The sequence below is a fragment of the Azospira oryzae genome (assembly GCF_004217225.1).
Lineage (GTDB): Bacteria > Pseudomonadota > Gammaproteobacteria > Burkholderiales > Rhodocyclaceae > Azospira > Azospira oryzae.
Map to the genome: position 1 here is coordinate 1,927,395 of NZ_SHKM01000001.1, position 53,337 is coordinate 1,980,731.

A 53,337-nucleotide genomic window follows, 5' to 3' on the forward strand; every position below is an offset into this window, starting at 1 on the left:
CTCCATGCTGCCGATGAGGATGCTGATGGAGTTCTTCATGTCGTGCACCGACGAAGCGAGGAACACCGACAGGTCGGGGGAAGTATCGGGCGGGTTCATGGGCAGTATCCTGGCGTCACCGGAAGCGGAAAAATGCCAATTTTGTCACAGAGCAGCACTAATACCAAAGTAATATCGAACACCCCGCACCAGACCGGACCGCGCCGCCTCCCCGGGCTCTGGGGCCCAGGCGGGGCGCGGCCCTGCCCTCAGCGGCCGCTTACAGCCCGAGGCGCTGCCACAGTTCGTCCACCCGGGTCTTCACCGCCTCGTCCATGACGATGGGGCGGCCCCATTCCCGGCTGGTCTCGCCGGGCCACTTGTTGGTGGCATCCAGCCCCATCTTGGAGCCGAGGCCGGCCACCGGGGAGGCGAAGTCCAGGTAGTCGATGGGGGTGTTGTCCACCAGGGTGGTGTCCCGGGTGGCATCCATGCGGGTGGTGAGGGCCCAGATCACTTCCTTCCAGTCCCGGATGTTCACGTCGTCGTCCACCACGATGATGAACTTGGTGTACATGAACTGGCGCAGGAAGCTCCAGATGCCGAACATCACCCGCTTGGCGTGGCCCGGGTACTGTTTCTTGATGCTGACCACGGCCAGGCGGTAGGAGCAGCCTTCCGGCGGCAGGTAGAAATCGACGATCTCGGTGAACTGCTTCTGCAGCAGGGGCACGAACACCTCGTTCAGCGCCACGCCCAGCACCGCGGGCTCGTCCGGCGGTTTGCCGGTGTAGGTGCTGTGGTAGAGGGGGTTCTTGCGCATGGTGATGCGCTCGACGGTGAACACCGGAAACTCGGCCTGCTCGTTGTAGTAGCCGGTGTGGTCGCCGTAGGGCCCTTCCAGGGCCGTCTCGCCGGGGTGGATCACCCCTTCCAGGACGATCTCGGCGGAGGCCGGCACCTGCAGGTCATTGCCGATGCACTTGATCAGTTCGGTCTTGGCGCCCCGCAGCAGGCCGGCGAACTGGTATTCGGAGAGGCTGTCCGGCACCGGCGTCACGGCGCCGAGAATGGTGGCCGGATCGGCTCCCAGGGCCACCGCCACCGGATAGGGCTGGCCGGGATTTTTCTGGCAGTGGTCCCGGTAATCCAGGGCCCCGCCCCGGTGGGCCAGCCAGCGCATGATGAGCTTGTTGCGGCCGATCACCTGCTGCCGGTAGATGCCCAGGTTCTGCCGCTTCTTGAAGGGGCCCCGGGTGATGGTCAGGCCCCAGGTGATCAGGGGTGCCACATCGCCGGGCCAGCAGTGCTGGATGGGCAGGCGGGAGAGATCCACCGCGTCGCCCTCCCACACCACCTCCTGGCAGGGGGCGGAGGACAGCACCTTGGGCGCCATGTTGAGCACCTGCTTGAAGAGGGGGAATTTCTCCCAGGCATCCTTCAAGCCCTTGGGCGGTTCCGGCTCCTTCAGCATAGAGAGCACCGTACCCACCTCGCGCAGGGCCGACACCGAATCCTGGCCCATGCCCATGGCGACACGCCGGGGCGTGCCGAAGAGGTTGGCCAGCACCGGAATGGTGAATTCGCCGTTAGGCCCCACCGGCTTCTCGAAGAGGATGGCCGGCCCCTCGGCCCGCAGCACCCGGTCGCAGATTTCGGTCATTTCCAGGCGGGTGTCCACGGGCACGCTGACCCGCTTCAGTTCGCCCTGCTGTTCCAGTTGCGCGGTGAAGTCGCGCAGGTCGCGGTATTTCATGGGAAGCCTATTTCAGGGGCAGCACGCCGAAGGGGTGAAGCCAGAAGTCCACGGCGATGCCGGCGAAAATGCTGGCACCGACCCAGTTGTTGTGCAGGAAGGCCTTGAAGCAGGGGCCGCCCTCCCGGGTGCGGATCAGGGTGTAGTGGTAAATGGCCAGGGCCACCGCCCCCAGCAGGCCGGCGTAGAAGGCCCAGCCCCGCTGCAGGCCGTAGCCGACCCAGGCGATGAGGGCGAAGGTAACGCCGTAGCAGAACATCACCGCCGCCACGTCGAAGCGGCCGAAGGTGATGGCGGAGGTCTTGATGCCGATCTTGAGGTCGTCGGGCCGGTCCACCATGGCGTACTCGGTGTCGTAGGCGACGGCCCAGAAGACGTTGGCCAGCAGCAGCCACCAGGCTTCCGCCGGCACCGTGCCGAGCTGGGCGGCGTAGCTCATGGGGATGCCGAAGCCGAAGGCGATGCCCAGGTAGGCCTGGGGAATGGCGAAGAAACGCTTGGTGAAGGGGTAGCTGGCGGCGAGGAACACTGCCACCGCCGCCAGGGCGAACACCAAAGGCGTCAGCAGGGGCAGCAGCAGCAGGAAGGAGAGCAGCACCAGGACGGCGAAAAGACCCAGGGCCTCCCGCGGCGACACCGTCCGGGCCGCCAGGGGGCGGCTCTTGGTGCGGGCCACGTGGGGATCGAAGTCCCGGTCGGCATAGTCGTTGATGACACAGCCGGCGGAGCGCATCAGCAGGGTGCCCAGGGCAAAGATCCACACCACCCACCACTGGGGCTGGCCCACGGCGGAAAGCCACAGGGCCCAGAGGGTCGGCCACAGCAGCAGCAGGGTGCCGATGGGCTTGTCCAGCCGCATCAGCTTTTCGTATTGGTCGAGACGGTGGCGCAGGGAAAGCGGGGCTTGGGAAGTGGTCATGGTCGGCAGGAAATCGCAGTCCGCAAGAACGGGATTTTAGTCCATCGCTCCGGGAGCGACGTGCGGCTCCACCTCGCCGCGCCGGCGGGCCAGCCACTTGCGGCCGAGGATTTCCCAGAAGACCCAGAGGCCGATGCCGGTGATGACCAGGGAGAAGATGGTTACCTGGAAGCCCTTCTGGGGATGCTCGCCCAGGGCCAGGACGCCCAGCACCAGGCTGGCCAGGCCGCCCACCAGCAAAAAGCCACCAATGGCCAAACCCACGAATCGCAACAACAGGGACACGGCAGTCCTCCCTCGGCAAAAGCCGCATCCTAACATCCGCCCCCCACCTGCCCCTAGGCGGACCAGCGGCGCTGCAGCGCGTCGGCGAAGGCGGCGGCCAGGGCCGAGGGCCGGGGCGGCAGCAGCAGGGCGGCCCGGGCCAGGGCGTCGGCATCGGCCAGGGGCACGAAATGGACCCCGGGAGTGGCCAGGGAGGCCATGGCGGCGGGCACCACGGCGATGCCGAAGCCGGCCGCCACCAGGTTGAGCATGGCCGTCTTGCGCGAAGTCACCGGCGCCAGGCGGGGCGCAAAGCCCCGGGCCAGGCAGAGGTCGGTGACCCGCCGCGCCAGGCCGCCCCGCTCCCGGTGCACGGCGAAAACGAAGCATTCGTCGGCCAGGTCGCCAAGAGCCAGCACGGACGCGCCTGCCAGGGCATGGCCGGCCGGCAGGGCCGCCCATAGCCGCTCTTCAGGCAGGGGCCTGATTTCGATACCGCCCTCCTGGCGCAGCAGGGGCAGGCGGGCCAGGCCCAGATCGGCCCGGCCCTGGGCCACCGCCTCCTGCTGCTGCTCGGAGGAGAGCCGGTCCACATCCACCCGCACCCGGGGCTGGTCCCGGGTGAAGTCCTGCAGGGCCGCCAGCAGGGGGCCGGCCAGGGGCGTGGAACTGGAGTGCAGCAGGCGCAGCACGCCGCCCTCGCCCCGGTGCAGGCGGCGGGCATCCTCGGCGGCGCTGCGCAGTTCCTCCTCCAGGCCGCCCACCCGCTGGCGAAAGAGGGCGCCGGCCTCGGTCAGGCTGACGCCCCGGGGCTCCCGGCGCAGCAGGGCGAACCCCAGTTCCTCCTCCAGCTGGGCGATCTGGCGGCTCAGGGCCGGCTGGGCCACGTGCAGGGCGGCGGCGGCCGGGGTGAAGCCCCCCAGGTCGGCGACGCTGAGGAAGTAGCGGATCTGGCGCAGGCTAGGCATAACGAATCGGCATGGATGAATGACAAATTTGATATTGGCGTTATAGCCAGACGCCAACCATCATGCAAGCCATCCGGGCCCGCCCTGTTTCGCGGCCAGCCGCCGCCGGGAGCCCGCCAGACAAGGATTCCATGCCATGCCCTTCGACACCCTGCTGCCGGCCGCCCTCCACGGCGCCCTGACGGACCAGCTGCCCGCCCCCACCGCCCTCGCCTTCGCCGCCCTGGCCCTGGTGGCGGCCTATGCCATATTCGCCCTGGTCGGCTTCGGCTCGGCCATGGTGGCCTCCGGCCCCCTGGCGGCGGTGATGCCGGTGCCCCGCATCATTCCCCTGCTGGCCCTGCTCGACTGCGCCGGGGCCGCCGGCCGGGGCTGGCGCCAGCGCCGCCACATCGACCGGGCCCAACTGCTGCGTCTGGTACCGACCATGGCCCTGGGCCAAGCCCTGGGCATCGCCCTCCTCGGGCGCCTGCCGGGCCACTGGCTGGCGGCGGCTCTTGGGCTCTTCATCCTGGCCTACGGCCTGTGGGGCTTGTGGCAGCCCCGGCCGCCGGCGCTGCTGCTGCGCTGGGGCGGGGTCTGCGGTGTGATCGGGGGGATTTTTGGCGGACTGTTCGGCAGTGGCGGCTTTCTCTACGCCGCCTATCTCAGCCGCCAGCCCCTGGAGCGGGAGGTATTCCGCGCCACCCAGGCGGTGCTGATGGCCCTCAGCACCGGGCTGCGGGTGATCCTGTGCGCCCTGGCCGGGCTGCTGGACCCGAGCCTGCTGTTGCTGGCCCTGCTGGCGGTGCCGCCTATGCTGCTCGGCACCTGGCTGGGCCACCACCTGGACCTGCGGCTGTCGCCGGAGCGCTTCCTGCGCCTGCTCAACGGCACCCTGGCGGCCGCCGGCCTGGGCCTGCTGGCCCGGGCCGCCCTGGGCTAGGAACGGCAGCCCCGGGCCGGCGCTCCTCCGTCAGGTACGGAAGTGGTGCACCGAGTCGCTCAGGCTGCGGGCCAGCTGCTGCAGCTGGGCCACGGCACCGGCACTGGCCTGGACGGCGGAACTGTTCTGCTCGCTGATCTGGGCGATGAGCTCGATGCGGCGGGCGATCTCGGTGCTGGCGGCGCTCTGCTCCTGCAGGGCATCGCCGATTTCGTGCACGGCGCCGACCACCTTGTCGGCATAGCCGTGCAGGGCGGAAATGGTGCTGCCGGCCTCGGCCACCTTGCCCGATTCGCCCTGGACCAGGGTCACACCCCGCTCCATGTGCTCCACCGCCTGCTGGATGCCGTTGCGCACCACATCGACGGTGACGCCGATTTCCACGGTGGACTGGGCGGTGCGTTCGGCCAGCTTGCGCACCTCGTCGGCCACCACGGCGAAACCGCGCCCCTGTTCGCCGGCCCGGGCCGCCTCGATGGCGGCATTGAGGGCCAGCAGGTTGGTCTGGTCCGCCACTTCCTTGATCACGCCGACCACGGCGGCAATCTTTTCCGACTCGTGTTCCAGGGTGGCGATGCCCTGGGCCGACTCGGTGACGGAGGAGGCCACCCGTCCCATGCCTTGCACCACATTGCCCACCACCTCGTTGCCCTGGTGCGCCATGCGCCCCGATTCCTGGGCGTAGGAGCGGGCCTCGGCGGAATGGTCGCGCACCTGGGAAATGCCCACGGTCATCTCTTCCATGGCCGCGGCCACGGCGGACACCGCCTCGGTCTGTTCCGAGGTGCGCCCCACCACTTCCTCGGAGCTGCGCGCCAGGGTCTCGGCGGAGGCCAGGAGGGAATCGGCGTTCTGCCGGATCTGGGCCACCATGGCGGCCAGGCGGGTCTGCATGGAGGCCATGGCGGCCATCACGCTGCCCTCCTGGGGATTGGCGATGTGCAGGGTGAGATTGCCGGCAGCCACCTGCTCGGCCACCTGCATCACCTCGGAAGGATCGCCGCCCAGCTGGCGCCCCACCACCTGCAGCACCCGGGCCAGGAGGACGATGGCGATGACGATACTGGCCAGGGCCAGGCCGATCACCAGCCGCTCGGTACGCTCGATCTCGGCGATGCCCGCTTCCTTGCTCTCGTCCAGCTGGATCTTCATGGCCTTCATCTGGTCCAGCAGATGGCCGCGGATCTTGCGCCAGAGGGGCGTCTCGCTGCTGTTGATGAGGGCCACCGCCTCGCTGCCGGCACCGCCCACCGCCGTCTCCACCACCTTGTCGATGAGGCTGCGCCGCTCCGCCGCCAGGGCCGCCACTTCCTGCAGCACCTTGGCCACCGGCGCCTCCGCCGGCACCAGGGCGCGGGCGTTCTGATAGTAGCCGTCGAACTCTTCCAGGGCCTTCTTCAGGTTGCCGTGACCGGTCTTGTTGGCCGGGTCCAGCACCACATTACGCAGGGCCTGGCCGCTCTGCAGCCCCTGGGCGTACATGCCGACGATGGCCCGTTCCAGGGCCATGTCCACCTCCACGTGGCGGATGAAGGTCTCCTTGGTCTGGTGCAGACCGTAGAGGCCGAAGCCGGTGGCCAGTAAAAAAATGGCAAACACCACCCCCATGGCCCGTGCGATACGCGCTTTCAATCCCATGCCAGATATTCCATTCGATTATTAGAGTATTGGAAGATTAGAACTTGCCAGCGGAATGATAGGGGCAAGCGCCTGGATTAACCAAGTGCCACTCATCCCGACGGGAGTACCGTACGGCGCACCCCATAATACTCAGACAGAGGGTTCGCCAGGCTTCCGCCACAGCCAGTTACGGCAGGCGATCAGGAAATCAGGCGCCCGCAGGCAAAGGAAGATACAGACCACGCCATTGAGCAGGGCCGCCAGCAGGAACAACCGGGGAATAGAGAGGCTGGCACCCAGCAGGGCACCGGCGGCGAGGGAGCCGACCACCATGAACAGGGCATTGAGGATGTTGTTGGCGGCGATGATGCGGGCCCGGCAAGCCGGTTCGCCTCGCACCTGCAGCAGGGCGTAGAGGGGCACGATGAAAAGGCCGCCGCAGACACCGATACCGAACAGGGCCAACATCACCGGCAGCAGGCCGGCACTGGCCAGCAAGGCTCCCAGGGCCAGGGGCGCACCGGCCGGCGGCGTCGCCGGGGAGACCAGGGCAACAGCTACGCCGAACAGGGTCAGCCCCAGTCCGCCCAGGGGCACCAGGCCCAGCTCCAGGCGGCGGGCAGAGAGGCGTTCACAAAGCAGGGAGCCGACGCCGATGCCGACGCTGAAGGTGGCCAGCAGCAGGGTCACGGTGGACTCGCCGCCCCCCAGCACCTGCTTGGCGAAGGCCGGAAACTGGGCCAAAAACAGGGCGCCGTAGAGCCAGAACCAGGAGATGGCCAGGATGGCGAGGAACAGCCGCCCATCCTGCCGGGCAAAGCCGATGTTGCGCCAGGTCTCCGAGAAAGGATTGGGGTTAAGCCGCAGCCCGGGTACCGGCGCCGGCGCCGACGGAATGGCCCGGCTGCACAGATAACCGGCCACGGCCACCACCAGGCCGCCCAGGCTGATCCAGCCGGGAGCGTTGCCGAGCCCGGCCAGGATGCCGCCGGCCAGGGTACCGAGCAGGATGGCGACGAAGGTGGCCGCCTCCACTAGGGCATTGCCGCCCACCAGTTCCTCCGGATAGAGATGCTGGGGCAGGATGGCGTACTTCACCGGTCCGAACAGGGTGGAATGGCAGCCCAGCAGGAACAGGGCCCCCAGCAACACGGGCAGGCTGTGCAGGACGAAGCCCAGGGTCGCCACCGCCATGATGGCGATTTCCAGCAGCTTCACCAGGCGGGCCAGGGCCGCCCTGTCGTACTTGTCGGCCAGCTGGCCGGCGCTGGCGGAGAAGAGGAAGAAGGGCAGGATGAAGATGCCTGCCGCCAGGTTGGCCAGGAGGCCCGGATCGAGGGCCGTCCAACTGGCGGCCTGGAAGGTCAGCAGCACCACCAGGGCGTTCTTGAACAGGTTGTCGTTGAAGGCTCCGAGGAACTGGGTACCGAAGAAGGGCAGGAAGCGGCGTTGCCGCAGCAGGCCGAACTGGCCGGCCATGCTCAGCGGCCCCGGGCCTTGGGCGCGGCCTTACCTCCCGGCCGCCCGGCCCCGCGCCGGCCGCCCGGGGCCTTGGCACTGCCGGGGCCCTTGCCCCGGGTGGGCCCGCTGCCGATGCCGTAGTCCAGGTGCCTGGGCATTTTCGGCTTCTTCGGCTTCTTGATCACCTGGCCGGCGGGGCCGGTCTCTGGCACCCGGTGGTCCGGCTCGAAGCCGTGCTGTTCGATGCGGGAAAGGGGCTGGCCGATCAGCACCTCGATGGCGCCGAGCAGGTTCACTTCGTCGGCGCAGACCAGGGACACGGCCTCGCCGCTGGCGCCAGCCCGGGCGGTGCGGCCGATGCGGTGCACGTAGTCTTCGGGGACGATGGGCAGGTCGAAGTTGACCACCCGGGGCAGGTCGTCGATGTCCAGGCCGCGGGAGGCCACGTCGGTGGCCACCAGCACCCGCACCTGGCCGGCCTTGAAGCTTTCCAGGGCGCGCAGGCGGGCCGGCTGGGGCTTGTCCCCGTGGATCGATTCGGCGGCAATGCCCTTGGCCGTGAGGGTCTCCACCAGCTCATCGACGCCCTTGCGCGTCTTGACGAAGACCAGCACCTGGTCCCACTTCTTGTGCTTGTAGAGATGGCAGAACAGGGCGCTCTTGCGCTTCTTGTCCACCGGCACCACCCACTGCTTGATGCCCCGGGCAGTGGCGTTGGGCCGGGCCGTCTCGATGGAGAGGGGCTTTTTCAGCAGCTGGTTGGCCATGCTGCGGATGGCGTCGGAGAAGGTGGCGGAGAAAAGCAGGGTCTGGCGCTGCTTCGGCAGCAGGGCGAAGAGGGCATTCAGCTCCCGGGCGAAGCCCAGGTCCAGCATGCGGTCGGCCTCGTCCAGCACCAGGGTGCGCACCTGGTCGAAACGCACCGCGTTCTGCCGGTGCAGGTCCAGCAGGCGGCCCGGGGTGGCCACCAGGATGTCCACGCCCTTGCGCAGCTTCATCATCTGGGGATTGATGCTGACCCCGCCATAGACGGCGTAGCTGCGCAGCACCAGGAACTGGCCGTAGGCGATGAAGCTGTCGCACACCTGCTGGGCCAGCTCCCGGGTCGGCACCAGGATCAGGGCCCGGGTGCTGTTGCTGGCGGTGGGCTCCGGATCGTGGGCCAGCCGCTGCAACAGGGGCAGGGCGAAGCTGGCGGTCTTGCCGGTGCCGGTCTGGGCCGCCGCCATCAGGTCGCCCCCGGCCAGGACGGCGGGAATGGCTTTCTCCTGGACCGGGGTCGGGGTCTGGTAGCCGAGCACGTCGAGGGCTTCCAGCAGGGGCGGCACGAGGTCGAGATCGGCGAAGGTCATGGGCGGTGTTTGGCTGGACATAGGGATTGCAGAATAAGGGGCGGTGCGGCTCAGTCGGCCAGGGGGCCGGCATGGGCGCCGTGGGTGGCCTCGAAGCGGCGGGCCAGTTCCTGACGCAGCTGGCGGCGGGTGCAGGCGGCCTCGAAGCGGCGAAGCTCGTCCGGCGTCCGGGGCTCCAGGGGCGTCACCGGGGTCGGCTTGCCCTGGTCGTCCACCGCCACCATGGTGAAGAAGCAGCTGTTGGCGTGGCGCACCACCTGGGAGCGGATATCCTCCGCCACCACCTTGATGCCCACTTCCATGGAGGAAGTGCCGGTGTGGTTCACGCTGGCCAGGAAGGTCACCAGCTCGCCGACGTGGATGGGCTGGCGGAACATCACCTGGTCCACCGAGAGGGTCACCACATAGGCGCCGGCGTAGCGGCTGGCACAGGCGTAGGCCACCTGATCGAGCAGCTTGAGGACGGCGCCGCCGTGTACCTTGCCGCTGAAGTTGGCCATGTCCGGCGTCATCAGCACGGTCATCGACAATTGGTGGTTGGGCAGGTTCATGGCAGGACTCGCGAGGCAGAATGAGAAAGCGGGAAGCGGGACGAAACGGCTGGCGCGGCACCGCGGCGCTATTGTACCCGGGGCTGCAGCAGGCCGCCGGTCAGGCCTTGAGCAGCTCTTCCCGGCTGCCCAGCCAGCGCCGCAGATGGCGCTCGGCCCGGGGCGGATCGTCCCGCAGCAGGCGTTCGGCCAGATCCCGCGCCAGCTCCACCAGGTCGGCGTCCATTTCCAGGTCGGCGTAGCGAAGCAGGGGCACGCCGCTCTGGCGGGCGCCGACGAACTCGCCGGGGCCGCGCAGCTGCAGGTCCTGACGGGCGATTTCGAAACCGTCGGTGTTCTCGTAGATGATTTTCAGGCGGGCCCGCCCGGTCTGGGACAGGGGTGTGGCGTAGAGCAGGACGCAGGCCGACTCGTGGGCGCCCCGGCCCACCCGGCCCCGCAGCTGGTGCAGCTGGGCCAGGCCGAAGCGCTCCGCATGCTCGATCACCATGAGGCTGGCGTTGGGCACGTCCACCCCCACCTCGATCACCGTGGTGGCCACCAGCACCTGGATCTCCCCGGCGGCGAAGGCGGCCATGGTGGCGGCCTTCTCGTCGGGCTTGAGACGGCCGTGCACCAGGCCCACCGACAGTCCTTCCAGCTCCTCGGCCAGGATGGCGTGGGTGTCGATGGCGGCCTGCAGGTCCAGCTTCTCGCTTTCCTCGATCAGGGGACAGACCCAGTAGGCCTGGCGCCCGCTCTCCACGGCGTGGCGCACCGCCCCCACCACCTCGTCGCGACGGGCGTCAGAGACCAGCTTGGTGCGGATGGGGGTGCGCCCCGGCGGCAGTTCGTCGATCACCGAGACATCCAGGTCGGCGTAGTAGCTCATGGCCAGGGTGCGGGGGATGGGCGTGGCGGACATCATCAGCTGATGCGGGATGCCGGCCTTGCCCTTCTTGCGCAGTTCCAGGCGCTGGGCCACGCCGAAGCGGTGCTGCTCGTCCACGATGGCCAGCCCCAGGCGCAGGAAATCCACGTCGGCCTGGATCAGGGCGTGGGTGCCCACCACCAGCTGGGCGCCGGCGGCGGCCTCCTGCTGGGCGGCTTTTTTCTTCGCCGACTTGAGGCTGCCGGAGAGCCAGGCGACGGTAATGCCGAGGGGCTCCAGCCAGGCCGAGAGCTTCTTGTAATGCTGCTCGGCGAGGATTTCCGTGGGCGCCATGAAAGCCGCCTGCCAGCCGCACTCGATGGCCTGGCAGGCGGCCAGGGCGGCGACGATGGTCTTGCCGCTGCCCACGTCCCCCTGCAGCAGGCGCTGCATGGGATGGGCCTCGGCCAGGTCCCGGGCGATCTCCTGCCACACCCGCTGCTGGGCCCCGGTGAGCTGGAAGGAAAGCTGGGCGAGCAGCTGCCGCGCCAGGGCGCCGGGGGCATCCAGCCGCGGCGCTCCCTTTTCCCGCCGCGCCAGGTAGGCCCGGCGCAGGGACAGTTGCTGGGCCAGCAGCTCGTCGAACTTGATGCGGCGCCAGGCCGGGTGGCGGTGGTTCTGCAGGGCAAATTCATCGACCCCGGGGGGCGGCGCGTGCAGCAGTCGGGCGCTGGCAGCGAAGGGCTCCAGGTCCAGGGCCTGCAGCTGCGCCTCGTCCAGGGTGTCGGCCAGGTCGGACTCGGCCAGGGCCTTGCCGATAAGCTTGCGCAGGGCGGACTGGGCCAGGCCGGCAGTGGTGGGATAGACCGGCGTCAGGGACTGGGGCAGGGCACTCCCCTCCTCCACCGACTTGTAGCGGGGATGGACCATCTCGCTACCGAAGAAGCCGCCCCGGATCTCGCCGAAGACCCGCAGCTTGCGGCCCTCGTCCCGGGCCGTTTCCAGCTGCTTGACCTGACTGCCGTAGAAATTGAGGAAGCGCAGCCACAGTTCCCCCGAGTCGTCCTCGCAGCGGGCCACCAGCTGGCGCCGGGGGCGGAACTGGATGGAGACGTCGGTGACCCGCACCTCCACCTGCACCGGCTCGTCCCAGGGCGCCTCATTGACCGGCACCACCGCCGTCTCGTCCTCGTAGCGCAGGGGAAAATGCAGCAGCAGATCGTTGCGCGAGTGCAGCCCCAGCTTGCCCAGCTTCTGCTGCAGGGCGCTGGCCCCCTTGGCTGGCGCCTTGGCGGCCTTGGCCGGCCCGGCCTTCTTTTCCGCCAAGACGGTTCTGCGCTTTAGCCGAGCACCAGCACGGCGTCGGCTTCCACCAGGGCGCCCCGGGGCAGGGAGGCAACGCCGACGGCGGCCCGGGCGGGATAGGGCTGGCTGAAGTAACGGGCCATGACCTCGTTCACCTTGGCGAAATTGCCCAGATCGGTGAGGTACACATTGAGCTTGACCGTGTCGGACAGGGAGCCGCCGGCGGCCTCGGCCACGGCCTTGAGGTTGTCGAAGACGCGCACGATCTGGGCGTCGATGCCTTCCACCATCTGCATGGAAGCCGGGTCCAGGCCGATCTGGCCGGAGAGATAAACGGTGTCGCCAGCCTTCACTGCCTGGGAGTAGGTGCCGATGGCGGCGGGAGCCTTGTCGGTGGCGATGATCGTTTTGGCCATTTTGCTGTCCTTTAGAATGAAGCCTTGGAAAAAAGGAAATGGTAAATGACGACAGCGATCATCGCCAATCTGGAAAAGCTGCTGGACGGTCCCCGGGACGGGGCCCTGCTGCGCTATTCCCTGGGCAACGAGTGGCTCAAGGCCGAACAGTGGGAGCAGGCCGCGGCCCGCTTCCGGGAAGCGGTGGACAAGGACCCCAAGTACTCCGCCGCCTGGAAGCTGCTGGGCAAGGCCCTGGCCGAGGGCGGCCGGCCGGCGGAAGCCCTGGCCGCCTACCGGCAGGGCATTACGGTGGCGGAGGGACGGGGGGACGTGCAGGCGGCCAAGGAAATGACGGTCTTCGCCCGCCGCCTGGAAAAGCTGCTGCAGTCGCCTGATACCGGCCCGGATCAGACCTGAGGCGAAGCCTGCTGCTGCATCCGGCCTGGAAGGCAGAAAGGACGCCGCTCCTGGTCATGGCATGGCCAGGAGGCGCATCCCGCCTGCCTCTCCCGGCAGGTCGTTTTCAATCTTGAGGCAATGCCGGCACCGCGACGGGCTCCGGCTGCTGCTTGCATCAGGCAGCAGCGGCCGGCCCGGCAAGGTGGGTGCCGGGACCGCCGCCCGCCCTTAGCGACGGTTGCCGGCGGGGGGCACCAGCACCGAGTCGATGCCCAGGGCCTTGAGCTTGGCCCGGGCCGCGTCGGCCTCTTCCTTGGACTTGAAGGGCCCCACGTTCACCCGGGATTCGATATTGGAGGGAATGCCGTTCAGCTGCAGCTTGGCGTGCAGTTCCTCGGCCCGCTCGGTGCTGCTGAAGACGCCGGCCTGCACCACGTAGCCGGAGAAGAGGCGGGGCGGCAGGGGCTGGGGCCGTACCGGCATCGGCTGCACGTTGGCCGGTGCCGCCGCCGGGGCCGGCTGGGCGGCAGGCGTGGTGCCGGCCGGCGCCGCAGCGGCAGGCGCGGGCGTGACGCTGGCCACGGTGCCCTGACGGCCCTGGGCCGGCTGGCGGCCGTTGCTCACCGGGCCGGAGGTGGCGCCGCGGATGGGCTGGGCGGCATGGGGCGTCGTTTGCAGGGCCGGTTTGGCGGCCACCTGGGGCGGCGGCGGCAGTTCGGGGGCCGGCTGGCCCTTGGTCACCGGCGCGGCGGACAGTTCGGGTTCGGCCGCCTTTTCCTCGGCCTTGGCTTCTTCGGCGGGCGGCGCCACGGGTTCCACCGGCTTCACCGGCTGGGCCACTTCCTTCGGTGCCGGTGCCGGCGCCACGGCCACTTCCTCTTCTTCCGGGGCCTTGGAGAGATGGTCGAACAGGGCCAGGGCGGCCAGCAGCACGGCGATCATGACGCCGGCGAAGGCCATGCGCCGCCCCAGGCGCTGCTTGATCTCGTCCTGGGGATCGACGGCGGGCGCTTCCTTGCGCTTGGCGGCCGTCTTGGCGCCGGTCGCCTTGGTCGCCGGTTTCTTTTCTGCCATGGTGGTCCCTTTCCCTGGTTATCGGTGTGCGGCGCCCGGCCTCAATCGCCCTGGTTGCGGGCCAGGGCGACCACCAGGTCGGCCTCGGCCCGAGCGATGCCGCAACGCTCGGCAATGGTTTCGGCGTCGTGCCCCAGCATGGCCATCTGCATGGCGTCGCTGTAGAGGGGCGACATGTTCTGGGAAGCCTTGATCTGGCCGACCTGGCCGCGCATCTCTTCGCGCAGGGTGGCGAACTCGTGGCGCAGCACCGCCACTTCCTCCCGCAGCTGGCCCAGTTCGAGCTGGACCGCCTTGTAGTACTGCTCTTCGGCAAAGTCCTTGGCCGGCGGTTCGTTCCAGGCGAAGGCGGGCTTTTCGGGGCGGCTGTAGACCGGGTCCGGATGCTCGTCGCCGGCCTCGTCGTCGCCATCGTCCCCGACCTCGCCCAGGCTCGGCGCCTTGGGCGCCGGCGCGGCTGCCTCCTGGCGGCGGCGGGCCAGGCGCTTCAGGCGCAGCAGCACGAACAGGATGTACAGCCCCAGGAGGGCAATGATGCCCACCACGGCTTCACGCCAGCCCATGCCGGCAGCCGCCAGCCAGGTGTCGAGATTCATGGGGTATGCCGCGCCTTGTCAGTCATGGGGCCGTATTATGCCAGAGGGCTCGTGCCGGCGCGGGCTCTTAACGCGGCCGCTCCAGGCCCCGCCTAGGCCGCCACCTTGTTGCGGTAGAAGGCCTTGTCGGCGATGTACACGGTGCGCTCGACGATGGTGTGCACCACCCCGTGACGGTCCTTCAGCTCCACCGTATAGGTGCGTTCGCACTCCCCGTCCCGGGCGACGATTTCGCGCACCAGTTCGGTCTCCGCATCGTCGATGTGGAATTCGGCAAAAAGGGGCGCCCGGCCCGGCTTGCGGTAGCGGATGGCGCCGGCCTTGTCCCAGATGATGTAGTCGTGGCCCAGCTGCAGGGCCAGCAGGGTGGGATGAAGGCCATCGGTGGTGGCGAACAGGGCGCCGCCGAAAATGGTGCCGACGGCGTTGCGGGTGCCCCGGTTGAGGGGCAGCTTGACCACGATGCGCTTCAGGTCGGCGGAAACGTGGATGACCCGGCCGCCGGTGGCGCGCCAGGCGGGAAACCAGTTGAAACCCCAGCGCAGGATGGCCGGGCGCCAGGCGGGGGGCAGCTTTTTCCACCATTTGGGCAGCATGGTCGGGAATCTCCTTGGGGAATGGCTTGGCGCAACGGGTGCGGCGCCGGCCGGCGCCCGCCCCGTGGCCTTTGTCGGGGATGCAGCTTACAACAAGTCGGTAAACGCAAAAATGCCCCGGCCGGCACCGCCCCTGGAGGAGAACGGCACCGGCCGGGGCGCGCTGCGCCTTACAGGGCCTCGAACAGGCCCGCGGCACCCATGCCGGTGCCGATGCACATGGTGACCATGCCCCACTTCTTGTTTTCCCGGCGCATGCCGTGCACCAGGGTGGCGGTGCGGATGGCGCCGGTGGCGCCCAGGGGATGGCCGAGGGCGATGGCGCCGCCCTGGGGATTGATCTTGGCCGGGTCCAGACCCAGTTCCCGGGTCACCGCCAGGGCCTGGGCGGCGAAGGCCTCATTCAGCTCGATCCAGTCCAGGTCGTCCTGCTTGATGCCGGCCTGGGCCAGGACCTTGGGAATGGCGGCGATGGGGCCGATGCCCATGATCTCCGGCGGCACGCCGGCCACGGAGAAACCGGCGAAACGGGCCAGGGGCTGCAGGTTGAACTGCTTGAGGATCTTCTCGGAGACCAGCAGCACGGCACCGGCGCCGTCGGACATCTGGGAGGAGTTGCCGGCGGTGACGCTGCCCCGGGCGTTGAACACGGGCTTCAGCTTGGCCAGACCCTGCAGGCTGGAATCGGGACGGGGGCCTTCGTCGGTGTCGCAGACCTTCTCGACGATGCGCACGGTGCCGCTCTTCAAGTCCGGCAGGTGGGCGCGCACGGTGTAGGGGCTGATCTCGTCCTTGAACTTGCCGGCGGCGATGGCGGCCACGGCCTTCTGGTGGGAGGCCACGGCGAAGGCATCCTGGTCGTCACGGCTGATGCCCCACTTCTGGGCCACCTTCTCGGCGGTGAGGCCCATGCCGTAGGCGATGGCCACGTTCTCGTCCTTCTCGAAAATGGCCGGGTTGAGGGACACCTTGTTGCCCATCATCTGGGACATCAGGCTCATGGTCTCGGTGCCGGCAGCCAGCATCACGTCGGCCTCGCCCAGGCGGATGCGGGCGGCGGCATCGGCCACGGCCTGCACGCCGGAGGAACAGAAGCGGTTGATGGTGATGCCCGGCACGGTGTCCGGCAGGCCGGCCAGGAGCAGGCCGATGCGGGCCACGTTCATGCCCTGCTCGGCTTCCGGCATGGCGCAGCCGACAATCACGTCTTCCACCAGGGCCGGGTCCAGCTGGGGCACCTGGGCCATGACGGACTTGAGGGCGTGGGCCAGCATGTCGTCGGGACGGGTGGTCTTGAACATGCCGTTGCGCTTGGCCACCGGCAGACGGGTGGCGGCGACGATGTAGGCGTCTTGGATTTGTTTGGTCATTGTTTGTCTCCTTCCCCTTAATTACGCAGGGGCTTGCCGGTCTCAAGCATGTGCTTGATGCGGGCCTGGGTTTCCGGGGTTTTCAGCAGTTCGACGAATTCGCGGCGCTCCACGGTGAGCAGCCATTCGTCGTCCACCCGGCTGCCCTGCTCCACGTCGCCGCCGCACAGGGCGATGGCGGCGGAGCGGGCCACCCGGTAATCGTGGGCGGAGATGAAACCGCCCTCCTTCATGTTCACCAGCATCATCTCCAGGGTGGCAATGCCGGGACGGCCGGCCACCGGGATGTTGCGGGCCCGCAGGGGCGGACGGTAGCCGGCCTGGGCCATGGCCCGGGCGCGGCCCAGGGCCACGTGCAGCAGTTCGTGGGCGTTGAAGACCACGTCGTCCGACTCCTTGGCGAAGCCCATTTCCTGCACTTCCAGGGCGCTCTTGGCCACCTTGGCCATGGCGATGGTCTGGAACACGTTCTGCAGGAAGGGGAACAGTTCGCCGCCGGCCTGGCGGGCACCGAACTGGGCGGCGCGGATGGCGAATTCCTTGCAGCCGCCGCCGGCGGGAATCAGGCCGACGCCCGCTTCCACCAGACCGACGTAGCTTTCCAGGGCCATGACCCGGTGGGCCGCATGCATGACGAACTCGCAGCCGCCGCCCAGGGCCATGCCCTGCACGGCCGCCACGGTGGGCACCTGGGCGTGCTTGAAGGCCATGGAGGCGCGCTGGAACTTGGCCACGGTGGCCTCCAGCTTGTCGAACTCGCCCTTGGCGCAGGCTTCGCCCACCTGCTGCAGGTTGGCGCCGACGGCGAAGGGGGCTTCGTGCCAGATGACCAGGCCGTCGAAGTCCCGCTCGGCCCGGCTGACTGCTTCGAGCACGCCGTCCAGCACCTCGTCGCCGATGGCGTGCATCTTGGAGGTGATGGAGAGAATGGCGATCTTCGGGTCCTGGGCATGGGTCCACAGGCGCACCCCGGCGTTTTCCCAGACGGTCTCACCCTTGGCGGCGGGGGCTTCGCCCAGCACGGTCTCGGGATAGAGCTGGCGGCCGTACACCGGCAGGCTGGAACGGGGCTTGAGGCCCTGTTCGGCGGCGGACCAGGAGCCGGCGGGTTCATGCACCCCGTCCCGGGCCATGACCCAGGCAGGCAGGGGCGCCGGGCTCATGGCCAGGCCGGCGTCGATGTCGGCCTGCACGGCGGCGGCAATGGCTTTCCAGCCGGCCGCCTGCCAGGTCTCGAAGGGGCCCATGGCCCAGCCAAAGCCCCAGCGCATGGCGAAATCCACATCCCGGGCGTTGTCGGCGATGGATTCCAGATGGAAGGCGCAGTAGTGGAAGACGTCCCGGTAGATGGCCCACAGGAACTGGGCCTGCTTGTGGCCGGAGGCGCGCAGGGCGGCGAACTTCTCGGCCGGGTTCTTGATCTTGAGGATCTCGGCCACTTCCGGCGCGATCTCGCCGGCGGAGGTACGGTAATCCTGCTTGGCCAGGTCCAGCACCTGGATTTCCTTGCCCTGCTTACGGAAGATGCCGCCCTTGGTCTTCTGGCCCAGGGCGCCCTTCTCGATCAGGGCGGCCAGCCAGGCCGGGGCCTGGAAGTGGCTGTGCCAGGGGTCGCCGGGCAGGGTGTCCTGCATGGTCTTGACCACGTGGGCCAGGGTGTCCAGGCCCACCACGTCGGCGGTGCGGTAGGTGGCGCTCTTGGGACGGCCGATCTTGGGGCCGGTCAGGGCATCCACCTCGTCGAAGCCCATCTCCAGGCGCTGGGTGTGGTGCATCACCGCCAGGATGGAGAAGACGCCGACCCGGTTGGCGACGAAGTTGGGGGTGTCCTTGGCCCGCACCACGCTCTTGCCGAGGCGGGAGACCAGCCAGGTTTCCAGGCGGTCCAGCATGGCCGGATCGGAGTCGGTGGTGGCGATGATTTCCACCAGGGGCATGTAGCGCGGCGGATTGAAGAAGTGGATGCCGCAGAAGTTGGCCCGCTTCTCCGCCGGCACGGTGGAGGACAGCTTGTTGATGGACAGGCCCGAGGTGTTGGAGGCGACGATGGCGCCGGCCTTCAGGTGGGGCGCGATCTTGCGGTAGAGGTCCTCCTTCCACTCCATCTTCTCGGCGATGGCCTCGATCACCAGGTCGCACTCGCCCAGCAGGGCCAGGTGCTGCTCGTAGTTCGCGGCATCGATGTGGGCCAGGCGCTCCTTGCTCGCCAGGGGGGCCGGGTCCAGCTTCTTCAAGCCGTCCAGGGCCTTCTTGACGATGCCGTTGGGGTCGCCCTCCTTGGCCGCCAGGTCGAAAAGCACCACCGGCACATCGGCGTTGGCGAGATGGGCGGCGATCTGGGCCCCCATCACGCCGGCGCCGAGCACGGCAGCCCGGCGGACGATCAGTTTGCTGTTCTCACTCATGGTCTTCTTGTCTCCTTCACTTCACTAGTTGTTCCCGCATGGCGCGCTTGTTCAGCTTGCCAACGCTGGTTCGAGCCAGACTCTCGAGGAATCTGACGTTTTCCGGTACACCGTACTTGGAAATATGGCCCTGGTCGGCAAAGACCTTCACATGGGCTTGGATATCTGCGGCCGACACCTGGTCGGCGAATTCGGGCTTGAGCACCACCAGGGCCAGGGGGCGTTCGCCCCACTTCTCGTCGGGCACGCCGATGACGGCCACTTCGCTGACCCCCGGGTGGCGGCCGATGAGGTCCTCCAGTTCGAGGGAGGAGACCCACTCGCCACCGGTCTTGATCACGTCCTTGATGCGGTCGGTGACCTGCAGGTAGCCCTGGGGGTCGATGTGGCCGATGTCCTGGGTGTGCAGCCAGCCGCCATCCCACAGATGCTCCGAGGCCTCCGGGTTATAGAGATAGCCCTGGGTCAGCCAGGGGGCGCGCACCACCACCTCGCCGGCGCTCTTGCCGTCCCGTGGGCAGTCACCCATCTGGGCGTCCACGGTGCGCAGGGCCACCAGGGGCACGGGCCGGCCGGTCTTGACCCGTACCGCCACGTTGGCATCGGCATCGGCCAGCAGCGCCGGATCTTCCATCTGGGCCAGGGTCAGGATGGGACAGGTCTCGGACATGCCGTAGCCGGTGAACACATCGATGCCCCGCTCCAGGGCCGCCTTGGCCAGACCCGTGGTGAGGGCAGAGCCGCCGATGATGACCTTCCACCGGGAAAGGTCCACCTGCTTGCCATAGGGCGTCAGCAGCAGCATGTGCAGGATGGTGGGGACGCAGTGGGAGAAGGTGACCTGCTCCTTCTCGATCAGCTTGAGGATGGCTTCGGGCTGGTAGCGCCCCGGATAGACCTGCTTCACCCCCGCCAGGGTGGCGATGTAGGGCATGCCCCAGGCGTGCACATGGAACATGGGGGTCAGGGGCATGTAAATGTCGTCCCGGTGGAATCCCCCCTGTTGCGGCGCCAGGGCCAGGGCAGAGCAGACGGCCAGGGTGTGCAGCACCAGCTGGCGGTGGCTGAAATAGACGCCCTTGGGCAGGCCGGTGGTGCCGGTGGTGTAGAAGGTGGTGGCCCGGGTGTTTTCGTCGAAATCGGGAAAGTCGTAGTGGTCCGGGCAGTCGGCCAGCAGGGCTTCGTACTCGCCGGCAAAGCCTTCCGGCAGGTCGCCGCCTTCGTCGTCCAGCAGAACGAAGCGTTTCACCGTGGCCAGCTCGCCGCGGATTTGCGCCAGCACCGGCAGGAATTCCCGGTTCACCAGCAGCACGCTGGCCTGGGCATGGTTCAGGGTGTACAGGATCTGGTCCGGCGACAGGCGCACATTCACGGTCTGCAGCACGGCGCCCAGCATGGGCACGCCGAAGAAGCACTCCAGGTAGCGGTGACTGTCCCAATCCATGACCGCCACCGTGTCGCCGCCCTGGACCCCCAGGCGGCTCAGGGCATGGCCCTGGCGGTTGATGCGCAGGGCCAGGGCCCGGTAGGTGTGGCGCACCTTGTCCCCATAGACGATTTCCTGCTGCGGCGCCGTCGCCAGGGGAGTATGCAGCAGCTGCTTGATCAGCAGGGGATAGGTGTAGGCGGAGGGTGTGACCTGGATGGGTTGCATGGACATGGCGGAAGTCTCCCGGCGTTGTTCTGGCTTATCGCCCGCCGGCGGCCGCGCCTGCGACCCTGGCAATAGACCTATCGCGCCGAAAGAGTGTCTTTCCGGCAGGTACGACCCGATGCCCAGCGGACTCCTTGAAACAAGACAGAGTCTTTGTTTCCGCGACGATTCTACGAACAATCGCCGCTCCGCCGGATTGCCGGTTGCGCCTATTTACTTGCATAATCGGCCATTCCTCATGCCGCAGCGCACAAGAAATCCCAGGCCATGGCCGCCCCGTCATCGAGCACCGTCCCCATCAGCTTCGTGCACCACCTGCTGGCCGGCACTGCCATCGAGCCCCCTCGACGTACGGCCCTGGTGCAACAGGCCGGCATCGCGCCGGCCTTGCTGACAGCCGATACCGCCCGCGTCACCACGGAGCAGTTCGCCACCCTCTACCGCCTGCTGGCGCGGGAGCTGGACGACGAACTGCCCGGCATGTTCTCCCGCCCGGTGCGGGCCGGCGCCTTCAAGTTCCTCTGCCTGAGCCTGCTCGAATCGGCCAACCTGCAGACTGCCCTGTTCCGCTTCACCCGCTTCTTCCATCTGCTGCTGGACGACTTCGCCATCGACCTCTCGCGCCAGGGCGGCCTGGTGCGCATCGCCCTCATCCCCCAGACTCCGGCGGCGCCCGCAAACACCTTCGGCCAGGAGATCATGCTCAAGCTGATCCACGGCGTCGCCTCCTGGCTGACCGGCCACAAGATGACCCTGGCCCGGGTGGACTGCGCCTATCCGCGACCACGCCATGCCTCGGAGTACGTTTTTCTCTATCCGGGGCCGGTGCATTTCGACCAGGGGCAGTCGGCCCTGTACTTCGAGGCCAGCGCCCTGGCCACACCGATCCGGCAGGACAAGAACTCCCTCGGCACCTTCCTCAGCAAGGCCCCGGGCGGCTGGCTCTTCGTTTCCTTTGCCGAGCGCCTGGTCAGCCAGAAGGTGCGGGAGACCCTGGAAAAACAACTGGAACGCTCCCTTTCCATCGAAACGGTGGCGCGCAGCCTGCACACGTCGGTGCGCAGCCTGACCCGCCACCTGGCGACGGAAGGCACCACCTTCCAGGCCATCAAGGATGAACTGCGCCGGGACGTGGCCATCCAGCGCCTGACCCAGACCGACATGCCCATCGCCGTGATCGGCACCGCCGTAGGCTTCGACGACCCGACCACCTTCCACCGCGCCTTCCGCAAATGGACGGGCAGCACGCCGGGCGCCTACCGGCTGCGGCGCTGACAGGGGAACGGGAAAAATCGGCATCGGCCTCGCCTATAATTCAAACGAACGTTTGAATTATAGGCTTTGACACTCTTCCGTCAAGAGGCATGCATCGCTATGCCGCAAAAGAAAAACGCCCCGGCAAGCCGGGGCGTTTTCACGGGGAGACGAGGCCGCTCAGAAGTTCATGGAGTACTGGACACCCAGCACCTGCACGGAGCTGTCATAGTCGCCGACCAGACGGCCGGTAACGGCGGGGTTTGCACTGGTTTCGTCGCCATGGGCACTCTTGGCCTTGACGTAGGCATAGCCGACATCAAGATTGCTGCCCTTGTTCAGCTTGTACTGGGCACCAATGGTGTACCACACCCGATCCTGGTCGGGCAGGCGCGGGGTGCGCAGGCCTTCCTTCACCGGAGACTGGTCGAAAGCCAGGCCCAGACGCAGCTTCCAGGCATCGGTGGCCTGGAAGTTGGCGCCCACGGCAACACGCCAGGTATCGCGCCAGTCATACTTGCTGACCTTGTCGGCGGAACCGTCGGAGAACTGGACGCGCAGTTCCGGCACATCGGACCAGCTGGTGCGGCTGATGTCGCCCAGCAGCTCCCACTTGTTGTTCAACTGGTGGGTGGCACTGATGATGAAGGTGTCGGGCAGTTTGACATTCACCTTGGCATTGCCGGAGGTGGAATTCAGACCATAGACGCCGGCACCAATCGCCACCGTACCAGCAGTGAAACCGGAAACGCTGTACTTGCCTTCCAGCTCATGCTTGACGGCGGAGCGGTAGGAGACGCCAATCTTGGTCGCGGCGGAAGGTTTGAAGGTCAGCCCCAGGTTGTAGCCCCAGGCCCAGCTATCGCCGGCCACGGACAACAGACCGTCGGGAATGGGGGCGCCGAGAGGACGGCCGTTAAGGGCGGTCTCGATCTGGGCATCGAACTTCTGATAGTTGATACCGCCGCCGATGGAGAGCTGCTCATTCACCTTGTAGGCCAGGTTGGCGTTGAAGTTCATCGCCTTCACGTCGGTGATGGTGGCGTAGTACTGGCCGATCCAGTTCTTGCTCCAGGCCGTACGCATGCCGAAGGGAGCATTCAGCCCGAAGCCGAAGGTCAGGTCCTTGCTCAGGGGCAAGGCCAGGTAGAAGTTGGGAACAAAGGCGGCGTCGCCGCCATCCACACCGCTCTTGGCCAGATTATTTCGACCCAAGGGGTTGGTGGAAGCCGAATTGTTAAAAGTCGAATCCAGCTCGATATAGTTCACACCGGTGGAAAACTGGCGCCCCTCCAGATCCGCCAGGTTGGCGGCATTGAAATACTGGCCGGAGGCGTTCTCGGACACGGCGGCAGAACCGGCGTAGGCATTGCCGAGGCCGGTGGCGTTCTGTTCCAGCAACTGGAAGCCGGCAGCGGAAGCGGTACCGGAAACTGCCCCCAGGACCAACAACGGCAACAACTTCATGGAAGTCTTCAACATCGTTTTGTCTCCTATTTATGATTGTGGTTTGGGAGGCGAACCTCCCGGGTAAAACACCTGCTCTCAGCCCTCGGGCGGCACTTCCCGCTTGTTGCCGCTGACGTCGATGGCCACGTAGGTCAGGGTGGCCTCCGTCACCTTGACGGTGATGGGCTTGAAATAATTGCGCTCGGCATAGACCTCCACACTGAGGGTGATGGAAGTGCGGCCGACCTTGACGATGTCGGTGTAGAAGCTGACGACATCGCCGATGGAAATGGGCTGCTTGAACTGGAAGGCATTGACGGCGACCGTGGTCACCCGTCCGCGGGCCCGACGCATGGCGGCGACGCCGCCGGCAATGTCCACCTGGGACATGACCCAGCCGCCGAAGATGTCGCCGTTCGGATTCATGTCCGACGGCATGGTCATCAGGCGCAGGGTGGGTTGCTTTTCGGGCAGTTGGACGGGGATTTCAGGCATGTCGGCTCCTAGCGTAGTTGAGCGGTCCGCCCGTGAAGGGGGCGAAACCGGTGCCGAATATTACGCCGGCGTCCGCCAGCTCGGCATCCGCTACGACACCTGCATCGACCAATTGTTGCGTCCGCTGCAGCAGGGGCTGCACCAGCCGTTCGGCCAGACCGGCCGGCACTGCGCCCGCCGCCCCCTTCTGGATCTTGCCGGCCGGATAGGCGTAGAAACCCTTGCCGCTCTTGCGCCCCAGATCGCCGCGCTCGAAGCGTTGCACCAGGCACTTGGGCGGCTCCGTACCGTTGCCGGCCAGGGCCTTGCCGGCCGCCATGGCAATGTCCAGGCCGACGGTGTCGGCCAGTTCGATGGGCCCCATGGGCATGCCGAAGGCCAGGGCCGCTTCATCCACCGTCTCCGGGGCGATGCCCTCGTCCACGCAGCGCATGGCTTCCAGCAGGTAGGGGCCGAGCACGGCATTGACCAGGAAGCCGGGGGCGCTCTTAACCGGCAGGGGCAGCTTGTCGATGCCGCGCACGAAGGCGCAGGCCTGGCGCGTCACTTCCGCATCGCCGCCCTCGGCCGTCACCACCTCCACCAGGGGCATCTTCGCCACCGGGTTGAAGAAGTGGATGCCCACCAGGCGTTCCGGCCGCTGCAGGACGGTACGGATGTCCTCCAGCTTCAGGCTGGAGGTGTTGGTGGCCAGCACGGCATCGGGCTTCATCCGGGCCTCCAGGCCCTTGAGCAGGCTGTGCTTGGCTTCCAGGTTCTCGAAGATGGCCTCGATGACCACGTCGGCATGGGCGGCGCCGTGGCCTTCCGGATCGGGGATGAGCCGGTCCATGACGGCGCGCAGCTGCAGCTTGTCCCTGATGCGCCGGGCAAAGCCGGCGTGGGCCCGCTTGATGGCAGGAGCGATGCGCTCCACGTTCTGGTCCTGCAGGGTCACGGTGAGACCGCGGCCGGCGCACCAGGCGGCGATGTCTCCCCCCATGACGCCGGCCCCCACCACGTGCACCCGCTTGGCGACGAAAGCGGAATCCTTGCCGAAAGCCTTCAGCCGCTCCTGCAGGTGGAATACCCGCACCAGGTTGCGGGCGGTGGCGGAACGGACGATGCGATCGGTGATCTCGGGCGCCGCCAGGGCGTTGCCGTCGTACTTGGCCCACAGGTCGATGATGGCGTAGGGCGCTGGATAGTGCTCGGGACGGGCCCGCTTGGCCACCTGCTTGCGCGCCTGGCCCGCCACCACGCCGCGCAGGGGGCCCAGGAAGAGGCGCTGCAGCAGCGGCAGGGGCTTGCGGGACGGCGGGTTGAGGGCCAGCTGGCGGGCAGCGGATTCCATCACCCGGGGCGGCACGCACTCGTCGGCCAGGCCCAGGCGCTTGGCCTTTTTCGCATCCACGGTCTTGCCGGCCAGCATCAGGTCCAGGGCCACGGCGGGACCGACCCGCCGGGGCAGGCGCAGCATGCCGCCCCAGCCGGGGAAGATGCCGAGCATGACTTCGGGCAGGCCCAGCTTGGTGCCCGGCTCGTCCACCACCAGCAGGGTACGGCAGGCCAGGGCCAGTTCCAGGCCGCCGCCCAGGCAGTGGCCCCGCACCAGGGCCAGGGTCGGATAGGGTACGGCGGCGAGGCGGTTGAACAGCTCCCAGCCCCGGGCCACCATGGCCTTGGCGGCCTCCGGCGAATCCAGCTGGTCGAATTCGGAAATGTCGGCCCCGGCAATGAAGCCGGCGCTCTTGGCGGAGCGGATGATGAGGGCCTTGGGCGGCTGGCGGTCGAGCTCGTCCAGCACGCCGGAGAGTTCGGCCATGACGGCCTTGGACAGGGAATTGGCACTCTCCCCGGCCTTGTCCAGGGACAGCCAGGCGAGGCCGCCGGCCTCCCGGGTGAGGTGCCAGTGCTGTTGGGTCAGGGAGGTTTGGGTATGCATGTTCATGGTCTACCTTCAGTGAAAGGTATGGCTACCGGCGGCAAAGGCCAGGGACACCGCCCCCGTGCCCACGTTGACCGCGGCGGTGTTGCTCATCATGGAAATCAGGATCTCGGCGCCCTTCTCCTGCACCGCCGCCGCCAGGTCGGCATAGCCGGGCAGGCCGGGCACGGTGGCCGGATCGCCGCCGTAGCTGATGCAGACGTGGGGCGACTCCAGGCCGGCCCGCACCTGCCGCGCCGCGTTGGCGAAGAGGCGCTGCACGCCGGCCTCGAAGCCGCGCACCTTGGCGATGGAGCGGGTGACGTCCCGGTTGCAGTGCAGGATGGGCTTCATGTCCAGCATCTGGCCGAGCTTGTAGGTGCCCCAGTTGATGCTGCTGTCGCCCTTCTTGGCGGCCCGCTTGTAGATGTGGAAGAGGTCCGCCGGCACCAGGTAGGTGTGGATGTGGTCCACCAGCTGGCGCAGGCGGGTGCCGATCTCGCTGGGCGTGCCGCCGAGACGGATCAGGCGCACCGCTTCCGCCGCCAGCACGGCCTGGCCGGTGAACAGGTTGCGGCTGGAGAGCACGCACAGGCCGAAGCGGCCCGGCTTGCCGATTTCCCGGCGCGGGTCCTTGTACTTGGTGAGGACGGTGCGCGAGGCCTGCATGGCATGGTCGTAGATGGGGCTGCGCTCGCTGGTGATGGTGAGGACGAAGACGTAGTCGTAGTCGATCACCATCTTGTCCAGGAACACCTGCTCGATCTGGGCCGGGCTGTAGGGGAAGGACTCGGCAAAATCCTCGCTGCGCCGGTCCACATGGGTGGCGTAGAAGCGATGGGTCTCGTCCGGGTCGCGCCGGTCCTGGATCACCGCGCCGCCGATGCGCAGGGAGATGGGCAGGACCACGATCTCGTGCTCGTCGAGGAACTGCCGGGGCAGGTCGCAGCAGGAATCGACAATGATGCCGATGCGCATGGCGGCCTCAGCAGGTTTCCACCAGCATGGCACCGCCCTGGCCGCCGCCGATGCAGATGCTGGCGACGCCCCGCTTGCCGCCCCGGGCTTTCAGGGCATGCAGCAGGTGCAGCACGATGCGGGCGCCGGAGGCGCCCACCGGATGGCCCTGGGCCACGGCGCCGCCATCCACGTTGAGCTTGTCCTGGTCCAGGCTGCCCAGGGCACCGGGCAGGCCCAGTTCCTCGCGGCAGTAGGCATCGTCTTCCCAGGCCTTGAGGCAGCCCAGCACCTGGGCAGCGAAGGCCTCGTTGATTTCCATCAGGTCCACATCGTTGAGGCCCAGGCCGTGGCGCTGCAGGATGGGAGTCACCGCATGTACCGGGCCCAGGCCCATCTGGGAAGGATCGAGGCCGGCCCACTGGGCGTCCACGATGCGGCCCAGGGGCTCGAGCTTCCAGCGCTTGACGGCGCTTTCGGAAGCCAGCAGCAGCCAGGCGCCGCCATCGGTGATCTGGGAACTGTTGGCCGGAGTGACCCGGCCGTACTTCTTGTCGAAAAAGGGCTTGAGCTTCTTCATCCCGTCCATGCTGGCATCGGCCCGCACGCCATCGTCCTCGGCATAGACGGTGCCGTCGTTGCCGACCAGGGGCACGATCTCGCCGAAGGCCTGCTTGGCCCGGCCGGCCATGACCCGCTGGTGGGAGCGCACGGAAAAGGCATCCATCTCTTCCCGGCTGATGCCGAAGCGCCAGGCCAGGTTTTCCGCCGTCTGTCCCATCAAGAGGCCCACCACCGGATCGGTCAGGCCCTTCATCAGGCCGATCACCGGATTGAGCAGCACGCTCGGGCGCAGCTTGAGGAAGTGCCCGGCCTTCTGGCCCAGGGTCTTCATCTGCATCATGCCGGCGAACCACAGCACCATGGCGTCGTTGTAGAGCAGGGGCGCCCGGGACAGGGCGTCCACGCCGCCGGCCAGGACCAGTTCGGAACGACCGGACTGGATGTTGGCCATGGCCGAATCCAGGGCCTGCATGCCGGAGGCGCAGTTGCGCATCACCGTCCAGCCCGTCACCTTGTTGCCGCAGCCCAGGCGCAGGGCCGCTACCCGGCCGATATTCACCTCGTCCGGGCTGGGGCTGGCACAGCCCAGCACCACCTCGTCCAGATCCTCCGGGGCGAAGGGCTGGCGGGCCAGAAGGGCCCGCCCGGCCTGCACGGCAAGATCGGCGGCCGAGAACGGGCCGGGCCCGTTCTTCGCCTTGAGGAACGGGGTGCGTGCCCCATCCACCACGTAGACCGGCTCAAATGCTTGCTGCTGGGCCATGTCTCTCTCCTTTGGTTTTGTCTTTTACGTTTCTGCTTGTAATCGTCCCGGGATCACCCACAAGGGGCGCCCCGGGATCGTGGGTCCTGCTGGCAGGGCGTTCAGGCCGCCTTGCGCACTTCCGGCTTGTTGAGGGCCGTGGCCACACCGAAGTCGGGGGCAAAGTCGTCCACACGGATGACGATGTCCCGCAGTTCGTTGCGCCGCTTGATCACTGCGTACTCGGCGGCAGACAGGACGCCGGCCTCGTAGGCGGCCAGGGCCACATCGCGCACGTTGGCGAGGGGGTTGCCGTCGAACTTGCCACTCTTTTCCGCTTCCCGGATCTTGGCCTCGATGGGCTCGGCTTCCAGGGTGGCGGTCAGGGCCAGCTCGATGGCGCCCACGGCATCCGCTTCCGTCTTGGCGACGAAGCAGCCGGCGGTGAGGCGCTCCCGGGTGGCGCTGGGGGAGATCAGGGCCTTGGCCACCTGATGGCCGATGTCGTCGGACGGCACCACATGGGGACGGCCGAAGGGGAAGATGACCTTCTTCAGGAACCAGCCCACCAGCGGGCTCGGGTAGTTGGCGAGGACGCCGTCAAAGGCTTCCTGGGCCTGCACCAGGGAATCCAGCACCGACCAGTGCATGAGGGCCGCATCGGCCTGCTGCCGGCCTTCCGCCTCGTAGCGCTTCAAGGTGGCGGAGATCAGGTACATCTGGGCCAGGATGTCGCCGAGACGGGCGGAGATTTTTTCCTTGCGCTTCAGACCGCCGCCCAGGACTAGCATGGAGACGTCGGAAAGGAAGGCGAAGGCAGAGGAGAAGCGGGTCAGCTGCTGGTAGTAGCGGCGGGTCTCCGGCGCCACGTCGGCACCGACGCCGGCGAAGCGGGCACCTGTCAGGCCCAGCAGCAGGGCGCGCACGCCGTTGCCGATGGAGAAGCCCATGTGGCCGAACAGTGCCTTGTCGAAGCCGACCAGGTCGTTCTTCTGGGCGGCCTGCATTTCGGCCAGCACGAAGGGATGGCAGCGGATGGCGCCCTGGCCGAAGATGATCAGGCTGCGGGTGAGGATGTTGGCGCCTTCCACGGTGATGCCGATGGGAATCTGCTGGTAGGCACGGCCGAGGAAGTTGGAGGGGCCGAGGCAGATGCCCTTGCCGCCGATCACGTCCATGCCGTCATTGACCACCTTGCGGGCCCGTTCGGTGACGTGGTACTTGGCGATGGCGGAGACCACGGAGGGCTTCTCGCCCAGATCGACGGCGCCGGCGGTCATGACCCGGGCGGCGTCCATCATGTAGGTGTAGGCGCCGATGCGGGTAAGGGCCTCTTCCACGCCTTCGAACTTGCCCACGGCCATCTTGAACTGGCTGCGGACCCGGGCGTAGGCGCCGACGGCACGGGCGGTGAGCTTGGCCATGCCGGTGTTGGAGGAAGGCAGGGAGATGGAGCGGCCGGCAGCCAGACACTCCATCAGCATGCGCCAGCCCTGGCCGGCCATCTTGGGACCGCCGATGATGAACTCCAGGGGCATGAACACTTCCTTGCCCCGGGTCGGACCGTTGTGGAAGGCGGCGTTCAGGGGGAAGTGGCGGGTGCCGATTTCCACGCCGGGGTGGTCGTTGGGGACCAGGGCGCAGGTGATGCCGATATCCTTCTTGTCGCCCAGCAGGCCCTGGGGATCGTAGAGACGGAAGGCCAGGCCGAGCACGGTGCACACCGGGCCCAGGGTGATGTAGCGCTTGTCCCAGGTGACCTTCATACCCAGCACTTCCTGGCCCTGCCACATGCCCTTGCAGACCACGCCGTAGTCGGGGATGGAGGCCGCATCGGAACCGGCCCAGGGGCTGGTGAGGGCGAAGGCGGGCACGTCGATGCCCTTGGCCAGGCGGGGCAGGTAGTGGTTCTTCTGCTCGTCGGTGCCGTAGTGCAGCAACAGCTCGGCCGGGCCGAGGGAGTTGGGCACCATGACGGACACGGCCAGGGCGGAGGAACGGGTGGACAGCTTGGTCACCACCTGGGAATGGGCGTAGGCGGAGAATTCCAGGCCGCCGTACTTCTTCGGGATGATCATGCCGAGGAAGCCCTTGTCCTTGATGTACTGCCACACATCGGGCGGCAGGTCATACAGCTCGTGGGAGACCTTCCAGTCGTCGGTCATGGCGCAGGCCTGATCGACCTCGTTGTCCATGAAGGCCTGTTCTTCGGCCGTCAGCTTGGGCTGGGGATAGGCCATCAGCTTCTGCCAGTCAGGCTTGCCGCGGAACAGCTCGCCCTCCCACCAGACGCTGCCGGCTTCCAGCGCCTCCCGCTCCGTGTCGGACATCTGGGGCAGGATGCGCTTGTAAATGGAGAAAAGAGGCCGGCTGATCAGGGCCCGACGCAGAGGACGGACACTGATCAGCACGGCTAACGTCAAGAGTGTTGCCACACTCAACAGAGGGATGATGCTCATGGATGCTGTCTCCTTTTATGGTCTCGCGGCCAATCTGTGTCGGCTCTTCGAGTTGTTATTCCGTGGTTACTACAAGGTTTGCAACTTCAGCTTTCGAACTGGGGCAACTGGGCACGCAGGCCGCCGAGGAGGAAGGACATGAGCCGAGGCAGCAGCTTGTCCAGCCCCTCGTCCGCCTCCTGGGGCTCGATGCCCCAGTCGGTGACGATGCGCAGGGCGTCCGTACCGGCGATGGCGTAGGACGTGGCGCCGAGCATGAAATGGAAGCGCCAGACGATTTCCGCCTTGGGCACATCCGGCAGGGCCTTGAACAGGGCCTGCTTGTAACGGTCCACCACCCCGGCGTATTCCTCGGCGAAGAAGGCGCGGATGAAACCGGAGGGTTCGGTCATGGTGCGGCCGATCAGGCGCAGGAAGGTGCGCCCGCCCAGGGCCTCGTGCTCGGCCATGCGGATCAGGGTGCCGAAGAAGGCATCGACGATCAGAGACGGCTTGAGGGGCTTGCCGGCGGCTTCGGCCTCCAGCTCGTCGAGGATGCGCAGGCGCTCCTGGTTGAGCCAGGTGAGACGGCGGCGGAACACTTCCTGGATCAGCTGTTCCTTGGAGCCGAAGTGGTAATTCACCGCGGCCAGATTGACCCCGGCGGCGCCGGTGATCATGCGCATGGAGGTCCCTTCGAACCCGTTCTCGGTGAACAGGTGTTCGGCGGCGTCAAGAATGCGCTCCCGGGTATCGGCGCTGTTCTTGGCATCGGCGGGCGGCAGGGACTGGGCAGCTTGGGTCATGTTGGGGCGAGCTAAATTCAAACGAGTGTTTGAATCATATGTTTAAAAAAAATGAAGTGCAATAGATTCGGTAAAGTTTTTTCAAGGCGTCTTTACACGGCCACCGGCACCGGCCCGAAAGCCAATAGGGACGCCACTTTCCAGGCACGGCAGACCAGCAGGCCCGCCCCTTCTGCCTCCCGGGCCGGCGCCATTGCGTTACCACACCCCTGCCCGTCCCGCTATCAGGAAATCCCGCACAAGTGCCGGGGCCCGGCGGCGGCCCCCTGCTAGAATTGGGCCATGCGCCGCTCATCCTCTGCCCACCTGCCCCGCCCCGCCGGCGAAGTCCATGCCTGGCCCACCATCCGCACCCTGTTTCCCTACCTGTGGCAGTACAAGTGGCGAGTTTCCGCCGCCCTGATCGCCCTGGTCAGCGCCAAGCTGGCCAGCGTCGCCGTGCCCCTGGTGTTCAAGCAGATGATCGACAGCCTGTCGCCCCAGGAGACGGCCCTGGCCCTGCCGGTGCTGCTGCTCCTGCTCTACGGCGGCCTGCGCTTCGGCACCGCCCTGTTCACCGAGCTGCGGGAAATGCTCTTCGCCCGGGTCACCCAGCGGGCGGTGCGGCGCATCGCCCTGGAGGTGTTCCGCCACCTGCACTCCCTGTCCCTGCGTTTCCACCTGGACCGCCAGACCGGCGGCGTCTCCCGGGACATCGAACGGGGCTCCCGCTCCATCTCCAGCCTGATCAGCTACACCCTCTATTCCATCCTGCCCACCCTGGTGGAGCTGGGCCTGGTGCTGGGCATCCTGCTGACCCACTACGACTGGGTCTTCGCCGCCATCACCGCCGCCTCCCTGGTGGCCTACATCGTCTTCACCGTGCAGGTGAGCAACTGGCGCATCGGCATCCGCCGCGCCGTCAATGAAATGGACTCGGCTGCCAACTCCCGGGCCATCGACAGCCTGCTCAACTACGAGACGGTGAAGTACTTCAACAACGAGGATTACGAGGCCAGGCGCTACGACAGCCAGATGCAGCAGTGGGAGGATGCCGCCACCCGCAGCCAGGTCACCCTCTCCTTCCTCAATCTGGGGCAGCAGGCCATCATCGCCGCCGGCGTCACCCTGATGATGTGGCGCGCCACCGCCGGCGTGGTGGCCGGCACCATGACCATCGGCGACTTGGTGCTGGTCAATGCCTTCCTCATCCAGCTGTACATGCCCCTCAACTTCCTCGGCGTGGTGTACCGGGAAATCCGCCAGGCCCTCACCGACATCGAGCGCATGTTCAAGCTGCTGGGCGAAAACCGGGAAGTAGCCGACGCGCCGGATGCCATCGCCCTGCCCCCGGGCCCGGCGGAGGTGCGCTTCGAGGCGGTGGATTTCGCCTACGATGCGGCCCGCCCGATCCTGCACGACCTCTCTTTCACCATTCCCTCGGGCCACACCCTGGCGGTGGTGGGCCACTCCGGCGCAGGCAAGTCCACCCTGTCGCGCCTGCTCTACCGCTTCTACGACGTCAGCGGCGGCGCCATCCGCATCAACGGCCTGGACCTGCGCCAGATGACCCAGGACAGCCTGCGCAGCGCCATCGGCATCGTCCCCCAGGACACGGTGCTGTTCAACGACACCCTCATCTACAACATCCAGTACGGCCGCCCCGGCGCCACCCGGGAGGAAGCCATTGCCGCCGCCCGGGCCGCCCAGCTGGAAGCCTTCGTCGAATCCCTGCCGGAGAAGTGGGAAAGCCGGGTGGGCGAACGGGGCCTCAAGCTTTCCGGCGGCGAGAAGCAGCGGGTGGCCATCGCCCGGGCCCTGCTGAAGAACCCGCCCATCCTCATTTTCGACGAGGCCACCTCGGCCCTGGACTCCAAGACCGAGAAGGCCATCCAGGCCCAGCTGGAGCTGGCGGCCCGGGGCCGCACCACCCTCATCATCGCCCACCGCCTGTCCACCGTGATGGAGGCGGACGAAATCCTGGTGCTGGAGGCCGGCCGCATCGTCGAACGGGGCCGCCACGCCGAACTGCTGGCCGCCGGCGGCGCCTACGCCCAGATGTGGGCCCTGCAGCAGCAGGAAGAACTGGGCGCTGCCCTGGCAGACGACACCCCCAGCCTGGAGCCGGCCTGATGCGCCGTACCGTGCCGGCACCGGCGGCGATGACGGCGGCCGCCTGACCATGTCCAGATCCGCCCACCCCAGCCTGCCCTCCCGCGCCCGCCGCCGGCTGCGGCGCCAGCCCCTGCCGCCGCGGCTCACCGCCCTGGTGGTGCTGGTGGTGCCCATGGCCATGACCCTGTTCAGCTGGCAGCAGCTGCGCCACATGGAACAGCAGCAGGCCAGCGCCGCCTTCTCCCGGGAAGCCTCCCGGGTCTCCGCGGCGATGGAGGAACGGCTCAACGACTACGCCCAGGTGCTGCGCGGCGGCTCCGGCTTCCTCCACGCCACTCCCAATCCCTCCCGCCAGGCCTGGCACCAGTTCAGCGAACAGCTGGAACTGTCGCGCAAGGTGCCGGGCATGCTGGTGCTGGGCTACCTGCCCCGGGTGGCGGCAGCCGACTTGCCGGCCTTCACCCAGCGCATGCGGGAGCGGGAAGGCGTCACCGGTTTCTCGGTGCGCCCCCCCGGACCCCGGGATGAATACTTCCCGGTGGCCTTCATGGCGCCGGAGGCGCCCCTGCGCAGCGCCTTCGGCTTCGACGTGGCCTCCGAGCCGACCCGCCGGGAGGTACTGCAGGCCGCCCGGGACATGGGCGTGGTAGCCATGTCCGGCCCCATCCGCCCGATGGCGGACCCGGAACATGCTTCCCCCAGCCTGCTCATGGTCGCCCCCCTGTACAGCACCAACGGTGTGCCGACCATCCAGGAGCAGCGGCGGCAGGCACTGCAGGGCTATGTCTTCACCCTGTTCCGGGTGGATGAATTCGTCGACAGCCTCAGCCTCAGCGGCAGCGCCCAACTCAATATCCGCATCAGCGACGACAGTGGCGGCAGCAGCCAGACCAAGCACCTCTACGGTGCCAGCGGCAGCGGCCCCAGCAATCCCCTGTCCGAGGAGCGCAGCTTCTACTTCGGCGGCCGTTCCTGGCAGCTGCACCTGGAAAGCCAGGACCCGCCGGAGCAGGGCCCCGAGCTGCCCAGTTCCCGCATCCTGCTTTTTTCCGGCACCGCCATCAGCATGCTGCTGGCCCTCCTGACCCTGCGTCTGGGCAGCCGGCGCAGCTTCGCCGAACAGCTGGCCCGCCGCCTCAGCCACGAATGGGCAGAGGCCAACAGCCGCCTCACCGGCGTCTTCGCCGCCCTGCCCGACCTCATGTTCGAGCTGGACCGGGACCGCTGCTTCCGCCACTACCACGCCCCCAACGAAGGTGAGCTGTTCGTGCCGCCCCACAGCTTCCTCGGTCGCCATCCCCGGGACATCCTGCCGGCCTCCCTGGTAACGCAGCTGGAGCAGTGCTGCGACCGGATCGATGCCGGTGTGCGCCTGCAGATCATGGAGTACCAGCTGCCCCGCCACGACGGCGAGATCGGCGAGTACGAGGCCCGCATCACGGCCATCGGCGAAGGCGGCTACCTGATGGTGGTGCGCAACGTCTCCGAGGTGCGCCGCACCCAGCAGGCCCTGCTGCAGGCCAACGCCCGCATGAAGTCGGTGTTCGACTCGGCCACCGAAGTCTCCATCATCACCACCGACACCGAAGGCCTGATCACCGTCTTCAACCGGGGGGCGGAGAAGATGCTCGGCTACAACGCTGCGGCCATGGTCGGCCAGGCCACCCCCGCCATCCTGCACCTGCCGGAGGAGGTGGAGGCCAGAGCTGCCGAACTGAGCCGGGAGTTCGGCTGGAAGATCCAGGGCTTCGAGGTCTTCGTCACCCGGGCCCGCCTCACCGGAGCGGAGCGGCGCGAGTGGACCTATGTACGCCAGGACGGCAGCCACCTGACGGTGAGCCTGGTGGTGACGGCCGTCTACGATGAAGCCCACAACGTCACCGGCTTCCTCGGCGTGGCCGTGGACATTACCGCCCTGAAGACGGCGGAGGCCGAGTTGCGCCGACACCGGGACCATCTGCAGGAGCTGGTCAGCGAGCGCAGCGCCGACCTGCTGGTGGCCAAGGAGGCGGCGGAGTATGCCAACCACACCAAGTCCGAGTTCCTCGCCAACATGTCCCATGAACTGCGTACCCCGATGCACGCCATCCTCAGCTTTGCCGGCCTGGGTCTGAGTCGGGCCGGCAGCATTCCGGGGGCGGAAAAGCTCAACCACTATTTCCAGCGCATCCGGGAAAGCGGGGAGCGGCTTCTGGCCCTGGTGAACGACCTGCTCGACCTGTCCAAGCTGGAGGCGGGCAAGATGTCTTTCGAGCCGAGGCCGGTGAATCTGCGCCCCCTGATCCGGGAGGCCGCCGGCGAAATGGAGTCCCTGCTGCAGGAGAAGAGCCTGCATCTGGTGCTCGACGAACGGGGGCCGGCAGAGGTTTACTGCGACCCCCTGCGCTTCGGCCAGCTGATCCGCAACCTGCTCTCCAACGCCATCAAGTTCTCCCCCGTGGGCGGCGTCATCCAGGTGGGCTTTGCCCCCACCACGCTCTCTTCGGGCCGCCGCAGCGGCGACCGGGGCAATCGCAGCGCCGTGGAGATGACGGTGCGCGACGAAGGGGTCGGCATTCCGGTGGACGAACGGGAGCTGGTCTTCGACAAGTTCGCCCAGAGCAGCAAAACCAAGACCGGCGCCGGCGGCACCGGCCTCGGGCTGGCAATATGTCGCGAAATCGCCCTGGCCCATCGCGGTACCATTGTGGCCAGAGGCAACGACGGCCCCGGCACCTGCCTCGCCGTGACCCTGCCGACCCCGGAAGCCAGCCCCTCCATCGAGGATAGAGCATGACCCATCACCTGCTGATAGTGGACGACGAGCCCCTCAACCTGGAAATCCTGTCCGAGTATTTCGACGGCCAGGGCTACCGCCTGAGCATGGCGGAGAACGGCGAGGTGGCCTGGGCCATGCTGAGGCAGCATCCGGACGTGGATCTGGTGCTGCTCGACCGCATGATGCCCGGCATCGATGGCGTCGAGTTGCTCAAGCGCATCAAGGCCGACCCGGAACTGAAGCCCATTCCGGTCATCATGCAGACTGCCGCCTCCGCCCCAGAACAGGTGCGGGAAGGACTGCTGGCCGGCGCCCTGTACTACCTGACCAAGCCCTATGAGAGGGACTCCCTGCTCTCCATCGTGCGTGCCGCTCTCGCCGACGGCAACACCCGCCGCGATCTGCAACAGCGCCTGCGCGAGCACACCAATGCCCTGCGCCTGATGGAGTCGGCCCGTTTCAGCCTGTCCACCCTGGACGAAGTCGGCTGCCTGGCCGTCTTCCTGGCCCAGGCCTGTCCCGAACCGGAAGGGGCCGTCCTCGGACTGTCCGAGTTGCTGGTCAATGCCATCGAGCACGGCAACCTGGGCATTTCCTATGAGGAGAAATCCTCCCTGAAACGCAGTGACCGCTGGCAGGAGGAAATCAGCCGCCGCCTGCAATTGCCGGAGAATGCAGGCAAGCGGGTGGATGTCACTTTCGAACGGGACGGGAGCACCATCCGCATCTGTATCAGCGACCAGGGCGAGGGCTTCGACTGGAGCCGCTACCTGGATTTCGATCCGGCCCGGGCCTTCGACCCCAACGGTCGCGGCATTGCCATGGCCCGCCTGGGCAGCTTCCAGGACCTGCAGTACCAGGGCAAGGGCAACGTGGTCTTGGCCACCATCGGCGAGACGCTCCCGTGACGCGCAAGAGCCCGCCCCTGCGCATTCTGGTGGCCGACGACTCCCCCAGCATCCGCCAGATTCTGCTGGCCCTGCTGGGACGCCAGGGACACCAGGTGATCGCAGCCGAGGACGGCCAGCAGGCCCTGGATCTGTTCCACCGCCACCAGCCCGACCTGCTGCTGCTCGACATCATGATGCCTGTCCTCGACGGCATGGAGGTGGCACGGCGTATCCGGGCAGAAAAGCTGGATCGCTGGGTGCCCATCATTTTCCTCTCGGCCCTGGACCGGCGCGAGAATCTGGTGGCGGGCCTGGAGGCCGGCGGCGACGACTTCCTCGCCAAGCCCTTGGATTTTGCCCTGCTCGATGCCCGCATCCGCTCCATGCACAAGGCCCTGGACCTGCAACGCCAGGCGCGGGAGTCCTATCGGCAGTTGAAGGCCATTTCCGACAACGTCCTCGACGCCATCGTCACCATCGACGTCCACGGCCGCATCCTCTCCTGCAATCAGGCCACCGAACGGATTCTCGGCTGGCGCCCGGAGGAACTGCGGGGCCAGAACGTCAATGTGCTGATGCCCGAGCCCTATCACTCGCGCCACAACGACTACATGCGGGCCTACGTGGAAGGCGGCCCGCCCAATGTCTTCGGCTACGGGCGCGAACGCCCCGCCCTGCGCAAGGACGGCACCGTATTCCCCGCCGAGCTGGCGGTCACGGAAATCCGCGACGGTTCCCAGCGCATTTTCATCGGCCTGCTGCGGGACGTGACCGAACGCAAGAATGCCGAAATGAAGCTGATGGAGAATGCGGCGGCCCTGCAGCAGTACTACGATCATGCAGAAGAGGAAAACCAGTTGGCCGCCCGCCTGCTGGACAAGCAGATGCTGCGCCCGGGACTGCAGGATAGCCATGTTCGCTACTGGCTCAGCGCCGCCAAGAACTTCAGCGGCGACGTGGTTGCCGCCACCCGCACCCCGGATGGTTCTCTGGTAGCCCTGCTGGCAGATGCGACGGGCCATGGCCTGACTGCGGCCATCAGCACCCTGCCCCTCCTCACCGTCTTCTATGGCATGGCGAATCGGGGGCTGCCCCTGGAAAGCATGGTGGGGGAGATGAACCGGCACCTGAAGGCATCCCTGCCCACCGGCCACTTTGTGGCGGCCAATGTTGTTCTCCTTGATCCGGCTACCGGCACCGGCCAGGCCTGGTGTGGAGGCATGCCGGAATCGTTGTTGTTGGACGGCGACGGGGAAGTCGTCCGGACCTTCGCCTCCCGCCACCTGCCATTCGGCATCCTCGGCACAGATGAATTTGAGGCAAGCATTGACACCTTCCCGTGCACACCAGGGCATCAGCTGATGCTCTATTCCGACGGCTTTAAGGAAGCGGAGGGGAAGAACGGTGCCCAACTTGGCCACGCCGGCTTGCGCGAAATCCTGCGGGGCGTGCCCCCCGAACAACGGCTAACCGCCCTGCAACAGGCATTGGCCGAACACCTGGCCGGCAGCCCTGCCCAGGACGACATTTCCGTTTTGCTCCTGGATTGCTGACGCAACACGGAGGCAAAAGTGTCGGCCCTGCGGCAAACGCAGGACGAAAAAAAAGCCAGGCAAGCGCCTGGCTTTTTCTGGGGAGACTTCAGCCTTAGGCTGCTGCTTCCTCGGCAACTTCCACAGCTTCGCCTTCCGGGCGATCCAGCAGTTCGACCAGAGCCATCGGGGCGTTGTCGCCCTGACGGAAGCCGCACTTCAGGATGCGCAGGTAGCCGCCGTTGCGGGTGGCAAACCGGGGACCCAGCACGTCGAAGACCTTGACGACCATGTCGCGGTCGCGCAGGCGGTCGAAGGCCAGACGGCGGTTAGCCAGGCTGGGCTTCTTGCCCAGGGTGATGATCGGTTCCACCACGCGGCGCAGCTCCTTGGCCTTGGGCAGGGTGGTCTTGATCACTTCGTGCTTGAGCAGGGAATTGCTCATGTTGCGCAGCATGGCCAGACGGTGGGCGCTGGTCCGGTTCAGCTTGCGAAGACCGTTACGGTGACGCATTTTCTAATCCTCTCTCGTTCGGGCCGCGTTAGACTTTTTCCAGACCCGCGGGCGGCCAGTTTTCCAGCTTCATGCCCAGAGTCAGGCCGCGGGCGGCCAACACTTCCTTGATTTCATTCAGCGACTTGCGACCCAGGTTCGGGGTCTTCAGCAGCTCGTTCTCGGTCCGCTGAATCAGATCACCGATGTAATAGATGTTCTCGGCCTTGAGGCAGTTGGCGGAGCGCACCGTCAGTTCCAGGTCATCCACCGGGCGCAGCAGGATCGGATCCACCTGCACCGGCTTCTGGGCCTCGACCATGGGGGCAGTGCCTTCCAGGTCGGCGAACACAGACAGTTGCTCCATCAGGATGCGGGCCGCAGTGCGGATCGCTTCCTCGGGCTCGATAACACCGTTGGTCTCGATGTCCATGACCAGCTTGTCCAGGTCGGTACGCTGCTCGACGCGAGCGCTCTCAACCAGATAGCTGACACGACGGACCGGGCTGAAAGAAGCATCCAGCACCAGTTGGCCGATATTCTTGGTATCACCCAGATTGCGCATGGTACCGGGGACATAGCCGCGGCCCTTTTCCACCTTGATCTCCATGGACAGCTTGCCGCCGGAGGAGATGTGGGCGATCACGTGATCGGGGTTGATGATCTCGACGTCGTGGGTGGTCTCAATATCGGAGGCGCGGACAATGCCCTCGCCGTCCTTACTGAGCTTCAGCACGACTTCGTCGCGACCGTGGAGCTTGAAAACGATACCCTTCAGATTCAGAAGGATATCAACGACATCTTCCTGCACGCCATCGATGGTCGAGTACTCGTGCAGGACGCCGTCGATGCTCACGTCGGTCGGCGCGTAGCCGGGCATCGAGGAAAGCAGAATACGCCGCAGGGCATTGCCCAAGGTGTGACCGTAGCCGCGTTCAAACGGCTCCATCACAACCCGGGCCTGTACCGGCGACAGGCTCTGCACATCGATGATGCGCGGTTTCAGAAGTCCAGTGCTTTGCATGTGCTGTCCTTTGCCTGTTCAGTCAGCCTGCCTGGCATTACTTCGAATAAAGTTCGATGACCAGGCTTTCGTTGATGGTGGAAGGCAGTTCGGAACGGATCGGAGCAGCCTTGAAGGTGCCCTTGCCATTCTTCGCGTCCACATCCAGCCACTCGGGGAAGCCGCGGGATTCGGCAGCCGCCAGGGCAGCCTTCACACGCAGGGAACCACGGGAGCGCTCGGTCAGCTCCACCACGTCGCCGGGGCGAACTTGGTAGGAAGGGATGTTCACACGCTTGCCATTCACCAGCACGCCGTTGTGACGGACGATCTGGCGGGATTCGGAGCGGGAAGCGCCGAAGCCCATGCGATAGGCCACGGAATCCAGACGGGACTCCAGCAGCTGCAGCAGGTTTTCGCCGGTCACGCCCTTACGACGGTCGGCTTCTTTGTACACGCTACGGAATTGGCCTTCCAGCACGCCGTAGATGCGACGGATCTTCTGCTTTTCACGCAGATGCACGCCGTAGTCGGACAGGCGCTGGCCAGACTTCTGACCATGCTGACCGGGGGCGTAGGCACGGCGCTCAACAGAGCACTTGTCGGTGTAGCACTTCTCGCCTTTGAGGAAGAGCTTTTCGCCTTCGCGGCGGCACTGACGGCATTTCGGATCGAGGTTACGAGCCACGAGTCACTCCTTAAATGCGACGCTTCTTCGGCGGACGGCAGCCGTTATGCGGCACAGGCGTCACGTCGGAGATTGCGGTGATCTTCATACCCAGGGCGTTCAGGGCGCGCACGGCGGATTCGCGGCCGGGGCCGGGTCCCTTGATGCGCACTTCCAGATTCTTCACGCCACACTCTTGAGCAGCCTTGCCGGCAGCCTCGGCTGCCACCTGAGCGGCAAACGGAGTGGACTTGCGAGAGCCCTTGAAGCCAGCACCACCGGAGGTAGCCCAAGACAGAGCATTACCTTGACGGTCGGTGATGGTGATGATGGTGTTGTTGAACGAGGCGTGAATATGGGCAATGCCCTCGGCCACGTTCTTCTTGACCTTTTTACGTACTTTGGCAGCAGTCTTAGCCATTTCCTATCCTCTTATTTGCCCTTTTGGACAGCCTTGCGCGGGCCCTTGCGGGTACGCGCGTTGGTGCGGGTACGCTGACCACGCACGGGCAGACCCTTGCGGTGACGCAGGCCACGATAGCAGCCAAGGTCCATCAGACGCTTGATGCTCATGGTCACTTCACGGCGGAGGTCACCCTCGACAGTGAACTTACCAACTTCATCACGCAGGCGTTCCATCTCGGCGTCGGACAGGTCCTTCACCTTGGTCGAACGAACGACACCCGCTGCGTCACAGATCTTCTGTGCGCGGGTGCGACCAACGCCGAAAATCGCGGTCAACGCGATCTCAGCGTGTTTGTGGTTGGGAATATTTACCCCAGCGATACGGGCCATTAAGTCACCCCGGAAAAGCGAAACCTACAATTATACCGATGAATCGTACTTCGATTCAACCCGAATATCGACGCAACACCAGCTTTCGCCGGTTGCAATTAGCCCTGGCGCTGCTTATGGCGCGGATCAGTGCAAATCACGCGCACAATGCCATTGCGACGAATGATCTTGCAGTTGCGGCAAATCTTTTTTACCGATGCCAGCACTTTCATTTTTAGCTCCTTGATTCAGGGCGCTTGGCGCAGCCAGCCATTAACCCGATTACTTCTTAGCGTAGAGATTCTTGAAACCTTATTTGGCGCGGAAAACGATGCGGGCCCGGGATAAATCATAGGGCGTCAACTGCACCGTCACCTTGTCGCCTGGCAGGATACGGATGTAATGCATCCGCATCTTGCCGGATATGAAGCCGAGGACCATGTGGCCGTTTTCCAGCTTCACTCTGAACGTCGCATTGGGAAGGTTTTCTACCACCTCCCCCTGCATTTCAATCAGATCTTCCTTCGCCATCCTAGCTCTGGTCTGTCTGGAGCCGGCCTACTTCATTGCCGGGAAGCCACCGCCCTTGAAGTTAGCTTTCTTGAGCAGGCTTTCGTATTGATGGGACATTACATAGGCCTGGACCTGGGACATGAAATCCATGGTCACGACCACGATAATCAGCAAGGAAGTACCACCGAAATAGAACGGCACGTTCCACTTCAAAATCAGAAACTCGGGCAGCAGACACACTAGGGTGATGTAGCCGGCGCCAACCAGGGTCAGGCGCATGAGAATCTTGTCAATGTAGCGGGCAGTCTGCTCGCCAGGACGAATCCCGGGCACGAAGGCCCCGCTCTTCTTCAGGTTGTCCGCGGTTTCCTTGGAGTTGAACACCAGGGCGGTATAGAAGAAGCAGAAGAAGACGATCGCGGCGGCGTAGAGCATCACGTAGATCGGCTGGCCAGGCGACAGGGTGGCGGCGAAGTCCTTCAGCCAGCGCATGGATTCGCCGGAACCGAACCAGCCGGCAACGGTCGCCGGGAAAAGAATGATCGAGGAAGCGAAGATGGGGGGAATGACACCAGCCATGTTCAGCTTCAGCGGCAGATGGGAGCTCTGACCGCCATAAACCTTGTTGCCAACCTGGCGCTTGGCATAGTTGACCAGAATCTTGCGCTGGCCCCGCTCGACGAACACCACAAAGGCGGTGACGAAGAACACCAGAATCGAAATCACGATTGCGGTCAGCGGATGCATGGCACCGGTACGAACCAGCTCTAGCAGGCCACCGATGGCATTGGGCAGACCCGCAGCGATACCGGCAAAGATGATGATGGAAATACCGTTGCCCAGGCCACGCTCGGTAATCTGCTCGCCCAGCCACATCAGGAACATGGTGCCCGTCAGCAGGGTGGCCACGGTCGTCAGGCGGAACAGGAAGCCAGGCTCCAGGACCAGCCCGGGCTGTGCCTCGAGAGCAATTGCGATGCCCAACCCCTGAAACAGGGCGAGCGCCACGGTGCCATAGCGGGTGTACTGGGTAATCTTGCGCCGCCCGGCTTCACCTTCCTTCTTCAGCGCCTCGAGCTGAGGGCTGGCCACCGCCATCAACTGCATGATGATGGAGGCGGAGATGTAGGGCATGATGCCCAGGGCGAAAATGGTAAAGCGAGACAGGGCGCCACCGGAGAACATGTTGAACATGCCCAGGATGCCGCCCTGCTGGCTTTGGAAGAGTTCGGCCAGCACATTGGCGTCAATCCCGGGAACCGGGATGTGGGCGCCGATGCGATAAACGACCAGGGCACCAAGCAGGAACCACAGACGGCGTTTCAGATCGCCGAACTTGCCGCCTTTGCTGACTACGTTATTGGTCGCCAAAACCGAACTTCCTCGCGCTACGTTAGAAACGATTACTCAGCCACGGAGCCGCCGGCAGCCTCGATGGCGGCCTTGGCACCCTTGGTGGCACCCACGCCCTTGAGCGCAACCTTGCGGCTGATCTCACCGGACAGGATGACCTTGGCGGACAGTGCATTGCCAGCCACCAGACCGGCCTGCTTCAGTACCAGCAGATCGATCTCGTCGACAGGCAGACCCTGGATCTCGGACAGACGAACTTCCACGTTGCGGGCATTCGTCAGGGAGACGAAACCGCGCTTCGGCAGACGGCGGTGCAGAGGCATTTGACCGCCTTCGAAACCAACCTTGTGGAAGCCGCCGGAACGGGACTTCTGACCCTTGTGGCCACGGCCACAGGTCTTGCCCAGGCCGGAGCCGATACCGCGACCGACGCGCTTCTTGGCGTGCTTGGCGCCTTCTGCGGGCTTGATGGTATTCAGTTGCATGTTAGCCCTCGCACTTCAGCAGGTACGAAACCTTGTTGATCATGCCGCGCACAGCAGGCGTGTCCTGCAGCACGGAAGAGGAGTTCAGCCGGCGCAGGCCCAGGCCGCGCACGGTGGCGCGGTGGTCCTGCTTGGTGCCGATCAGGCTCTTGACGAGCGTAACCTTGATAGTCTTCTCAGCCATTTCTTACCCCAGGATGTCTTCAACGGACTTGCCGCGCTTGGCAGCAATTTCCGCCGGAGTGTTCATCGCCAGCAGGCCGTTCAGAGTGGCACGGACGATGTTGTAAGGATTGGTGGAGCCGTGAGCCTTGGCCACGACGTTGGTCACACCCATCACTTCGAACACGGCGCGCATGGCACCGCCGGCGATGATGCCGGTACCGTCGGCAGCGGGCATCATCAGAACGGTGGAGGAACCATGCTTACCAACAACGGCGTGCTGCAGGGTGCCGTTCTTCAGGCTGACTTTTTCCATCTTGCGACGGGCTTCGTCCATTGCCTTTTGCACGGCAACGGGCACTTCGCGGGACTTGCCCTTGCCCATGCCAACGCCGCCGTCGCCATCACCCACCACGGTCAGGGCAGCAAAGCCCAGAATCCGGCCGCCCTTCACCACTTTGGTGACGCGGTTGATGGAGATCATTTTTTCGCGCAGACCGTCGTCGCGCTCGTCTGCCTGCTGGGGCTTCTTGGTTTGCGGTTTTGCCATAATTAACCTCGAACTTTCCTTCAGGCCGATCAGAACTTCAGACCGTTTTCGCGTGCGGCTTCAGCCAGGGCCTTGACACGACCATGGTACTGGAAGCCGGCACGGTCGAAAGCGACCTGCTCGATGCCCGCCTTCTTGGCGCGCTCGGCGATGAGCTTACCGATGGTGGCAGCAGCATTCACATTGCCGCCATTCGGCAGATCCTTGCGCACTTCAGGCTCCAGGGAAGAGGCAGCAGCCAGAACCTTGGACCCGCAGGGAGAAATAACTTGAGCATAGATGTGGCTGTTGGTGCGGAACACGCACAGACGGACGGCCTTCAGCTCGGCGATTTTGGCCCGGGTTTTACGGGCACGACGCAAGCGCGACTGTTTTTTGTCAATCATTTCGCCACCTTACTTCTTCTTGGTTTCCTTGAGCGCGACCACTTCGTCGGCATACCGCACGCCCTTGCCCTTATAGGGTTCAGGCTTACGATAAGCGCGAACTTCAGCCGCTACCTGCCCCACCGCCTGCTTGTCCACACCCTTGATGAGGATTTCAGTCTGGCTCGGAGTCTCCACCTTGACGCCAGCAGGCATCTTGTGGGCCACCGGATGGGAAAAGCCGAGGGTCAGGTTCAGGGTGTCGCCCTGGGCCTGAGCACGGTAACCCACGCCGACCAGCGTCAGCTTGCGCTCAAAACCCTTGGTAACACCGGTCACCATATTGTTCAGATTGGCACGCATGGTGCCCCACAGAGCACCAGCACCTTCAACGCCTTCCACCGGGGAGCAAACCAGTTGCTCGCCCTCGACCTTCACGACCACAGCCGGGTTGGCCTTCAGCTTCAGCACGCCAAGGGGGCCCTTGACGGAGATCTCTTCACCCAGAGCAACTTCCACACCCTTGGGCAGCGAAATCGGATTCTTACCTACACGGGACATGGTTCCCCCTTACGCAACGATGCAGAGGACTTCGCCACCCACGTTCTGGGTGCGTGCCTTGCGGTCGGTCATGACGCCCTTGGGGGTGGACACGATTGCCACGCCCAGGCCATTCATAACACGCGGAATATCCTGGCTGCCCTTGTAAACACGCAGACCAGGCCGGGAGACGCGCTCGATGCGCTCAATAACCGGGCGGCCGGCGTAGTACTTCAGGGCAATCTCCAGAGAAGCCTTGCCTTCGATTTCGCGCACGGCGAAATCATCAATATAACCTTCGCCCTTAAGGACGTCGGCAATCGCCACTTTCAGCTTGGAGCAGGGCATCGTTACGGATGCCTTCTCGGCCTGCTGGGCGTTGCGGATGCGGGTCAGCATGTCCGCGATCGGATCGCTCATAGCCATCTTTATTCCTCCTGCTTACCAGCTGGCCTTGGTCATACCGGGAATCTCGCCCTTGAAGGCGGCTTCACGGAGCTTGTTGCGGCACAGGCCGAACTTGCGGAAAACACCGCGCGGACGACCAGTTACTTGGCAACGATTGCGCAGACGGGCGGGGCTGGAATTGCGCGGCAGTGCCTGCAGCTTCAGACGAGCCTCGAAGCGCTCGGCGTCAGAAAGGCTCTGATTGTCGATAACGGCCTGCAGGGCAGCACGCTTGGCAGCGTACTTTTCCACGAGCGCGCGACGCTTCTCTTCGCGATTGATGAGTGACAGTTTTGCCATTATCGCCTCAATTCTTGAAGGGGAACTTGAAGGCAGACAGGAGGGCCTTGGCTTCCTCGTCGCTCTTCGCGGTGGTGGTAATGCTGATATTCATCCCGCGCAGAGCATCGATCTTGTCGTACTCGATTTCGGGGAAAATGATCTGCTCTTTCACACCCATGTTGTAGTTGCCACGGCCGTCGAAGCCCTTGCCAGCCACGCCGCGGAAGTCACGCACGCGGGGCAGGGAAACGGTGATCAGGCGATCCAGGAACTCGAACATGCGGGGGCCACGCAGGGTGACCATGCAACCGATGGGGTAGCCGTCACGAATCTTGAAGCCAGCGATGGACTTGCGGGACTTGGTGACAACGGGCTTCTGACCAGCGATCTTCTGCATGTCGCCGACGGCATTTTCCAGGATCTTCTTATCCTGAACAGCTTCGCCGACACCCATGTTCAGGGTGATCTTGGTGATGCGCGGCACTTCCATAACGGACTTGTAGCCGAACTGCTTGGTCAGCTCAGGCACCACGCTAGCTTTGTAGTAGTCGAAAAAACGCGCCATGACTATTCCTTAAGCGTCCAGGGTTTCGCCATTGGACTTGAACACGCGCACTTTCTTGCCGTCTTCAAGAATCTTGAAGCCAACGCGGTCAGCCTTCTGGGTCGCAGCATTGAACAGCGCGACGTTAGAGATGTGAATGGGCATGTCCTTGTCGACGATGCCACCAACCACGCCCTTGATGGGATTGGGCTTGACGTGCTTCTTGGCACGGTTCACACCCTCGACCACCACATGCTCGGCATCGACACGGCGAGCAACGGTACCGCGCTTGCCCTTGTCTTTGCCGGCGATGACGACAACCTCGTCACCCTTGCGAATCTTTTCCATCACCGCTCCTTACAGCACTTCGGGCGCCAGGGACACGATCTTCATGAAGCGCTCGGTACGCAATTCGCGCGTAACCGGCCCGAAGATACGGGTACCAATGGGCTCCAGCTTGGCATTGAGGAGCACCGCCGCGTTGTTGTCGAACTTGATCAGCGAGCCATCGGGACGACGCACGCCCTTGGCGGTACGAACCACCACGGCGTTATACACATCACCCTTTTTCACGCGACCACGGGGAGCGGCGTCCTTGATGGACACCTTGATGATGTCACCAACGGCCGCATAGCGACGCTTGGAGCCGCCCAGGACCTTGATACACATCACCGAACGCGCACCGGTATTATCGGCGACGTCCAGAATCGTCTGCATCTGAATCATTATTAACTCCAACTTTTCCCGCAACGGATCGCAGGCAGTCTTGGACCCCGAAGGGGGGAGGAACTAAAACAAAGGAGCCCGGCTGACACCGGGCACCTCGAAGAAGCGGGATAGTACACGCTCCTGAGAAAACGCGCAAGCCCTTTCGGGCTTGCCCATCATTAGATGATGGTTGCCTTTTCCAGCAGCTTGGTAACGCGCCAGGCCTTGGTGCGGGACAGAGGACGGGTTTCCTCGATCTCCACCAGGTCGCCAGCCTTGGCTTCGTTGTTTTCGTTGTGCGCGTGATACTTCTTGGACTTGGTCACGATCTTGCCGTAAACCGGGTGCTTCACGCGACGTTCGATCAGGACGGTGACGGTCTTTTCCATCTTGTCGCTGACCACGCGACCGATCAGGGTACGCTTGATGCTGGTGGTCTCGCTCATTGCTGTACCGCCTTTTCACGCATAAAGGTACGAACACGCGCAATATCCTTGCGCACCTTGTTCAGCTGGCTGGTATTGGCCAGCTGCTGCGTCGCAGCCTGCATGCGCAGGCTGAACTGGGCCTTCAGGAGCTCAACCAGCTCCGTGTTCAGCTCTTCGACGCTCTTCGCTTTCAACTCATTGGCTTTCATGGATTACCCCAACTGACGGGTCACGAAGGTGACAGCGAAGGGGATCTTGGCAGCAGCAAGGGCGAACGCCTCGCGAGCCAGAGCCTCATCCACACCGTCCATCTCGTACAGAACCTTACCCGGCTGAATTTCAGCCACGTAGTATTCCGGATTACCCTTACCGTTACCCATACGGACTTCGGCAGGCTTCTTGGAAATGGGCTTGTCCGGGAACACGCGGATCCAGATACGGCCGCCCCGCTTGATGTGACGGGTCATGGCACGACGCGCAGCTTCGATCTGACGGGAAGTCAGACGCCCGCGGGCGATGGCCTTGAGACCGAATTCACCAAAGCTAACCTTGGCACCGCGGGTAGCCAGACCGGTGTTACGGCCCTTCTGCTCCTTGCGGTATTTTCTGCGATTAGGCTGCAGCATCGTTGTTACCTGCCTTTCTTACGCGCTTGGCGGGGGCCTTGTCGCCCTCCGCAGCCTTGGCCTCACCTTCAGCCTTGGCCTTCACAGTACGAGTGGTCTTGGGCTTGTCAGCACCTTCGCCAGGCTTGGCGGAGCGACGGGGCTTGCGCTGCTCGTCGGCACCGGCTTCCGGAGCCACGACAGCGGGCTGGCCGTTGGCGGACATTTCACCCTTGAACACCCAGACCTTGATACCGATGATGCCGTAGGTGGTGCGGGCTTCGGAGGTAGCGTAGTCGATGTCGGCGCGCAGGGTGTGCAGGGGCACACGACCTTCGCGGTACCATTCGGTACGGGCGATTTCAGCACCGTTCAAACGGCCGGAGCTCATGATCTTGATGCCCTGGGCACCCAGACGCATGGCGTTCTGCATGGCACGCTTCATGGCACGACGGAACATGATCCGCTTTTCCAGCTGCTGGGCGATGGAGTCTCCGATCAGCTGGGCATCGAGTTCCGGCTTGCGGATTTCTTCGATGCTGACGTGGACCGGCACACCCATGATGCGCTGCAGTTCGGCGCGCAGGTTGTCGATCTCTTCGCCCTTCTTGCCGATAACCACGCCCGGACGGGCGGAGAAGATGGTGACGCGGGCGTTCTTGGCGGGGCGCTCGATGAGAACGCGGCCGACGGACGCATGTGCCAGCTTCTTCTTGAGGTAGTCACGGACCCGGATGTCTTCGTTCAGCATGGTGGCGAAGTTCTGACTGTTCGCGTACCAGCGGGAAGCCCAGTTACGGTTCACGCTGAGGCGGAACCCGGTAGGATTAATCTTCTGTCCCATAACTCTTCCTCAGTTCCCGACGGTCACGAAAATGTGGCAGGTCTGCTTGATGATGCGATTGCCACGACCCTTCGCCCGAGCGGTGAAGCGCTTCAGAGACGTACCCTGCTCGACGTGAATGGTCTTGACCTTCAGTTCGTCGATATCGGCGCCGTCATTATGCTCGGCGTTGGCGATGGCAGACTCCAGAACCTTCTTAACGATCTTTGCGCCCTTTTGGGGAGCAAAGCCCAGGATGTTGAGCGCCTGGCCCACCGGCTTACCGCGAACCAGGTCAGCCACGAGGCGACCCTTCTGGGCGGAGAGGCGGACGCCGCGCAAAATAGCACGAGTTTCCATTTGCACTCCTTTACTTCTTCGCCTTCTTGCCGGCGGTATGACCCTTGAAAGTACGGGTCAGGGAGAATTCGCCGAGCTTGTGGCCGACCATGTTTTCGGTGACATACACCGGAATATGTTGCTTGCCGTTATGCACGGCAATGGTCAGACCGACGAAATCCGGCAGCACGGTGGAGCGGCGAGACCAGGTCTTGATCGGCCGCTTGTCGTTGCCAGCACGAGCGGCGTCGACTTTCTTCAGCAGGTGGGCATCGACGAACGGGCCCTTTTTTACAGAACGTCCCATAGATCTCTACCCCTTAACGCTTGTGACGACGCTGCACGATCATGGAGTTCGTGCGCTTGTTACGACGGGTACGATAACCCTTGGTCTTGGTACCCCAAGGACTAACCGGATGCATACCAGCTGCGGTACGGCCTTCACCACCACCGTGGGGGTGATCAACCGGGTTCATGACCACGCCACGAACGGTCGGACGAACACCGCGCCAGCGCATGGCACCGGCCTTACCGATGGAACGCAGGGAGTGCTCTTCGTTACCGACTTCACCGATGGTGGCACGGCATTCGACGTGCACACGGCGGATTTCACCGGAGCGCAGACGCAGCTGAGCGTAAGAGCCTTCACGAGCCAGCAGTTGCACTGAAGTACCAGCGGCGCGAGCCAGCTGAGCACCCTTGCCGGGCAGCATTTCCACGCAGTGAATGGTGCTACCCACCGGAATGTTGCGAATCGGCAGGGCGTTGCCGGACTTGATCGGAGCTTCGGAGCCTGAGATCACTTGCTGGCCGACCACCATACCCTTGGGGGCAATGATGTAACGGCGTTCGCCGTCGGCGTAGCACAGCAGAGCCACGTTGGCGGAACGATTGGGATCGTACTCGAGGCGCTCAACCTTGGCCGGAATGCCGTCCTTGTTGCGCTTGAAGTCGACAACACGGTAGTGCTGCTTATGACCGCCGCCCTTGTGGCGAACGGTGATGCGACCGTTGTTGTTACGACCGGAACCGCGGGTCTGCTTCTCGAGCAGGCCGGCGAACGGCTTACCCTTGTACAGATCGGGGTTGACGACCTTCACGACGGCACGGCGGCCGGCGGAAGTCGGTTTAACTTTGATCAATGCCATGTTCTTACTCCCCGGCCGCGAAATTGATTTCCTGGCCCGGCTTCAGGCTGACGTAAGCCTTCTTCCAGCTCTTGCGGCGGCCGATGAAACGACCGAAGCGCTTTTCCTTGCCCTTGACGTTGGCCACCTGAACGGACTCGACCTGCACCTTGAAGAGCAGCTCGACAGCAGCCTTGATTTCCGGCTTGGTTGCGTCGGAGGCAACCTTGAAAACCACCTGCTCGTTCTTGTCGGCGATGAAAGTCGCCTTTTCGGAGATTTGCGGCGCCAGCAGCACCTGCAGCAGACGTTCTTGGCTCATCCCAGCAGCTCCTCAAACTTGGCCACAGCGCCCTTGGTCACGAGGACCTTGGGGAAGCGCACCAGGGACACGGGATCGGCTTCGCTAACGTCCAGAACCAGCACATTGGGCAGGTTGCGGGAAGCCAGGAAGACGTTCTCATCCAGGGAATCGGTAATCACCAGCACGGACTCGTAGCCCATGCCCTTGATCTTCTGGGCGAACAGCTTGGTCTTGGGAGCCTCGACAGAGAGGTTTTCCACCACGGCCAGACGGTCATCACGGACCAGCTGGGAAAGGATGGAAGCCAGACCAGCGCGGTACATCTTCTTGTTCACCTTCTGGGAGAAGTTCTCCTCAGGGGAATTCGGGAAAATGCGACCGCCTCCGCGCCACAGCGGGCTGCCATTGCTACCGGAACGCGCGCGACCGGTACCCTTCTGGCGCCAGGGCTTGGTGGTGGTGTGCCGGACTTCGGAGCGATCCTTCTGCTTGCGGTTGGCGCTACGGGCGTTGGCCTGATAGGCAACAACCACCTGGTGCACCAGCGCTTCGTTGTACTCGCGGCCGAACAGGGCATCGGAAGCCTGCAGCTTGGCAGCTTCCTGACCGTTTTCGTTGATAACTTTCAGTTCCATCACGCCCCCTTAAGCCTTGACTGCCGGACGCACGATGACGTCGGAGCCCTTGGAGCCGGGAACAGCGCCTTTCACCAGCAGCAGCTGGCGCTCGACGTCGACCCGAACCACTTCCAGGCACTGCACAGTGCTCTTCACAGCACCCAGGTGACCGGCCATGCGCTTACCCGGGAACACGCGACCCGGATCCTGCGCCATACCGATGGAACCAGGAGCATTGTGAGACACGGAGTTACCGTGGCTGGCGCGGTTGGAGCTGAAGTTGTGACGCTTGATAGCGCCGGCAAACCCCTTACCCTGGGAGGTGCCGGTGATATCGACCTTCTGGCCAACAGCGAAGATGGTGACAGCGATCTGATCGCCAGCCTTCAGGCCAGCGAGCTGCTCAGCGGTCACGGGGAATTCTTTGAGCACGTGCCCAGCTTCAACACCAGCCTTGGCCAGATGACCAGCCAGAGACTTGTTGACGCGGGAGGCACGACGCTTGCCGAAAGTCACCTGAACGGCGGCATAGCCGTCGGTTTCAGGCGTTTTGATCTGGGACACACGGTTGTTCGACACGTCCAGCACAGTCACCGGGACGGTAGCACCGTCATCAGTGAACACGCGCGTCATGCCGACCTTGCGCCCAACAAGGCCTAGACTCATGGTTATTCTCCAAATGCCGGCTGCGATTGGCCGACAAGTAAGTCAAAATGGGCGACACCAAACGGAGTCGCCCGCGGAAAAGCGGTGGATTATATACGCAACCAGTCGCTTATTGCAACTTGATTTCGACGTCAACACCAGCCGGCAGGTCGAGCTTCATCAGAGCATCAACAGTCTTGTCGGTCGGATCGATGATGTCCATCAGGCGCAGATGGGTCCGGATCTCGAACTGATCGCGGGAAGTCTTGTTCACGTGCGGGGAACGCAGCACGTCGTAACGCTGGATGCGGGTGGGCAGGGGCACGGGGCCGCGAACCACAGCACCGGTACGCTTGGCGGTTTCAACGATTTCCTGAGCGGACTGGTCGATCAGGCGGTAGTCGAAGGCCTTCAGACGGATACGGATTTTCTGGTTTTGCATGATATTTCCCAAAGAGCGATGGGGCGGGTGAAAGCCCGCCCCGAATGTAAAAATTACTCGATGATCTTGGCAACCACACCGGCGCCGACGGTACGGCCGCCTTCGCGGATAGCGAAGCGCAGACCTTCTTCCATGGCGATCGGGGCGATCAGCTTCACGGTCATCTGAATGTTGTCACCAGGCATGACCATTTCCACGCCTTCGGGCAGGGAGATGGCGCCGGTCACGTCAGTGGTCCGGAAGTAGAACTGGGGACGGTAGTTGTTGAAGAACGGGGTGTGACGACCACCTTCGTCCTTGGACAGAACATACACTTCGCCAGTGAAGTGGGTGTGGGGGGTGATGGAACCGGGCTTGGCCAGCACTTGGCCGCGCTCGACTTCTTCACGCTTGGTGCCACGCAGCAGCACGCCCACGTTGTCACCAGCCTGACCCTGGTCCAGCAGCTTGCGGAACATTTCCACGCCGGTGCAGGTGGTCTTGGTGGTGGGCTTGATACCCACGATTTCGATTTCTTCGCCGACCTTGACGATGCCGCGCTCGACACGACCGGTCACCACGGTGCCGCGGCCGGAGATGGAGAACACGTCTTCGATGGGCAGCAGGAAGGGCTTGTCCACAGCCCGCTCGGGGGTGGGGATGTAGCTGTCCAGAGCGTCGGCCAGAGCCAGAATGGCGGGTTCGCCGATGTCGGACTGGTCACCTTCCAGAGCCTTCAGGGCGGAGCCCTTGACGATGGGGATGTCGTCGCCGGGGAAGTCGTACTTGGAGAGCAGCTCGCGCACTTCCATTTC

Annotated in this window: 61 protein-coding genes (1 of these 61 cut by a window edge); 7 read left to right on the plus strand and 54 right to left on the minus strand. The window is 65.1% G+C overall.

The genetic code is table 11. The features are described from left to right. The 5 genes from EV678_RS08825 to EV678_RS08845 form a co-directional block, all read right to left on the minus strand. Nucleotides 1-99 carry the 5' end (the start) of a sensor histidine kinase gene (locus EV678_RS08825; protein WP_130459209.1) on the minus strand. The gene continues 591 nt to the left of window position 1, outside the view, so the window shows 99 of its 690 coding nt (coding positions 1-99); it begins with the start codon at nt 97-99; its stop codon lies off the left edge, out of view. Nucleotides 100-259: 160 nt separating this feature from the next. Next, nucleotides 260-1,735 carry a 4-hydroxy-3-polyprenylbenzoate decarboxylase gene (ubiD, locus tag EV678_RS08830; RefSeq protein ID WP_130459210.1) on the minus strand — a complete coding sequence of 492 codons (1,476 nt, stop codon included), beginning with the start codon at nt 1,733-1,735 and terminating at the stop codon, nt 260-262. 7 nt (nt 1,736-1,742) lie between these two features. Beyond that, complete coding sequence (gene ubiA / locus EV678_RS08835) at nt 1,743-2,654, minus strand: 4-hydroxybenzoate octaprenyltransferase (protein WP_130459211.1); 912 nt, start codon at nt 2,652-2,654, stop codon at nt 1,743-1,745. Nucleotides 2,655-2,690: 36 nt separating this feature from the next. After that, nucleotides 2,691-2,939, minus strand: coding sequence for a hypothetical protein (locus EV678_RS08840; RefSeq protein WP_014235424.1), 249 nt, complete (start codon nt 2,937-2,939; stop codon nt 2,691-2,693). Between the two features lie 53 nt (nt 2,940-2,992). Further along, on the minus strand, nt 2,993-3,886 hold the full coding sequence (locus EV678_RS08845; protein WP_130459212.1) for a LysR family transcriptional regulator: 894 nt from the start codon (nt 3,884-3,886) through the stop codon (nt 2,993-2,995). Nucleotides 3,887-4,022: 136 nt separating this feature from the next. Between EV678_RS08845 and EV678_RS08850 the strand changes: the two genes are divergently transcribed. Continuing rightward, the gene (locus tag EV678_RS08850; protein ID WP_130459213.1) at nt 4,023-4,811 is read left to right on the plus strand and encodes a sulfite exporter TauE/SafE family protein; all 789 of its coding nucleotides are present in this window, start codon (nt 4,023-4,025) and stop codon (nt 4,809-4,811) included. Nucleotides 4,812-4,841: 30 nt separating this feature from the next. On the opposite strand, the gene EV678_RS08855 is transcribed toward EV678_RS08850, so the two are convergent. The 6 genes from EV678_RS08855 to EV678_RS08880 all read right to left on the minus strand — a co-directional run bounded on the left by EV678_RS08855 (nt 4,842) and on the right by EV678_RS08880 (nt 12,366). After that, a complete protein-coding gene (locus tag EV678_RS08855; RefSeq protein ID WP_130459214.1) occupies nt 4,842-6,449 on the minus strand; it encodes a methyl-accepting chemotaxis protein in 1,608 nt (535 codons plus the stop codon). A 132-nt stretch (nt 6,450-6,581) separates the two neighbouring features. Then, nucleotides 6,582-7,910 (minus strand): MFS transporter, encoded by a 1,329-nt coding sequence (locus EV678_RS08860; RefSeq protein WP_130459215.1) that lies wholly within the window; start codon nt 7,908-7,910, stop codon nt 6,582-6,584. Nucleotides 7,911-7,912: 2 nt separating this feature from the next. Continuing rightward, the gene (locus EV678_RS08865) at nt 7,913-9,265 is read right to left on the minus strand and encodes a DEAD/DEAH box helicase (RefSeq protein WP_235832422.1); all 1,353 of its coding nucleotides are present in this window, start codon (nt 9,263-9,265) and stop codon (nt 7,913-7,915) included. Between the two features lie 29 nt (nt 9,266-9,294). Beyond that, a complete protein-coding gene (locus EV678_RS08870) occupies nt 9,295-9,795 on the minus strand; it encodes an acyl-CoA thioesterase (protein ID WP_130459216.1) in 501 nt (166 codons plus the stop codon). Between the two features lie 100 nt (nt 9,796-9,895). Beyond that, the gene (gene recG, locus EV678_RS08875) at nt 9,896-11,971 is read right to left on the minus strand and encodes an ATP-dependent DNA helicase RecG (RefSeq protein WP_130459217.1); all 2,076 of its coding nucleotides are present in this window, start codon (nt 11,969-11,971) and stop codon (nt 9,896-9,898) included. 14 nt (nt 11,972-11,985) lie between these two features. Then, nucleotides 11,986-12,366, minus strand: a complete 381-nt coding sequence (locus EV678_RS08880; protein ID WP_130459218.1) for a RidA family protein — start codon at nt 12,364-12,366, stop codon at nt 11,986-11,988. A 45-nt stretch (nt 12,367-12,411) separates the two neighbouring features. Between EV678_RS08880 and EV678_RS08885 the strand changes: the two genes are divergently transcribed. Next, nucleotides 12,412-12,765: a tetratricopeptide repeat protein gene (locus tag EV678_RS08885; RefSeq protein WP_130459219.1), complete on the plus strand. Its 354-nt coding sequence runs from the start codon at nt 12,412-12,414 to the stop codon at nt 12,763-12,765. A 210-nt stretch (nt 12,766-12,975) separates the two neighbouring features. On the opposite strand, the gene EV678_RS08890 is transcribed toward EV678_RS08885, so the two are convergent. From EV678_RS08890 to EV678_RS08915, 6 genes are all read right to left on the minus strand, one after another. Continuing rightward, entirely contained in the window at nt 12,976-13,821 is an 846-nt protein-coding gene (locus EV678_RS08890) for an SPOR domain-containing protein (protein ID WP_130459220.1), read from the minus strand. Nucleotides 13,822-13,862: 41 nt separating this feature from the next. After that, complete coding sequence (locus EV678_RS08895; protein ID WP_014235435.1) at nt 13,863-14,417, minus strand: DUF2802 domain-containing protein; 555 nt, start codon at nt 14,415-14,417, stop codon at nt 13,863-13,865. A gap of 92 nt (nt 14,418-14,509) precedes the next feature. Then, entirely contained in the window at nt 14,510-15,013 is a 504-nt protein-coding gene (locus EV678_RS08900; protein ID WP_014235436.1) for a DUF4442 domain-containing protein, read from the minus strand. Nucleotides 15,014-15,183: 170 nt separating this feature from the next. Then, the gene (locus EV678_RS08905) at nt 15,184-16,383 is read right to left on the minus strand and encodes an acetyl-CoA C-acyltransferase (protein ID WP_130459221.1); all 1,200 of its coding nucleotides are present in this window, start codon (nt 16,381-16,383) and stop codon (nt 15,184-15,186) included. Nucleotides 16,384-16,400: 17 nt separating this feature from the next. Beyond that, the gene (locus EV678_RS08910) at nt 16,401-18,788 is read right to left on the minus strand and encodes a 3-hydroxyacyl-CoA dehydrogenase/enoyl-CoA hydratase family protein (RefSeq protein WP_130459222.1); all 2,388 of its coding nucleotides are present in this window, start codon (nt 18,786-18,788) and stop codon (nt 16,401-16,403) included. A 16-nt stretch (nt 18,789-18,804) separates the two neighbouring features. Then, nucleotides 18,805-20,448: a fatty acid--CoA ligase gene (locus tag EV678_RS08915; protein WP_130459223.1), complete on the minus strand. Its 1,644-nt coding sequence runs from the start codon at nt 20,446-20,448 to the stop codon at nt 18,805-18,807. Nucleotides 20,449-20,709: 261 nt separating this feature from the next. Between EV678_RS08915 and EV678_RS08920 the strand changes: the two genes are divergently transcribed. After that, nucleotides 20,710-21,717, plus strand: coding sequence for an AraC family transcriptional regulator (locus EV678_RS08920; protein WP_130459224.1), 1,008 nt, complete (start codon nt 20,710-20,712; stop codon nt 21,715-21,717). 159 nt (nt 21,718-21,876) lie between these two features. Here EV678_RS08920 and EV678_RS08925 read toward each other — a convergent pair whose 3' ends face one another. The 7 genes from EV678_RS08925 to EV678_RS08955 form a co-directional block, all read right to left on the minus strand. Further along, nucleotides 21,877-23,178 carry an OmpP1/FadL family transporter gene (locus tag EV678_RS08925; RefSeq protein WP_130459225.1) on the minus strand — a complete coding sequence of 434 codons (1,302 nt, stop codon included), beginning with the start codon at nt 23,176-23,178 and terminating at the stop codon, nt 21,877-21,879. Nucleotides 23,179-23,241: 63 nt separating this feature from the next. Next, entirely contained in the window at nt 23,242-23,640 is a 399-nt protein-coding gene (locus EV678_RS08930; protein WP_014235442.1) for an acyl-CoA thioesterase, read from the minus strand. Then, on the minus strand, nt 23,633-25,564 hold the full coding sequence (locus EV678_RS08935; protein ID WP_130459226.1) for a 3-hydroxyacyl-CoA dehydrogenase NAD-binding domain-containing protein: 1,932 nt from the start codon (nt 25,562-25,564) through the stop codon (nt 23,633-23,635). Before EV678_RS08935 ends, EV678_RS08930 begins: the two co-directional genes overlap by 8 nt. Nucleotides 25,565-25,579: 15 nt before the next feature. Next, nucleotides 25,580-26,524 carry a DegV family protein gene (locus EV678_RS08940; protein WP_014235444.1) on the minus strand — a complete coding sequence of 315 codons (945 nt, stop codon included), beginning with the start codon at nt 26,522-26,524 and terminating at the stop codon, nt 25,580-25,582. A 7-nt stretch (nt 26,525-26,531) separates the two neighbouring features. Then, the gene (locus EV678_RS08945; RefSeq protein WP_130459227.1) at nt 26,532-27,830 is read right to left on the minus strand and encodes an acetyl-CoA C-acetyltransferase; all 1,299 of its coding nucleotides are present in this window, start codon (nt 27,828-27,830) and stop codon (nt 26,532-26,534) included. A gap of 101 nt (nt 27,831-27,931) precedes the next feature. After that, on the minus strand, nt 27,932-30,268 hold the full coding sequence (locus EV678_RS08950; RefSeq protein ID WP_130459228.1) for an acyl-CoA dehydrogenase: 2,337 nt from the start codon (nt 30,266-30,268) through the stop codon (nt 27,932-27,934). 86 nt (nt 30,269-30,354) lie between these two features. Further along, a complete protein-coding gene (locus tag EV678_RS08955) occupies nt 30,355-31,053 on the minus strand; it encodes a TetR/AcrR family transcriptional regulator (RefSeq protein ID WP_130459229.1) in 699 nt (232 codons plus the stop codon). 282 nt (nt 31,054-31,335) lie between these two features. Here EV678_RS08955 and EV678_RS08960 point away from each other — a divergent pair, with 282 nt between their 5' ends. The 4 genes from EV678_RS08960 to EV678_RS08975 are packed head-to-tail and all read left to right on the plus strand — an operon-like array spanning nt 31,336 to nt 38,348. Continuing rightward, the gene (locus tag EV678_RS08960; RefSeq protein ID WP_130459230.1) at nt 31,336-33,165 is read left to right on the plus strand and encodes an ABCB family ABC transporter ATP-binding protein/permease; all 1,830 of its coding nucleotides are present in this window, start codon (nt 31,336-31,338) and stop codon (nt 33,163-33,165) included. Between the two features lie 49 nt (nt 33,166-33,214). Beyond that, nucleotides 33,215-35,923 carry a CHASE domain-containing sensor histidine kinase gene (locus tag EV678_RS08965; RefSeq protein ID WP_130459231.1) on the plus strand — a complete coding sequence of 903 codons (2,709 nt, stop codon included), beginning with the start codon at nt 33,215-33,217 and terminating at the stop codon, nt 35,921-35,923. Further along, a complete protein-coding gene (locus tag EV678_RS08970; RefSeq protein ID WP_130459232.1) occupies nt 35,920-36,813 on the plus strand; it encodes an ATP-binding response regulator in 894 nt (297 codons plus the stop codon). The genes EV678_RS08965 and EV678_RS08970 overlap by 4 nt, the downstream gene beginning before the upstream one ends. Further along, the gene (locus tag EV678_RS08975; protein ID WP_130459233.1) at nt 36,810-38,348 is read left to right on the plus strand and encodes a SpoIIE family protein phosphatase; all 1,539 of its coding nucleotides are present in this window, start codon (nt 36,810-36,812) and stop codon (nt 38,346-38,348) included. The genes EV678_RS08970 and EV678_RS08975 overlap by 4 nt, the downstream gene beginning before the upstream one ends. Before the next feature lie 94 nt (nt 38,349-38,442). Here the strand turns inward: EV678_RS08975 and rplQ are convergent, their stop codons facing one another. The 30 genes from rplQ to EV678_RS09125 form a co-directional block, all read right to left on the minus strand. Beyond that, nucleotides 38,443-38,841, minus strand: a complete 399-nt coding sequence (gene rplQ, locus EV678_RS08980) for a 50S ribosomal protein L17 (RefSeq protein WP_014235452.1) — start codon at nt 38,839-38,841, stop codon at nt 38,443-38,445. Between the two features lie 28 nt (nt 38,842-38,869). Beyond that, nucleotides 38,870-39,844, minus strand: coding sequence for a DNA-directed RNA polymerase subunit alpha (locus EV678_RS08985; protein ID WP_014235453.1), 975 nt, complete (start codon nt 39,842-39,844; stop codon nt 38,870-38,872). A gap of 37 nt (nt 39,845-39,881) precedes the next feature. Beyond that, nucleotides 39,882-40,511: a 30S ribosomal protein S4 gene (rpsD, locus tag EV678_RS08990; RefSeq protein ID WP_014235454.1), complete on the minus strand. Its 630-nt coding sequence runs from the start codon at nt 40,509-40,511 to the stop codon at nt 39,882-39,884. Nucleotides 40,512-40,521: 10 nt separating this feature from the next. Next, complete coding sequence (gene rpsK / locus EV678_RS08995) at nt 40,522-40,911, minus strand: 30S ribosomal protein S11 (protein ID WP_014235455.1); 390 nt, start codon at nt 40,909-40,911, stop codon at nt 40,522-40,524. A gap of 11 nt (nt 40,912-40,922) precedes the next feature. Beyond that, nucleotides 40,923-41,285: a 30S ribosomal protein S13 gene (gene rpsM, locus EV678_RS09000; RefSeq protein ID WP_014235456.1), complete on the minus strand. Its 363-nt coding sequence runs from the start codon at nt 41,283-41,285 to the stop codon at nt 40,923-40,925. 98 nt (nt 41,286-41,383) lie between these two features. Then, nucleotides 41,384-41,497, minus strand: coding sequence for a 50S ribosomal protein L36 (gene rpmJ, locus EV678_RS09005; protein WP_014235457.1), 114 nt, complete (start codon nt 41,495-41,497; stop codon nt 41,384-41,386). A 79-nt stretch (nt 41,498-41,576) separates the two neighbouring features. Beyond that, a complete protein-coding gene (gene infA, locus EV678_RS09010; RefSeq protein ID WP_014235458.1) occupies nt 41,577-41,795 on the minus strand; it encodes a translation initiation factor IF-1 in 219 nt (72 codons plus the stop codon). Nucleotides 41,796-41,822: 27 nt separating this feature from the next. Next, nucleotides 41,823-43,148, minus strand: a complete 1,326-nt coding sequence (gene secY / locus EV678_RS09015; RefSeq protein WP_014235459.1) for a preprotein translocase subunit SecY — start codon at nt 43,146-43,148, stop codon at nt 41,823-41,825. Nucleotides 43,149-43,180: 32 nt separating this feature from the next. Then, on the minus strand, nt 43,181-43,615 hold the full coding sequence (rplO, locus tag EV678_RS09020; RefSeq protein ID WP_014235460.1) for a 50S ribosomal protein L15: 435 nt from the start codon (nt 43,613-43,615) through the stop codon (nt 43,181-43,183). Between the two features lies 1 nt (nt 43,616). Beyond that, entirely contained in the window at nt 43,617-43,799 is a 183-nt protein-coding gene (gene rpmD / locus EV678_RS09025) for a 50S ribosomal protein L30 (RefSeq protein ID WP_014235461.1), read from the minus strand. Nucleotides 43,800-43,802: 3 nt separating this feature from the next. Further along, the gene (rpsE, locus tag EV678_RS09030) at nt 43,803-44,327 is read right to left on the minus strand and encodes a 30S ribosomal protein S5 (protein WP_014235462.1); all 525 of its coding nucleotides are present in this window, start codon (nt 44,325-44,327) and stop codon (nt 43,803-43,805) included. Nucleotides 44,328-44,356: 29 nt separating this feature from the next. After that, complete coding sequence (gene rplR, locus EV678_RS09035; RefSeq protein WP_130459319.1) at nt 44,357-44,710, minus strand: 50S ribosomal protein L18; 354 nt, start codon at nt 44,708-44,710, stop codon at nt 44,357-44,359. A 12-nt stretch (nt 44,711-44,722) separates the two neighbouring features. Further along, nucleotides 44,723-45,253: a 50S ribosomal protein L6 gene (rplF, locus tag EV678_RS09040; RefSeq protein ID WP_014235464.1), complete on the minus strand. Its 531-nt coding sequence runs from the start codon at nt 45,251-45,253 to the stop codon at nt 44,723-44,725. Nucleotides 45,254-45,262: 9 nt separating this feature from the next. Further along, the gene (gene rpsH / locus EV678_RS09045) at nt 45,263-45,658 is read right to left on the minus strand and encodes a 30S ribosomal protein S8 (protein ID WP_014235465.1); all 396 of its coding nucleotides are present in this window, start codon (nt 45,656-45,658) and stop codon (nt 45,263-45,265) included. 15 nt (nt 45,659-45,673) lie between these two features. Beyond that, nucleotides 45,674-45,979, minus strand: coding sequence for a 30S ribosomal protein S14 (rpsN, locus tag EV678_RS09050; protein WP_014235466.1), 306 nt, complete (start codon nt 45,977-45,979; stop codon nt 45,674-45,676). Between the two features lie 7 nt (nt 45,980-45,986). Beyond that, nucleotides 45,987-46,526 (minus strand): 50S ribosomal protein L5, encoded by a 540-nt coding sequence (gene rplE, locus EV678_RS09055; RefSeq protein ID WP_014235467.1) that lies wholly within the window; start codon nt 46,524-46,526, stop codon nt 45,987-45,989. Between the two features lie 9 nt (nt 46,527-46,535). Beyond that, a complete protein-coding gene (gene rplX / locus EV678_RS09060; protein WP_014235468.1) occupies nt 46,536-46,853 on the minus strand; it encodes a 50S ribosomal protein L24 in 318 nt (105 codons plus the stop codon). Between the two features lie 9 nt (nt 46,854-46,862). After that, the gene (gene rplN / locus EV678_RS09065; RefSeq protein ID WP_014235469.1) at nt 46,863-47,231 is read right to left on the minus strand and encodes a 50S ribosomal protein L14; all 369 of its coding nucleotides are present in this window, start codon (nt 47,229-47,231) and stop codon (nt 46,863-46,865) included. Nucleotides 47,232-47,392: 161 nt separating this feature from the next. Continuing rightward, nucleotides 47,393-47,659 carry a 30S ribosomal protein S17 gene (rpsQ, locus tag EV678_RS09070; protein WP_014235470.1) on the minus strand — a complete coding sequence of 89 codons (267 nt, stop codon included), beginning with the start codon at nt 47,657-47,659 and terminating at the stop codon, nt 47,393-47,395. Next, nucleotides 47,656-47,850, minus strand: a complete 195-nt coding sequence (gene rpmC, locus EV678_RS09075; protein ID WP_014235471.1) for a 50S ribosomal protein L29 — start codon at nt 47,848-47,850, stop codon at nt 47,656-47,658. The genes rpsQ and rpmC overlap by 4 nt, the downstream gene beginning before the upstream one ends. 3 nt (nt 47,851-47,853) lie before the next feature. Next, entirely contained in the window at nt 47,854-48,267 is a 414-nt protein-coding gene (rplP, locus tag EV678_RS09080; protein WP_014235472.1) for a 50S ribosomal protein L16, read from the minus strand. Beyond that, nucleotides 48,254-49,090, minus strand: a complete 837-nt coding sequence (gene rpsC / locus EV678_RS09085; RefSeq protein WP_130459234.1) for a 30S ribosomal protein S3 — start codon at nt 49,088-49,090, stop codon at nt 48,254-48,256. Before rpsC ends, rplP begins: the two co-directional genes overlap by 14 nt. 9 nt (nt 49,091-49,099) lie before the next feature. After that, nucleotides 49,100-49,429 carry a 50S ribosomal protein L22 gene (gene rplV / locus EV678_RS09090; protein WP_014235474.1) on the minus strand — a complete coding sequence of 110 codons (330 nt, stop codon included), beginning with the start codon at nt 49,427-49,429 and terminating at the stop codon, nt 49,100-49,102. 10 nt (nt 49,430-49,439) lie between these two features. Further along, a complete protein-coding gene (gene rpsS / locus EV678_RS09095) occupies nt 49,440-49,715 on the minus strand; it encodes a 30S ribosomal protein S19 (RefSeq protein WP_014235475.1) in 276 nt (91 codons plus the stop codon). A gap of 13 nt (nt 49,716-49,728) precedes the next feature. Then, nucleotides 49,729-50,556, minus strand: a complete 828-nt coding sequence (gene rplB, locus EV678_RS09100; RefSeq protein WP_014235476.1) for a 50S ribosomal protein L2 — start codon at nt 50,554-50,556, stop codon at nt 49,729-49,731. Nucleotides 50,557-50,560: 4 nt separating this feature from the next. Further along, a complete protein-coding gene (gene rplW / locus EV678_RS09105) occupies nt 50,561-50,857 on the minus strand; it encodes a 50S ribosomal protein L23 (protein WP_014235477.1) in 297 nt (98 codons plus the stop codon). Continuing rightward, nucleotides 50,854-51,474 (minus strand): 50S ribosomal protein L4, encoded by a 621-nt coding sequence (gene rplD / locus EV678_RS09110; RefSeq protein ID WP_014235478.1) that lies wholly within the window; start codon nt 51,472-51,474, stop codon nt 50,854-50,856. The genes rplW and rplD overlap by 4 nt, the downstream gene beginning before the upstream one ends. A gap of 9 nt (nt 51,475-51,483) precedes the next feature. Further along, on the minus strand, nt 51,484-52,122 hold the full coding sequence (rplC, locus tag EV678_RS09115) for a 50S ribosomal protein L3 (RefSeq protein WP_014235479.1): 639 nt from the start codon (nt 52,120-52,122) through the stop codon (nt 51,484-51,486). 109 nt (nt 52,123-52,231) lie between these two features. Further along, on the minus strand, nt 52,232-52,543 hold the full coding sequence (gene rpsJ, locus EV678_RS09120; RefSeq protein ID WP_014235480.1) for a 30S ribosomal protein S10: 312 nt from the start codon (nt 52,541-52,543) through the stop codon (nt 52,232-52,234). Between the two features lie 53 nt (nt 52,544-52,596). Next, on the minus strand, nt 52,597-53,337 hold a 741-nt coding region (locus tag EV678_RS09125), incomplete at its 5' end, for an elongation factor Tu (RefSeq protein WP_130459235.1).

Excerpts from the sequence above, each read along its gene's own strand:
- ubiD (WP_130459210.1), bottom strand. The coding sequence starts at position 1,735 with ATGAAATACCGCGACCTGCGCGACTTCACCGCGCAACTGGAACAGCAG.
- ubiA (WP_130459211.1), bottom strand. The coding sequence starts at position 2,654 with ATGACCACTTCCCAAGCCCCGCTTTCCCTGCGCCACCGTCTCGACCAA.
- EV678_RS08845 (WP_130459212.1), bottom strand. The coding sequence starts at position 3,886 with ATGCCTAGCCTGCGCCAGATCCGCTACTTCCTCAGCGTCGCCGACCTG.
- EV678_RS08850 (WP_130459213.1), top strand. The coding sequence starts at position 4,023 with ATGCCCTTCGACACCCTGCTGCCGGCCGCCCTCCACGGCGCCCTGACG.
- EV678_RS08855 (WP_130459214.1), bottom strand. The coding sequence starts at position 6,449 with ATGGGATTGAAAGCGCGTATCGCACGGGCCATGGGGGTGGTGTTTGCC.
- EV678_RS08860 (WP_130459215.1), bottom strand. The coding sequence starts at position 7,910 with ATGGCCGGCCAGTTCGGCCTGCTGCGGCAACGCCGCTTCCTGCCCTTC.
- EV678_RS08865 (WP_235832422.1), bottom strand. The coding sequence starts at position 9,265 with ATGTCCAGCCAAACACCGCCCATGACCTTCGCCGATCTCGACCTCGTG.
- EV678_RS08870 (WP_130459216.1), bottom strand. The coding sequence starts at position 9,795 with ATGAACCTGCCCAACCACCAATTGTCGATGACCGTGCTGATGACGCCG.
- EV678_RS08880 (WP_130459218.1), bottom strand. The coding sequence starts at position 12,366 with ATGGCCAAAACGATCATCGCCACCGACAAGGCTCCCGCCGCCATCGGC.
- EV678_RS08885 (WP_130459219.1), top strand. The coding sequence starts at position 12,412 with ATGACGACAGCGATCATCGCCAATCTGGAAAAGCTGCTGGACGGTCCC.
- EV678_RS08890 (WP_130459220.1), bottom strand. The coding sequence starts at position 13,821 with ATGGCAGAAAAGAAACCGGCGACCAAGGCGACCGGCGCCAAGACGGCC.
- EV678_RS08895 (WP_014235435.1), bottom strand. The coding sequence starts at position 14,417 with ATGAATCTCGACACCTGGCTGGCGGCTGCCGGCATGGGCTGGCGTGAA.
- EV678_RS08900 (WP_014235436.1), bottom strand. The coding sequence starts at position 15,013 with ATGCTGCCCAAATGGTGGAAAAAGCTGCCCCCCGCCTGGCGCCCGGCC.
- EV678_RS08905 (WP_130459221.1), bottom strand. The coding sequence starts at position 16,383 with ATGACCAAACAAATCCAAGACGCCTACATCGTCGCCGCCACCCGTCTG.
- EV678_RS08910 (WP_130459222.1), bottom strand. The coding sequence starts at position 18,788 with ATGAGTGAGAACAGCAAACTGATCGTCCGCCGGGCTGCCGTGCTCGGC.
- EV678_RS08915 (WP_130459223.1), bottom strand. The coding sequence starts at position 20,448 with ATGTCCATGCAACCCATCCAGGTCACACCCTCCGCCTACACCTATCCC.
- EV678_RS08920 (WP_130459224.1), top strand. The coding sequence starts at position 20,710 with ATGGCCGCCCCGTCATCGAGCACCGTCCCCATCAGCTTCGTGCACCAC.
- EV678_RS08925 (WP_130459225.1), bottom strand. The coding sequence starts at position 23,178 with ATGTTGAAGACTTCCATGAAGTTGTTGCCGTTGTTGGTCCTGGGGGCA.
- EV678_RS08930 (WP_014235442.1), bottom strand. The coding sequence starts at position 23,640 with ATGCCTGAAATCCCCGTCCAACTGCCCGAAAAGCAACCCACCCTGCGC.
- EV678_RS08935 (WP_130459226.1), bottom strand. The coding sequence starts at position 25,564 with ATGCATACCCAAACCTCCCTGACCCAACAGCACTGGCACCTCACCCGG.
- EV678_RS08940 (WP_014235444.1), bottom strand. The coding sequence starts at position 26,524 with ATGCGCATCGGCATCATTGTCGATTCCTGCTGCGACCTGCCCCGGCAG.
- EV678_RS08945 (WP_130459227.1), bottom strand. The coding sequence starts at position 27,830 with ATGGCCCAGCAGCAAGCATTTGAGCCGGTCTACGTGGTGGATGGGGCA.
- EV678_RS08950 (WP_130459228.1), bottom strand. The coding sequence starts at position 30,268 with ATGAGCATCATCCCTCTGTTGAGTGTGGCAACACTCTTGACGTTAGCC.
- EV678_RS08955 (WP_130459229.1), bottom strand. The coding sequence starts at position 31,053 with ATGACCCAAGCTGCCCAGTCCCTGCCGCCCGCCGATGCCAAGAACAGC.
- EV678_RS08960 (WP_130459230.1), top strand. The coding sequence starts at position 31,336 with ATGCGCCGCTCATCCTCTGCCCACCTGCCCCGCCCCGCCGGCGAAGTC.
- EV678_RS08965 (WP_130459231.1), top strand. The coding sequence starts at position 33,215 with ATGTCCAGATCCGCCCACCCCAGCCTGCCCTCCCGCGCCCGCCGCCGG.
- EV678_RS08970 (WP_130459232.1), top strand. The coding sequence starts at position 35,920 with ATGACCCATCACCTGCTGATAGTGGACGACGAGCCCCTCAACCTGGAA.
- rplQ (WP_014235452.1), bottom strand. The coding sequence starts at position 38,841 with ATGCGTCACCGTAACGGTCTTCGCAAGCTGAACCGGACCAGCGCCCAC.
- EV678_RS08985 (WP_014235453.1), bottom strand. The coding sequence starts at position 39,844 with ATGCAAAGCACTGGACTTCTGAAACCGCGCATCATCGATGTGCAGAGC.
- rpsK (WP_014235455.1), bottom strand. The coding sequence starts at position 40,911 with ATGGCTAAGACTGCTGCCAAAGTACGTAAAAAGGTCAAGAAGAACGTG.
- rpsM (WP_014235456.1), bottom strand. The coding sequence starts at position 41,285 with ATGGCCCGTATCGCTGGGGTAAATATTCCCAACCACAAACACGCTGAG.
- rpmJ (WP_014235457.1), bottom strand. The coding sequence starts at position 41,497 with ATGAAAGTGCTGGCATCGGTAAAAAAGATTTGCCGCAACTGCAAGATC.
- infA (WP_014235458.1), bottom strand. The coding sequence starts at position 41,795 with ATGGCGAAGGAAGATCTGATTGAAATGCAGGGGGAGGTGGTAGAAAAC.
- rplO (WP_014235460.1), bottom strand. The coding sequence starts at position 43,615 with ATGCAACTGAATACCATCAAGCCCGCAGAAGGCGCCAAGCACGCCAAG.
- rpmD (WP_014235461.1), bottom strand. The coding sequence starts at position 43,799 with ATGGCTGAGAAGACTATCAAGGTTACGCTCGTCAAGAGCCTGATCGGC.
- rpsE (WP_014235462.1), bottom strand. The coding sequence starts at position 44,327 with ATGGCAAAACCGCAAACCAAGAAGCCCCAGCAGGCAGACGAGCGCGAC.
- rplF (WP_014235464.1), bottom strand. The coding sequence starts at position 45,253 with ATGTCCCGTGTAGGTAAGAATCCGATTTCGCTGCCCAAGGGTGTGGAA.
- rpsH (WP_014235465.1), bottom strand. The coding sequence starts at position 45,658 with ATGGCTATGAGCGATCCGATCGCGGACATGCTGACCCGCATCCGCAAC.
- rpsN (WP_014235466.1), bottom strand. The coding sequence starts at position 45,979 with ATGGCAAAACTGTCACTCATCAATCGCGAAGAGAAGCGTCGCGCGCTC.
- rplE (WP_014235467.1), bottom strand. The coding sequence starts at position 46,526 with ATGGCGCGTTTTTTCGACTACTACAAAGCTAGCGTGGTGCCTGAGCTG.
- rplX (WP_014235468.1), bottom strand. The coding sequence starts at position 46,853 with ATGGAAAAGATTCGCAAGGGTGACGAGGTTGTCGTCATCGCCGGCAAA.
- rplN (WP_014235469.1), bottom strand. The coding sequence starts at position 47,231 with ATGATTCAGATGCAGACGATTCTGGACGTCGCCGATAATACCGGTGCG.
- rpsQ (WP_014235470.1), bottom strand. The coding sequence starts at position 47,659 with ATGAGCGAGACCACCAGCATCAAGCGTACCCTGATCGGTCGCGTGGTC.
- rpmC (WP_014235471.1), bottom strand. The coding sequence starts at position 47,850 with ATGAAAGCCAATGAGTTGAAAGCGAAGAGCGTCGAAGAGCTGAACACG.
- rplP (WP_014235472.1), bottom strand. The coding sequence starts at position 48,267 with ATGCTGCAGCCTAATCGCAGAAAATACCGCAAGGAGCAGAAGGGCCGT.
- rpsC (WP_130459234.1), bottom strand. The coding sequence starts at position 49,090 with ATGGGACAGAAGATTAATCCTACCGGGTTCCGCCTCAGCGTGAACCGT.
- rplV (WP_014235474.1), bottom strand. The coding sequence starts at position 49,429 with ATGGAAACTCGTGCTATTTTGCGCGGCGTCCGCCTCTCCGCCCAGAAG.
- rpsS (WP_014235475.1), bottom strand. The coding sequence starts at position 49,715 with ATGGGACGTTCTGTAAAAAAGGGCCCGTTCGTCGATGCCCACCTGCTG.
- rplB (WP_014235476.1), bottom strand. The coding sequence starts at position 50,556 with ATGGCATTGATCAAAGTTAAACCGACTTCCGCCGGCCGCCGTGCCGTC.
- rplW (WP_014235477.1), bottom strand. The coding sequence starts at position 50,857 with ATGAGCCAAGAACGTCTGCTGCAGGTGCTGCTGGCGCCGCAAATCTCC.
- rplD (WP_014235478.1), bottom strand. The coding sequence starts at position 51,474 with ATGGAACTGAAAGTTATCAACGAAAACGGTCAGGAAGCTGCCAAGCTG.
- rplC (WP_014235479.1), bottom strand. The coding sequence starts at position 52,122 with ATGAGTCTAGGCCTTGTTGGGCGCAAGGTCGGCATGACGCGCGTGTTC.
- rpsJ (WP_014235480.1), bottom strand. The coding sequence starts at position 52,543 with ATGCAAAACCAGAAAATCCGTATCCGTCTGAAGGCCTTCGACTACCGC.